Raw genomic sequence first — 51,998 nt, forward strand, 5'->3', positions numbered from 1 at the left:
TCCGGCGCACTGTCTGAGCCCCTGCCGACCGGACCGCATCTTCTCCGGTAGCGTGCCGCTTTATCTGCTTTGGTCCATTCGAATTGCCGCATCACCAGACCGCGCCTTATGTAACGTAGGCTTTGCGATTTGGTGGTTCGTCGGTTGCAAATATCGGGCACGGGCCGGCCCCTGAGTTTCTTCCCCAGCCTAACCGAGGATGTGCTATTCTGTGCCGGGCTGCATGGGCTTGCTCGGGAGGAGTGATCATGAAAATCAGCATCGTTCGTGAAGAAAATTTTCAGATAAACCAGATACCTAAAGAAGTCATCTTGGAGAAAGAGACGGACCACGTGCCTAACGTGGGCGATATTGTGAAAGTGGGTCATACACTGAACGGGTTCGAGGCGTTTTCGGTCGATAAGCGGGTCTTCAGGTCAAAGACAGACAAGCAGGACGATCCGCACGCCTTCCAGGAGGTCATTCTTCTCGTCAACGAAATTCGCTAGGTTTCCGGGTCTCGTCCCTGTCTGACGGCCCCGTGTCGGAGAGGCCTCTGCCGCACTGCGTCAGTCGTCACAGGGCGCGCCCGTCGCAGGGGCTTGAACCGGGGGATTTTCCGCCCGGACATTTCCCGCGCGGGTGATCGGTGAAAGGACCGGGAGGCTTGGCTGTGCAGCCAGTCTCCGGCGATCCGGTATCGCGTGGTTTTCCCTGCTGGCAGGTGACAATACTGGCAAAATCGGAGAAAGAAGTCGTCAGTTTCGGCCGTGTGCGCGACGATCGCCCGCAATCAGGATGCGAGAGGCTCACCCGCGAACATCTTCAGTTCCGTGCCGGCCCCTTCCAGTGCGTCCCGGACATGGCGCGCGATCTTGACGGCACTTGGCGTGTCGCCATGCAGGCAGATCGTATCGATGCGGGTGGCGATGCGCTTGCCGCTTTCGGTGATGATCGCGCCGTCGCCCACCATCTTGACCATGCGGGCGGCGGCGGCCTCGGGGTCGTGGATGACCGCGCCGGGCTGGCTGCGGTCGACAAGTGTCGCGTCATCGTTATAGGCGCGGTCCGCGAAGATTTCGCAGGCCGTCCGGCAGCCCAGTTCCGCCACTGCCGCCTGCTGCGCCGTGCCCGCCAGCACCATGATGACAATATCGGGCGCGACCGACAGTGCCGCCTCGTAACAGGCCCGGGCCGCCGCCTTGTCCTCGGACGCCATGTTGGCTAGAGCGCCGTGCAGTTTGAGATGTCGCACCTCGGCGCCGGCTGCCCGCGCCATGCCCATCGCCGCGCCCAGCTGGTAGCGCACGAGGTTGGCAAGGCTCTCGGGCGGAATGGTCATGCGCCGCCGGCCAAACCCCTGCAGGTCCGGGAAGCCGGGATGCGCACCGATGCCGACGCCCCGGTCCCGCGCCGCGGCCATGGTTCGTGCCATCACGTCCCAGTCGCCCGCGTGCTGCCCGCAGGCGATGTTGGCTGAGGTCACGATGTCCAGAAGCGCCGCGTCGTCGCCCATTACCCAGGGGCCGAAGCTTTCGCCCATGTCGGCGTTCAGGTCTACCGTGGCTGTCATGTCATGTCTCCTCAAGCTCTCGCCCGGCCGTGGCGCCGCTGATCAGCTGGTAGGCGAGCAGGTTCCGGATATCGTGCGGGTCGCGCACCAGCGGGGTCAGCGCGGACCGCAGCCCCCGGCGATGCGCGGCGGCGCGGCGTTCGGCCTCTACCGCATCATTCAGCGAAACGAACCGGAACCGCAGCGCCGTGCCCGGCGTGGCCTGCACCACTTTCGGCAGGTCGCAAGGCAGCACCGAGGCGATCCGGGGGTAGCCGCCGGTCGTCTGGCACTCGCCCAGCAGCACGAAGGGCGCACCGTCGCCGGTGATCTGGATGTCCCCGGGCACCACGACCTCGGACAGCACGCTGAGGCCTGCATCGCTGTGAAAGCCGTCGCCTTGGAAATCGAGCCGCACGCCCATGCGGCTGCCATGGGCGCCGCGGGTGAAGCCGGTCGTCTCGAACCGCTTGATCTGGTCGGCATCGAAGAAATCCGTCTGCAGGCTCGGCACGACGCGGACCGTGCCGCCCTCGAACCGGGGCTCGACGGGCAGCAGCCGGTTCACCTCGGTCGGGGCGGTGTCCTCGCCGATTTCGAGCCGTGTGTCGGACCCCACCGCCGATCCCAGCCCGCTTGATACGTGCACGCTGCGTGATCCCAACCGCTCGGGTCCGGCAAATCCGCCGCCCACGTGCAGGTATCCGTAGCTGCCCATCTCGGCCCCGCCGATGGTCAGCCGCGCCCCGGCGGGCAGGGCATGGCTTGCGTGCCAGGCGATCCGCGTCCCGTCGATGGCCGCCCGCATCTGGGCGCCGGTCAGGGCGATGCGCAAATCCGACGTCGCCTCGAACTCGCCGCCCGTGCCGGCCATTTCCAAAGCGGCCAAGCCGTTGTCCTGCCCCAGCAGGGCCGCGCCCTCGGCCAGCGCCAGCCGGTCGGCCGCGCCCCCCGGCGACAGGCCAAAGCCCATATAGCCCGGCCGCCCGCGGTCCTGCAGCGTCAGGCCGGGGCCCGCGCGGTGTACGATCAGCGCCCGGTTCATGTCAGATCCTTGGCGCGGGCACCGCCATCCGGATCGTCTTTCATCGCCTGCAAGCGCTCGGGCGAGACCGGCTCGAACCGCACGGCGTCGCCGGGGCGAAGGACGAAGGGTGTTTCCGCATCGGGTCTGAACAGGCGAAACCCGGTCTGTCCGATATGCCGCCACCCGGTCGGGGTGGAGACCGAGAACAGCACGAGCTGCCGGATTGCCACGGCCAGCGCGCCCTCGGGTATGCGCTTGGTCAGGGCCTTCTGGCGGGGGATGTCCCAGTCCGGCCCAAGTTCGCCCAGGTAGGGCTGACCGGGCGCGAAGCCGATGGTCTGCACCCGCACCACTGTGTCCGAGATCGAGGCGATTGCCTCGTCCGGCGTCATACCCGCCGCCGCTGCCGCTTCGTCGAGCTGGGGTGCGAGGTCGGTGCCGAAGACCGTCGGAATGCGCCATTCGCGCCGCCCCTGCGGAAGGTCGGCGGCATACCAGTCACGGTCCTGCAAAAGCGTGTCGAGGTCGGCGCGCAGCCCGGCGTGATCGCGATGCACCGGATCGAACCGCACATAGGCCGAGATGAGCGATGTCGATGTCTCTTCCACCCCCTCCGGCGTGGCCCGGTCGAGTGCGGCGCGGAAGGCCAGTGCCGCGCGGTTGGCCGGCTCGCTCAGGCGGTCGCCGAAGCTGACCAGCATCCCGTCCACACCGACAGTGCGGATCTTCGGCCATTCCTTCGTGGCCGCCTGCGGGCTGGTAGTCCCTTCATCGCTCATCCTACATCTGCCCCGGCAGGAAGGTGACGATGGACGGGAAGACCGAGATGATCACCAGCGCCGCCACCATCAGCAGGAAGAACGGCAAGGCCGCCTTGGCAACAAAAAGGATGTCGCGCCCGGTCAGCGATTGCAACACGAAGAGGTTGAACCCGACAGGTGGCGTGATCTGCGACATCTCGACCACGATCACCAGGAAGATGCCGAACCACATCGGGTCGATCCCGGCCTCCAGCACCATCGGCATGATGACCGACGCGGTCAGCACCACGACCGAGATGCCGTCGAGGAAACATCCCATGATGACGAAGAAGACGGTAAGCGCCGCCAAGAGCGTAAAGGTCGACAGCCCCAGCGATCCGATCCATTCCGCCAGGATGCGCGGGATTCCGGTGAAGCCCATGGCGACGGTCAGAAAGGATGCGCCGGCCAGGATGAAGGCGATCATGCAGGAGGTGACAGTTGCCCCCATCAGCCCGTCGACGAAGCTTTGTTTTGTCAGCGTCCCGGTGCTCCACGACAGGATCAGCGCCAGCACGACGCCCACCGCCGCCGCATCCGTGGGCGAGGCGAGCCCGGCATAGATCGAGCCGATGACGCCCAGGATCAGCAGCATCACCGGGATCAGCCGGCGCGACCGGCGCAGCCGTTCCGTGAAGCTTACCGCCAGCGACTCGTCGGGCAAACGCTTGCGGTTTAGCAGCGCCCACAGGATGACGTAGCCCAGGAACAGGCCAACCAACAGGACGCCCGGCAAGACACCCGCCACGAAAAGCCGCGCAATGGATTGCTCGGTCGCGACGCCATAGACGATCAGGATGATCGATGGCGGGATCAGCAGCCCCAGCGTGGCGGAGCCGGCCAGCGTGCCGATCACCATTTTCTCTGGGTAGCCCCGTTGGGTCAGCTCGGGGATCGACAGCTTGCCGATGGTCGCGGCAGTGGCAGCGGAAGAGCCCGAGACCGCGGCGAAGATCCCACAGGCAAAGACGTTGACGTGCAAAAGCTGCCCCGGCAGCCGGTTCATCCACGGCGACAGCCCGGCGAACATGTCGTCCGACAGGCGCGAACGGAACAGGATCTCGCCCATCCAGATGAAAAGCGGCAGTGCGGCCAGCGCCCAGTTGTTGCCGTGGCCCCAAAGGGTGGTCGCCATGACCAGCCCCAGTGGCGCATCGCTGAAAAGCGCCATCGCCGCGATGCCGACGCCCAAGAGGGCGAAGGCCACCCACAGCCCCGCGCCCAGAAAGGCGAAGAGCAAGACAAGCAGGATGATCGAAAGAACCGTGACGGACATGGGCGCACCTTACTCTTTGAGGAGGTTTTCGCCCTTGCCGGTCCAGCTGGCAGAGCGTCCGCGCAGCAGCCCGACAAGTTCGTCGGCCAGCGCGATGGTAAGAATGATCAGACCAAGCGCCACCGGCACCTGCGGAATCCAGAGCGGCACCGACACCATGCCGGAACTCTTGTCGCCGAATTCGTGCGATTCCAGCACCAGCAGGATCATGTACCACGCCGCAAAGCCCGACATGCCCAGACCGATCGCGGTCACGACAACCTCCACGGCGTGGCGCGTGCGCTCAGCCAGCGCCTGGGTCACCAGAGACACCCGAATGTGTCCCCCCTTGCGCAGCGTATAGGCCAGCGCCAGGAAACTCGCGGCGGCCAGGAAGAACCCGGTGAAATCGGCATAGGACGGGATCGTGACCCCAAGGCCTTTGCCCGTCAGTCCGATCGTGATCTTGTCGGCGAGGTTCAGTCCCACCTGCGCAAAGACCAGCGCGACGATGGCGAGGATGAAAAGTGCCGCCAGCCCGCCGGCCGCACGGTAAAGCGTATCGAGCATGCGCCGCATGGGTGAAATCTCCCTGTTGGTGGGGTAAAGAACCCGGGCGCGTCTTGGCGCGCGCCTCGGGCTTCGGTCGCGGTGTCTCAGCCTTCGTAGGCGTCCAGAAGCTGTTGTCCGGTCTCTCCGGCGTTTTCCTTCCACGTGTCGAGCATCTGCGCGCCGATGTCCCGCAGACCTTGGGTCAGTTCCTCGGACGGCTCGGCCACGGTGATACCGTTTTCCTTCAGGACCTTGGTCATCTCGGCGGCTTCCGACTTGCTCATTTCCCAGCCCCGTGTTTCGGCGGCTTTGGCGGCTTCGAGGACGGCGTTCTGCGTGTCTTCGTCCAAGCGGCGAAAGGCCCGCTTGTTAACTACGACGATGTTCTTCGGAATCCACGCCTGAATGTCGGTGTAATGCGACAGGAAATCCCACGCCTTGGAGTTCACGCCAGTCGAGGGCGAGGTGATCATCGCCTCGACGCGCCCGGTGCTGAATGCCTGCGGAATGTCGGGCACTTCCACCTGCGTCGGTGCGGCGCCTGCAAGACTCGCGAACTGCTCCAGCGTGGCATTGTAGGTGCGGAACTTGAGACCCGCCAGATCATCGACGGACGTGATTTCCTTGGTTGTGTAAAGCCCCTGCGGCGGCCACGGCACGGCATAAAGCGGCATCAGACCCTGTTCGTCCAGAAGCGCGGTGATCACATCCTCCTGTGCGGCCCAGAGCGCTTGGGCCTCGTCGTAGCTGGTGGCGAGGAAAGGGAGGGAATCCGCCCCGAATACCGGATCTTCATTCGCAAGCAAAGACAGGAAGAACTCACCGATTGGCACCTGCCCGCCGCGTACAGCCCGGCTGATCTCGGGGTGCTTGAAGAGCGATCCTGCGGAATGGATCTTGATCGCCAGATTGCCGCCGGTCGCCTCTTCAACGTCCTTGGCGAATTCCGCGATATTGACCGTGTGGAACGTGGCATCCGGGTAGGGCGTGGGCATGTCCCACGTTTCTGCCTTGGCCGGAAGGGCCAGTGCCGCAAATGCGATCGCCGCACCACCCAATGTTTGCATCATAGTCATCACATTTCTCCCTGCGAGTTATAAAACTACGGATTATTTGCAATACGTTTGCAATTCGTCAACGTTTTGTCAAGTTTGCTATGTAGTGAACATCTCGTTCGCGCGGTTCTTGCTTCAGAAGACCGGCCGTCTGGCCTCAAACTCGGGGAATTGTGCGATGGCTTAGGATATGAAAAAGTCAATGAAATCCCAGCGTTTCGCTAACAATAAATAGGCAGCATCATGGAAAAAACCCAACCGGAAAACCGCCGCATCGTGTCGTCGCGCCATCTTGCCGAAGGCGAGGGCTGGGAGTTGTCGGAATTCGAATTCGGCCTGATCATCGCGTACAACGCGTTTTCCCGCTGGATGACGCGCTGCATGGCCGCGGCCGGGCAGGGCGAGCTTAACCCGCTCGATATCCTGATTCTGCACAACACCAATCACCGCAACCGCGACAAGCGCCTGTCGGACATCTGTTTTCTGCTCAATATCGAGGACACGCACACCGTCAATTACGCGCTGCGCAAGTTGTCCAAGGCCGGTCTCATCGTCTCTGAAAAGCGCGGAAAGGAAGTTTTCTACCGCACCTCCGACGACGGCAGCGCGCTCTGCGAATCGTACCGCGACGTGCGAAGGCAATGTCTCTTGGATGCGTCCGGCGGCACCGGTCTCGCGGGCGAGGAACTGCGTGATATCGCCCGCATCTTACGGGGATTGTCCGGCCAATACGATCAGGCCAGCCGCGCGGCGGCATCCCTCTGAGAAGGCAAGGCGGTTTCCCGATTGGTCTGATTGCGACGAGGACGGGAGAGCAACCACAACAGGATCGAGCGGCTACGTATCTTCGCATTCGGCACAAGTCAGACCTTCATGTTCAGCGCTGCTAATGGCCGAATAGAGCCCAAAGTGGAATTGCTCGGCTGCTATTGCTCGCAGATGCAGCAATTACATCGACCGGTGAGGTTAGCCATGATGCAGCAAGAATAGCTGACATTCATTCGAAATGCAGTGAGCTTTCCGGTATCGATGTCCGAGCTTCGGACGAAGCAGGCCTTTGCCTTTGAGACGCCAACTGGTGCTTCCGGCGCTTGGCGCCAGCACCGGGTTCGAATCTCCGGATCCGTGAAGGCTGGTCCTCTCCATGATGAAGTTCCCTCGGGAAGACACTGTTATGGCCTATTTTGACCGGGGCTATGACCCAAGCGCGAATGTGCTTTGCAGGTTATGTCAAAAATGGTCCTGTCCGACCGCCTGCGCAATGCAGTTGCTGGCTTTTTGAAAGTCGACCCCGCTTAGGTGAGGTCTGCAGAAAAGCTACCATTGTCCGACATTGCCAAATCTTTGGACGAATATGGACACGTTTTGATCACAATAGCGCTTCAACCTTAGAGTGTTCGTGCGAGTGTTTTGAGTTTCTTTGAAGTTTTCCAGAAACTTTGGGCAGAGTTGACGTGAAAAACACCGCGACCAATCTGAGTGACTGCGACTTCGACTGGCTTTCGCCGGGCCACACATTGCTCTACGGGCAATACAAGATCGAACAACACTTGATCGGGGGTGGGTTCGGCATGACTTATCTCGCTCGCGACAGCCTTGATCGGATCGTCGTCATCAAGGAATGCTTTCCCAGCACGATCTGTCGCCGAGTGAACGGCGAAGTAAGACCACATAAAATCGAGCATCAGGAACCGTTCCAGAAAGTGATCCTCAGTTTCCTGCGCGAAGCCTTGCGCATGGCCAAGTTCGACCACCCGAACATCGTAAAGGTCCATCAGGTTTTCCAAGAAAACAATACTGCGTATATCGCAATGGATTTCGTGGATGGTATGGACCTGCTCACAATGCTGGAGGTCGATCCCGGTCGTATCACCGACGCGATGATTGAAACTCTTCTTCGCGATACGTTGAGTGCACTGGACTATGTACATGGGATGGGAATGCTCCACCGCGACATTTCCCCCGACAATCTTCTGACTGATGCAAACGATAAGCTGACCATCATAGATTTCGGTGCCGCCCGGGAGGAAATCAAACCTCAAACACGCGCGCACTCATATGTCATGGCGGTAAAGGACGGATACTCGCCGCATGAATTCTACTACACTGACGGCGAGCAGAAACCTTCGAGCGATATCTATTCGGTCGGGGCGACTTTTTACCACCTGATCACGGGCAGCCCGCCCCCCGATTGTCAAAAGCGTGTTGCCGCTTTGACGTCGGATATGCCGGATCCTTACAAGCCGCTTGTGGATGGGAACTGGGCCTTTGACGCCGCGTTTCTAAGTGCCATCGACAAAGCGCTTTTTGTTCCCCAAAAGGACCGCTTCGAGAGTGCGCAGGCTTGGCTCGACCACCTGGACAACGCGCAGCCAAACTCCAGTACTGTTGCGGACGATGCCTCTTCCGAAATGGCTGAGTCAGCTTTCGATACGCCTGCGCACCCCATCGCAGTGACCTCTTCGCCGCCCCAGAAAGACACCGAAGTGGAGGTAGAGCTCGCTTTGGATATTTCGTCTCTCGTGCAAGACACCAACACAAAACTCAAAGCGCCCCAGCCTAAGGAACAGATCAATTCTGTCCCGGAGGTGAATGAAAAGCCTGCTCCACTTGTAGATATCTTCGGTCAGCCGATCGAAGACCTAGAAAAATGGCTGAAAGAGCAAGACGAAAAGCCATGGCGCAAACGCGCCCTCGCCGCATCGGACTCCGTCACCCAGGAACAGCCAGAGCATGCATATGCAGAAGCCTCTGAACCCAGGCTTTTGCGCTTGTTTCGGAAGCTTTCGAGAATGCGGCACGGCGCCACCACATAGGCAAATGGACCGAAAGGAAGCAGTATGAAATTCATTCGAGATATCATCAGCGAAAAGCGCTGGATGGATCCGCACCTTAATGAGAAGTCCTTGGTCCCTGTCCCGGAGAACGAACCTGCACTGTCTGCGAGTTCGTATGGCAACTCCATCGCGGAACTCGAGACCGGCATGGTTGAAGCTAGTGAAAATCAATCCGATACAAAGGCGCACGAGCCGCTTAACGAGGATCATGACGGTAGCGCCAGAGGCATGGGTGTAAGCGACGAATTCGCAAACTTCTTTGACGAAAGCGAAGAGCCGGATGATTTCGAGGATTTTTTTGAGGACGCCGAGCCGGAAGTAAAAGCATGGCACGCGCCGGTCAGTTCCGATTCCGAGCATACGGAGGCGACCGAGGCCGAAAAGTCCGATGAAGCTGCCCCGGAAGCGGACCAAGAGGCCCTCTTGCCAAACCGCAAGGATCAGGCCCAGCGCGACTTCGACGGGAAAGACTACTCTCTGTTCGAGGTATTTCGGGAAGAGGGCATAACCGACGAACAAGTTGGGTCAGAAGCGGAAAGCCCGGACCAATCAGCATCCCTGACGACTCTCGATCATCTCCAGAAAGAGCAGGCCCCAGAAGATGATACCGCCACTGTAGCACCGCCACCGCCGGAGAGTTCCGCTTGGCCGCCGCAATCCACGCAACTGAACGCAGAATCTTCAGAGGCACAATCAGCGGCTCAATCTGCGTCAGCGCCAACCGGGAACATGCCGGAGCGCGTCGAGGTCCCGCAGCCTGCCGTTGGCCGCGGCGCGAGCCGACACGGACGTGTCAAGACCAGATTGTTGGGCTTCAACACAGCGATGGAAACCGACACTGACCCGATGGCGGAGAACGGACAGGCCAGTGCAGCGCCCTACACTTCGTTCCCGGTCGGGTGGCTTATTGTCGTCGAGGGCGCAGGCCGAGGTTCTGCTTTCACGCTTTTCCAAGGTGTCAGCACCATCGGACGCGGTGAAGGCCAGACGGTGCGCCTCGATTTCGGGGACAACAGCATCTCGCGAGAGAACCATGCTTCAATCGCCTATGACGCCAAGCGACAAGAGTTCTACATCGGCCACGGCGGCAAGGCAAACATCGTGCGCCGAAACGACCGGCCCGTGCTGAGCACGGAGGAGCTGGCGGCAGGTGATCTCATAACCATCGGGGAAACGACTCTGCATTTTGTCCCCTTTTGCTCCCCGGACTTTTCTTGGGAACAGAACAACGAAGCGGTGCAAGCCCATGCACAGCAGGGCTAATCTCGTCTTCGACACCGCGATGGTCACCGATCTGGGCCGCCGCGAACGTCAGGAGGATGCACTTGCGTCGGATTTTCCGTTCGGTCAGCCGTTCGGCTTTGTTGTCCTCGCGGATGGCATGGGCGGCCACGCGGCCGGAGATATCGCAAGCAAGATCGTGGTCACCGAAGTCTTCAGTGAACTGAAACTGCAATCGGGTGATCCGGAACTACTTGAGGCGCGCATTGGAGAGGTTCTCAAGGGTGCGGCTCGCAACGCCAATGACTGCATCCATCACTACGTTCGCCAACAACCCAAGGCGCGGGGCATGGGCGCTACATTGCTTGCATCTGTGCTTGTGGAAAACCGCCTATATTGGGTTTCGGTCGGAGATTCCCCTCTTTATCTTTTTCGCGACGGGACCCTGACACGTCTTAACGAAAACCACGCGCTTGCGTCGCAGATTGAATTTTTGGTGTCATCCGGGATCATGAGCCGTGCAGATGCGATACAGCATCCCGATCAAAGCTCTCTGACCTCCGTATTGATCGGTAGAGATATCGCCCAGATCGATTGTCCCGCGAAACCTTACACAATCCGGGAAGACGATATCCTGATTGCCGCGAGCGACGGGCTTCAATTCATCTCGGAAGAGCAGATCGAAGGTTTGCTGCGCTTTCAGGGAAAGAAACCTTCCGACGAAATCTGCGCGACGTTGACCCAGGAAATAAAGAAGCTCGACGATCCATGCCAGGACAACCTGTCGCTTTGCGTCATAAAGGTGACGAGCGAGGCGTCTCTAGCAAATGCCCGTGAAGACAAGGAAATCTTTACGCGTTCCAAGGACGAGAAAGGCGAAACCATTACGATCATGACCCGCTTCAGGCGCTCAAAGAACGCGGTCAGACAAGTATGATGCGGGGCTTCTAGTGAACAGCGCAGAACAAGTTAATCCTGTCATTGACGAGCTTGAACGTGTGCTTGGTCAAGACGACCTGCCGCCACCTTATCACCGTTGCGGCGCGCGTCTCTTGGGGCTTCTGAAGAGACCTGTGCAGGTCGTGGTCACGGGTCTTGCAGGCAGCGGCAAATCCAGGCTGATCGAGATGATGGTCGCTCGACCTGAAATCGGCCAGGCGAAAAGCGTGCCGGTCTTCGAGCTTACCTATGGTGAAACCGAGCAGGCCTTGATCGAACGCGCAGACGGCTCGGTGTCTTCTACCGCTGGCCTGCTGAAGTATTGCAGAATTCCCGAAGATGCCGTGCGCGCGCGCCAAGAGTTGCCGGACCCTCGGCTGATCCAGCAAGAGTTCGTGGAAATCGGCCTTTTTGGCACGGATGAAGAAAAGCGCTCGGCGCTCGGAGCAGCGGTTGCGCGAGCAGACCTGGTGATCTGGTGCAGTCAGGAGTTCGGCGAGGAAGAACAACATCTGTGGTCTCTCGTGCCGGATCAAATGAAGGATCATAGCGTCTTGGCCCTGACCATGGCGGAACAGCAGCTTATGCGCGGGATCCTGCAAAGCACCATTGATCGCCTGGAGCCTATCGTTGCTGACGAATTCCTCGGGCTTTTTCCGGTTGCGACGATCCAGGGCATCACCGCACGAACCAGCGCAGAGGTCCGGGACGAGGCACTGTGGTCGTCCAGCGGCGGGAAATCACTGGAAGAGCTGGTGTCGCGTCAGATCCGGCAAGGTCGGACCGCAGATATTGATCAGGCGCGGATTTTCATGGACCGCCTTTTAACAAAGCTGCCGCAACCGGCCCTTGCGGCCAACGCCGCAGGTGTCGCGTCGCCTGTAACGCCGTTGACCAAATGCCAAGCGGTCGACGCAGCCGTTTCGGCCGCATCAAGCGACAAACACTCCTTAGTTGTACAGTCGCAGGCAATTGATCTGTTGCAACGCAACGCGATCCGGATGCTGGACGCGCTGGAGGGGTCCGAAGAGCCCGATACTGACATGGTTCTGGATGGCTGTAAGGAGGCCATCAATTCGGTGACGGATCTCCTGGGGTCCGCAGACGGAGGAGATCCGGTGACCGACTCCTTGCAGGAGAATTTAAAGGAGGGTGAAGAGATGCTCATGCTGTTCCAGCTGGAGCGCGGAGAGGATGCCGCGCTCGATGCCGTGACGCTTGTGCTCCAAATCCGCAAGGAACTCACGGAAAAGATGAGCAACTAGATGAAGAGGCGATCAGAGTTGCCCGAAAACGTGTGCAACTATCACCAGAACTCCTTGCCACTCGCGCACCACGCATAAGGGGCAAAACAGAGCATTGCTTTGGCAGGGCGCATACAAAAACAGGTTTAGAATGAACATCGAAGCGAAAATGGAGACAGCGACGGAAATTCGGTCCACGGACGGTCCTTCCAACCTGCGGGCCGGGATGGAAGAGCTTGCTGACTTCGCGAAGGACGCAGCCGCATTAGAGGTCGCGCTGGATCAGCTAGAACTGATCACTGGCGAGGAGACGCGCAAACCGGTCCAGCGTCTCAAGAAAGACCTGGCGTCGTTCGAACCGCGTGTGACCGTCCTGGGCCAGGTCAAGGCAGGCAAGACGGCATTGATCAATTCCATCGCAGGATGGGCAGACCTGTTGCCCTCCGACGTCAACCCGTGGACGTCCGTCGTGACATCGCTGCACCTGTGCCCGGCCGAGGACCGTGGGGAAAACGGCGCCAGTTTCCGCTTCATGACCGAGGAAGAGTGGAATCGCCTGACCAACAAGGGCGGGCGGATCGGCGAGCTTGCAAACCGCGCCGGAGCAGAAGGCGAACTCAACAAGATACGGGACCAGATCGAAAAGATGCGCGCAAACGCCAAGGCGCGACTTGGGCGGAACTTTGAACTCCTCATGGGCCAGGAGCACGAGTACAGCTATTTCGACAAGAATCTGCTCGAACGTTACATCTGCCTCGGTGACGATTTCGATATCGGAACCCACGATGCAGTGACGGACGATCAGGGTCGCTTTGCCGATATCACCCGTTCGTCGGAGCTGTATCTTAATTGCCCGACCGTGCCGTTCCGCATGTGCATCCGCGACACGCCGGGTGTCAACGACACTTTCATGATGCGTGAGATGGTGACGATCCAGGCCCTGCGAGACAGCCGGATCTGTCTCGTGGTTCTTTCGGCCACGCAGGCTCTGACTTCGGTGGATATGGCGCTTTTGCGCATGATCTCGAACCTGAAATCGCGTGATGTCATCATTTTCGTAAACCGGATCGACGAATTACCGGATCCCGCCGCCCAGATGGTAGAGATCGAGGAAAGCATTCGCGCGACCCTCAAGACCAACAACGGCCCCGAGGACGCCGAACTTGTTTTCGGCAGTGCATACTGGGCCAACATGGCACTGACCGGAGAATTGGGCCGCATGCATGCGTCGAGCGCCGACGCGCTCCTGTCTTATACCAAGGCGGTGCTGGGAAGCACGACGATCGAAAAGGCGCCTTCGGACGTCATCTGGGAATTCTCCGGTTTGCCGCAGTTGATGGCGGCCGTGTCGAAACAAGTTATCACCAATCTTGGCAAGCCCTTTCTTTCCAAGGTCGCAGCCTCCGCCACCACGATCGCAACATCGCAACAGGCCACACAAATCGTGAAAATCGAAGGACACGATTTTGCAAGTGATATGAGCAAGGCGGACGTTCGCGCCGAATTTGATCGGCTCGCCAAGCAGCATGTCGAAGACCTCAACGAGAAACTGACACGGATTTTCGACAACTACAGCGACCGTGCCGATCGCGCTCATACGAATTTCATAGAGCGCGCCACGCATTCCCTTCTTGGTCATCTTGAGACCTACGGAGACGAGCATGTGTGGGAATACGACCCTGCCGGGCTCCGCATGTTGTTGCGCTCGGCTTATTTGTCGATGGGCAATCAGGCGCGCAAATCCGCACAAGCGATCTATGAGCAAGCCGTAAACGATACGGCCCAGCTTTTTTACCGTGGGTTTGGTCCGGCTGTGGAAGGCATTCAGCTTGCAGTGCCGAGCGTGCCGCAAATCCCCTCTCCGGTGTCGCTGGGCCAGACGATCGCCCTCGACTTCAATGACAGTTGGTGGACCGCATGGTGGCGGCGCACACGCGGCTACAAGGCCTTCGCAAAAAAGTTTCGCGACCTCATCAGCGCCGAGACGGAAGACTTCATGAGCCAGATGAAATTCGCGCAGGCGGCCGACATCCGGGCCGAACTCCTCAAGGAGCTCGAAAATTACCTGGAAGAACAGCGCAGCATCCTGCTCGATCTGTCCGCTGGCCCGGACCGCAAAGGCGATGCGCAACGGCTCTCCAACGCGTCTGGAAAGGAAAATCACGGCCAGATGCTTGATGGCACACTTGAAACACTGAGACGCTACGCGACATGACCAAGGAGACAACCGTGACCAACGATTTTCTGGGACACCAGCCCCGCAAGACCCGCCTGGCCCTCATGGGAGAATTCAGCGCCGGCAAGAGCACTTTGTCAAAGCTGTTTCTCGGCGATGATCCGTTGCCGATCAAGGTGACGGCGACACGCCTCCCGCCGGTCTTGATCAGCTACGGCGAAAGTGCTGCCTACGCGGTCGGTCATGATGGCACCGAAACACGGATCAAAACCGAAGAGATCGATCAGGTTGTGCTCGAAGAAACGCGCATGATTCGACTTTTCCATCCGTCTGATACATTGGAAATCTGCGACCTGATCGACATGCCGGGAATTTCGGACCCCAGCATGTCATCCGATGTTTGGATGTCGGTCATGGACGAGGTGGACAGTGTGATCTGGTGCACGCAAGCGACGCAGGCTTGGCGCCAGTCGGAAGCGGCGACCTGGGAGCAGATTGCCGAAAGCACCAATGGGCAGAACATCCTGCTTGTCACGCAGGTCGACAAGTTGCACTCCGAGCGTGACCTGAGCCGCGTCATGATGCGCTTGAAAAAGGAAACGGATGGGCTGTTCCAAAACATCTTTCCCATCTCGATCACCGAAGCGATTGCAGCCGGGGACGATGAGGCGAAGTGGAAGGCCAGCGGCGCTGCGGATTTCGTCAACGATCTCATTGAACGTCTGATGGCTGTAGCGTCGAAGCCGCATACCGCGCCGATCGCTGACTCCGCAGCCGAAGCGGCGGACACGAACGTCGCGCCACGTTCAGAGCCGCCCGGTCAAAGTGACGCCACTCAAACCCAAGCCGCGCCGCAAAAGACGGCTGCATACGGTGCCCAAAGCGTGATTCCCAAGCGCGTCCGTGTTCTGACCCAAATGCGTGGCCGGACCGAGCGCCCGACAAAGGCCAGCCTGGCTAACCGATAAAGATGCCTTGTCCTCATAGGAGAGCCCCATGACCCTTTCGGATCGCCTGGATGAATTGCGGCAAGCTGTGCCCGGCTGCACGCTTGCGTCGTTCGGCGACATCTCGACGGGACTCGCGTTGCGCACTAGCGCGTCGCGGCTCTACAAGCAGGACTACTTGGAAGAGGTTCTGCGCGAGGCGTCCCAGAACTTCGCCCTCTCGGACCTCATAACGGAAGACAATGATCTCGTCGTGGTCGCGACGCCGGACGAGGTGCGTATTTTCGTGCGCTCCAAAGCCGGAAACTCCGACATCTTGTGTTGCGTCTGCGAAAGTGCGTCGGATATTCCGCTGGTCGCCCAGTCCGCTCAAGAAATCCTGACCGAAATGGCGAGGGCGGCTTGATGCAATACGCAGCAACCGCCCACAAACTCGCCGACCAAGCAGCGATCGCTCGTCTGCGCGAAAAATTATTGCGTGTAACGACGTCCTGCGATGCGCTCCACGAAGAAAAATCGACATTGTCACAAGATTACGCCGCTTTGATCGCGCATTTGTCGCAGGAGATTGACGAAACAATACTGCCGCGCAAGTTCGCACTGTTTTCTGACGCCGGCATCGAAGCGACATTCGTGGTATCGAACCGACGCTTGATCGAATTGAAAATAGGCAAGAGAACAGTCGAGTTCGATACTGAGATGGATACCGACGCTGACACCGTTGCACGTGTTTGCGCAAGAGCGCTCAGAGCTCTGAGCCTGCGATCCGGCCCGCTGCGGGTGCGCCCGATCGGGCGCGCTACCAAAGTCAATAGGAACGGCGCCACATGCGCTGCCCGGCATCTTTTGGAATACAGCCGGCTGTCTCAGCTCCAGAACCGGCTGAAGACCTTCCTGAAGACAACGCATTCGAAATCTCTGGGATGGGTATACCACTCAGCTGATGGTCAGATCGTAAGCCATGATCCCGACAAAACAATCAGGGACCACCTCCACAAACTGCTCCAGAAGGTCATGTCCGAGAACGTTGGTTGCAGACGTCTTGGTCGCTTGGGAAGGGCAGGCCCAACATGTTCGGCATTCGAGATGGCAACGGATATACAAGTTTTGATTGCGGACGACGGCAATGATCGACTTCTTGCGGCAATCCCAACATCGCATCTAAGTAAAGCGCTGGCGCAGTGGAACCAGGTCTTTAAGCGCTCCAAGGCCTGACAGGTATATCCAGGACCACCTGCCCCTACTCAAAAAGCGGTACGAGGCCGTTCGGCTAATAATTTTTGCCTAGCTAGAAAGCCGCTGTTTTTGGATGGTTTTTCGAGTTCCAGAAGACGCCAATGAAGTTAGGTTCGCTTGCCACACCAAAGAATCCGGAAAGTTCGCATCTAAGATTTCTGAGGGTCTCGCAGCAAACGGCGGGCTTGGTTTCCGACCCAATTGTTATTGCCCCCAATTGTTATGGTCCAATGGCCGCTTCGGGGAAGGCGCGCTGCAGCACCACATGACATTCCAAGACTGGGTTGGGCAAATGAGTTCGATCTCGCCTTACCTGCATCAGGCAGCTTGGTCCCGCAACTCAGACTCTCAAGCAGACTGCAGCCAATGACTGCTTCCCGTCCCAATCGACTGATTGCTCGGCATGACCTCGTATAAAGTTACTTCACGCCCATTCTTTACCTTACGCCTGCCGCACCGAAACCTTTCAACTCTGTCATGATCTCGATGAGCTCAGTCGCCAGCCTGTTCAACATCATTACATCCTTTACCCAAGGCCCAAGTGATGTTCATGATCCACGGCTGAAGCGATAAGAGTACCTGAAACGTAAAGGAAGAATGCAGGGGCGATTTAAAGCCGCCTTACACGCGCTTGGCACGGCCTTTGACTCACGACCAAAACGCAACACAGGCCCCCGCCGGAACGGAGGCCTGTGCCAAGACTGTGAGCCCGGCATCTTCGCCGGGCGCTGCTTACCAGTTGTTGTAGGCGAGGAACTTGCCCGACATCTCGATCTTCACACGGTCGCCCTTGGGATGCTCGACCTTTTGCACCTGCATGTCGAAGTCGATGGCCGACATGATGCCGGTGCCGAATTTCTCTTCGATCAGAGCCTTGAGGGTGGGACCGTAGACGCCCACGATCTCGTAGAAGCGGTAGATGCAGGGGTCGGTGGGCACGGACTGTTCCCAGACCTTGGTGGGCGGCTCTTCGAGCACGCTGACGGCTTCCTGCGGCAGGGCCAGCGCGGTCGCGAGAGCCTCGGCCTTGTCCTTGGGGAAGCCGTTCATGCCCATGCAGGCGGAATGGGTCCAAACTGGGGACATGTCGATCTTCTCGGCGATCCCTTCCCATGTAAGGCCGGCCTGCTTCTTGGCCGACAGGATCATCACGGTCACGTCTTCCTTGGTCATCATGGTAGGTACCTCGAATGTGTCTTTCATTGCTTCTCTCCTCGTGAAGGTCGTTCAGGGCGCTTTCAGAGGCCCAGCTCTGTCAGTCCGGGGTGATCCTCCGGACGTTTGCCTTGCGGCCATCGAAACTTTCGCTCGTGTTCCGCGATGGGCACGTCGTTGATTGAGGCGTGGCGGACGGCCATGTAGCCGTGCGCGTCGAACTCCCAGTTCTCGTTGCCGTGTGCGCGAAACCATTGCCCCGCCTCGTCGTGCCATTCGTAGCAGAACCGCACGGCGATCCTGTTGCCGTCATGCGCCCAGATCTCCTTGATAAGGCGGTAGCCGTTTTCCTTGGCCCATTTGCGGGTCAGAAATTCTTCGACCTCGGCACGGCCATTGAGAAACTCGTCCCGGTTTCGCCAGCGCGTGTCGGGCGTGTAGGCAAGGGCGACGCGGGCCGGTTCGCGTGTGTTCCAGGCGTCTTCCGCCATGCGCACCTTCTTGACCGCGTCCTCGTAGCTGAAGGGCGGTAGTGGCGGGCGGCTGGTGTCCGTCGGCGACATCGCTGCGCGCCCTCAGGTATTGACGGCGCGCAGCAGCGGGCTGCTCTCGGTCTGCTCTTCGGTGGTCTCGGATGTGCCCGAGGCGTCGAAGCGCACGGTTTCGGGACGTACGTCATCCTGCTCGATCTTTTCACCGGCAAGTTCCTTGGAGCGTTTGCCGAGAAACTGCACAAGGTGGTTGCGGATCGCGTAGTAATTGGGATCCTCCACGATCTCGGTGCGGTTGCGCGGGCGGGGAATGTTGATCTCCACCGACTCTGCCACGCGGGCGAAGGGTCCGTTGGTCATCAGCAGGATGCGGTCGGCCAGCAGGATTGCCTCGTCGATATCGTGGGTAATCATGAACACGGTCTGTTCCGTCCCGCCCCAGATTTTCAGAAGCTCGTCCTGGATGGTGCCGCGCGTGAGCGCGTCGAGGGCGCCGAATGGCTCATCCAGCAACAGCAGCTTGGGGTGGTTGGCGAAGGCTCTGGCGATGGACACCCGCTGACGCATGCCGCCCGAAAGCTGGCTCGGCTTGCGATGCACCACATCGCCGTCAAGCCCCACCTTGGCGAGAAAATCCCGTGCAAGGGCCTCGACCTTGTCCTTGGACCAGTTGGGATAGCGCGCCTTCACGCCAAAGGTCACGTTCTTCAGCGCCGAAAGCCAGGGCAGCAGCGAATAGTTCTGGAACACAACGCCGCGGTCCAGAGACGGGCCGGAAACCTCGACTGCGTCCATCTTGACCACGCCCGAGGTCGGCTCTGCCAGACCTGCGAGAATGTTCATGATGGTGGACTTGCCGCAGCCCGAATGGCCGAGGATGCAGACGAACTCTCCCTGATCGACGCCGAAGGTGGCGTTTTCGAACACGGTCAGGGTACCTCCCTGACCGTCCGGGAATTGCTGTGTGAGCCGTTCTACACTTAGAAATGGCTTGGACATGGGGTTCTCCTTACTCTGCGTAGGCGACGGCGCGCTGCAGCACGCTGAAGGCTGCATCAAGCAGCATGCCCACCACCCCGATCATGAGGATCGAGAAGATCACGGAGGTGAGGTCGAGGTTATTCCACTCGTTCCAGACGTAGTAGCCGATGCCTGTCCCACCGACGAGCATCTCGGCAGCGACGATCACCAGCCAGGCGATGCCGATAGAGATGCGCATGCCCGTCACGATGGTCGGCGCGGCGGCAGGCAGGATGACGGTGAAGGCCGTCTTGAAGCTGCCAAGTTCATGCGTCCGGGCGACATTGACCCAGTCTGACCGCACCCCGGCCACACCGAAGGCGGTATTGATGAGCATTGGCCAGATCGAGCAGATGAAGATCACGAAGATCGCACTGGCCTCGGAATCCTGAATGATGAACAGCGCCAGCGGCATCCATGCCAGCGGCGAAATGGGCCGCAGTACCTGAATGAACGGGTTGAAGGCCTTGTAGGCGACCTGGCTCATGCCGATCAGGAACCCCAGAGGGATCGCGACAATCGCCGCGAGCGCGTAGCCGGTCAGGACACGGTAGATCGAATAGCCGATCTGAATGCCGATCCCCTTGTCGTTGGGGCCTGCGTCATAGAACGGATTGCTCAGTTGCTCCCACGCTTTGGCGAGGACATCCGAGGGCGGCGGCACACCGGCGCGTTCCTCTCCGAGACCCATCAGGCGCTCGTATTCCGTCAGCTCGGTTGCGGCTTTTTGGGCGGGGATCGCGGCCTCCCAGATAAGGAGGCCGCAGACGAGCATCAGGATCGAAAGGATCGCCGCTCGCTGATTTATGGAAAGGCTGCCCAACATGGCTTAACCTTTTCCGATTGGGAAGCTGCTGACATAGGCCTCCGGTTCTGCGGGATCGAAGGTCTTGCCCATGATGGTGTGCGACTTGTAGGTCACGTCGGGTGCGTCGTAGCCGAGTTCGTTCATTACCTTCTTGCAGTCCGCGGCAAGGTAGACCTGCTCGGCAACGGCCTTGTAGTCCACATCGCCCTCGATATAGCCCCAGCGCTTCATCTGGGTGAGAATCCAGACGCCCATCGAGTGCCAGGGGAACGGGTCGAAATCGATCCGGTCGGGAACCTTCTGCACCTCTCCGAGGCCGTCGGCGAAGGTACCGGTCAGCACCTGCTCGATGACGGGGACCGGCTGGTTGAGGTAGTTTGTTGGCGCAATCGCGGCCGAGATCTCTTTCCGGTTCTCCGGGTTGCTGGCGTATTGCGTCGCGTCGATGATCGACTTCAGAAGCGCGCCGTAGGTGTTGGGCAGCTCTTCGGCGAAGGAGAGTGGCGCGGCGAAGGCGCAGCACGGATGGCCCTGCCATATTTCCTTGGTCAGCACGTGGATGAAACCGATGCCTTCCCAGACGGCGCGCTGGTTGAACGGGTCGGGAGAGAGGTATCCGTCGAGGTTGCCTGCTCGCAGGTTCGCGACCATCTCCGGCGGCGGCACCACGCGGATCTGGATATCGACATCAGGGTCGAGGCCGAACTCGGCAACATAGTAGCGCAGCAGGAAGTTGTGCATCGAGTATTCGAACGGCACGCCAAAGGTGAAACCCTTCCACTGCTTCGGGTCGCGCTTGTCGAGATGCTCGTTCGAAAGAACGATGGCCTGCCCGTTGATGTTTTCCACGGCGGGCATGATGTAGGGTTCTGCCACCGATCCCGCGCCCAGGGTCATCGCCAGCGGCATGGGCGTCAGCATATGGCTGGCGTCGTATTCACCCGACAGCGACTTGTCGCGCGCCACGGCCCATCCGGCGGTCTTGATGACCTTGGCGTTCAGGCCATAGCGTTCATAAAAGCCCATCGGCTGCGCCATGATGATCGGCGTGGCGCAGGTGATCGGCACGAAGCCGATGTTGAGATCGGTTTTCTCGGGCGGTCCAAGCTCGTCGAGGATTGCCGCCTTGGCCTTGTCCAGCGGGAAGGCCGACGCGAGGGCACCGGCGAAAGTGGTGCCACCGAGCATACCCATGAAGGATCGGCGGCTCAGGTCGTTGTGACCGAAGACAGAGCGCACGACCGCGTTTTCCACGGCGCGCTCAAGCATCTGCTCGGACGACATTGTCTCCGGTTCCGCGTAGGTCTTGTCATGGCCGTGCCCGCTTAGGCAGCTGTCGCAACCACAATCGGCGCCATGCCGCAGGTCGGTCTTCTCGGAGAATGGATTTCCAAGGCTCTTTATCGTCATCGGCTGTCCTTTCACGAATGATGAGACCATCGTCGCGAAGTGCCGTGCCGCAGGGAAGTCCGGTGCTAAAATTTAAGCACATATTAAATATTGTTAAAAAACAATAACATAAATCCTATCTGCCATAGCGTTTTTTTACGAAATACAGTAATTTACGAAATTTCGCTACCTTGGGATCGGCGCGTCGGGTATTTCAGGAGGCATGACCTGCGAGAGCGCCAAGATTGATTCTTTCCTGACCGCCTTGCCCGAGCCGGCACTTGCCCTCGACACGACCACCGATACCGTCTTGGCCGCGAACGATGCGGCTTCACGCCTCTTGTTGGGCGCGCCGCATATGAATGCTGGGCGACGTTTTTCGTTCTTCCTCGGTGCATCGCTCCCGCGGTTCATCGTGTTCGTCGAAGAGGTCTTGTATCGCGGTGAAAGCTGGACCCGGGATGTGCCCATGCGGTCTGCGGACGGGCGCGACCTGCGCTGTGAGATCCGTGCGCGTGGTCTAAAAGCGCCCGAGGGATCGTTGCTTTTGCTGCTGACAGATCTGGATGCCTTCGAACACAGAACGGCGATTGCGGAGAACGCTGAGATGCATCGCAGCGGTCTTACGGAATGGAAGCGCGCCGAACGTTTCTTTGCCGAATTGGAACGTCAGAACCAGCTGATCCTGAACGCGGCGGGCGAGGGCATCTATGGGGTCAACGCCGAAGGCAAGACGACCTTCGTTAACCGCGCCGCGCGCGAGATGCTGGGATGGACTGCCGAAGACCTGCTTGGCCGCAACATCCACTCGATCATCCACCACCATCACCTGAACGGCGATGTTTACCCGGCACATGATTGTAAGATCTACGAGTCCTTTCGCTTCGAAAAGATCAACCGCGTCGAAGATGAGGTGTTCTGGCGCAAGGATGGCAAGCCTATCCAGGTCGAGTACGTCTCGACGCCGATCTACGATCAGCAGGTTCTGGTTGGTGCGGTCGTCATCTTTCGAGATATCACCCGTCGCAAGGAAAGCGAACGAAAGTTGCAGGAGGCGCTGCAAGAGGTGGAGTCCCTGCGCGACAAGCTGGAAGAAGAGAACGCCTACCTTCAGGAAGCGATCACCTCTGAACGGGCGCATCACGACATTGTCGGCGCGTCGGCGGCGATCAAGCAGATCCGCGCGCGCATCGATCTGGTCGCGCCCACCGATGCGAATGTTCTGATCACCGGAGAAACCGGCACGGGCAAGGCTCTTGTCGCGAGTGCGATCCACAAGGCTAGCACGCGCGCACTGCGGGCCATGATCCATTTCAAGTGCGGCAGCGTTTCAGCCGATGAGGTCGAGGCCGAGCTTTTCGGTCAAGTCCGTGGCGCCTTTCCCGGTGCCGTCAGAGACAAGCCCGGCAAGCTGGAGCTTGCCCATGGCGGCACGATTTTTCTGGATGACATATCCGAGTTGCCCGTAGAGACCCAGGTTCGGCTTGCACAGACTCTGCAGGACGGATCGGTCACGCGTCTTGGCGACACGCGCGCACGGCATCTGGATGTGCGGGTCATCTCCGCCATGACGGGACATTCGGCAAAAATGGTGAAGTCCGGTAAGTTGCGCGAGGACCTACTGTTCCTACTGAACGTATTTCCAATTGAATGCGTCCCGCTGCGAGATCGGCTTGGGGACATCCCGTCGCTCAGCACGCATCTGCTTGAAATATCCTGCCGGCGCCTGAACTTGCCGATGCCCAAGCTGACGGAGAGGGCCGTGGCGCAGTTGATGGATTATCACTGGCCCGGGAACGTCCGCGAGCTGCGTAACGTGATCGAACGGGCCGCCATCGTGTCGGGCGGCGGCAAGCTGGTGGTCGAATTGGGGTCCGAGAGATCAGGCCCGAGCCGGAACGACGAGCTGATACGGACCGAGGCCGAGATGCAGCAGATGATCAGGCACAATATCCTTGCCTGCCTGAGGGAAGCCGGCGGCAAGGTCGCGGGCCCGGGGGGCGCGGCGGAACTTTTGGGGATTCAGCCCACAACGCTTTATTCAAGGCTGAACCGGTTCCGGATCGCGGCGGATGAGTGGAAAGACACGGTCTGAAGGCCGCTCGGCCACGACCGTCGCGCGCAATGCCCAGTTTTGCCTGAGTACGGCATAGCGATTTAACTGAGGAAGGGGCGCTTTTTCCGTCTACAAGCCGGTGCAATATTCCATTGACACAGGTTTCTTCGACCGGCCACCCTTGTCGAGTATATCCTTGATGGAGTGAGGGATGAGTTTTTCAACCAAAACAATATATTTAGGTGTCATTACAAGCCTTTTGCCGATCATGGCCCAAGCCGACTGTGTTGAACTGGACGCAGCCGGTTCTGCCGTTTTGTGCACCGGGGCCGATCCAGACGGCTACGTTTCCGTCTTCCCCGGGGTGAACGTCCAGGTCTTCGGTCAGGTCTTCAGTCCCGCTGACGCGCTGGCTCTTTTCGGACCTGGTCCCACAGTGACGAATATGGGAAGCATCCAAGGCACCGATGACGGAATTTTCGCCCCGACGAATCTGAGCCTTACGAACGTGGGAACCGTATTTGCAGGTGCCGGGGCCGCGGTCGCCACCACTTCGGGCGCAGAAATTGACAACTTCGGCACCCTTACCGGGGCCGCCGGTGAGGCAATCACGTCGCTGTTGGATCTAAATCTTTCCAACCTGGCCGGTAAAATAGAGTCGATTGCAGGCGCTGAAACAATTTCGGCTGGCACCAATGCCTTGATTGTAAACAGCGCGGGCGGACAGATAACCAGCAACATCGGGACCGCCGTTCATGCGTCTTTTCACTTAGATTTGCAGAACAGGGCAACTTCAAACATTACCAGCAAGACCGGTACGGCCGTCGAGGCCGGGTCCTTCGCTGCGATGACGAACTCCGGAACGATCGACGGCTTCTTAGGCGGCGTGTCTCTGGGGATGTCTTCAAACCTGACCAACCAGTTGCTGGGAAGGATCAAGAGCTCATTAGGTCCAACAATTGAGGGATCCGGCCGAGTTACGATTACCAACCGCGCCGGAGCCACGATCGAAAACGAGCGAATTGGCCCAGCAATCTTGCTGAGACAGGCCGACGGCAGCCTGGTGACGAACGGCGGCACGATCGAGGCAAACGACGGTCCGGTTCTCGACCTCGGTGCCAGCGGCAGCCTCCGCTTCGAAAACGAGTTCTCCGGGGAGGTCGTCAACCGGCTGGGCGATGGTGTTCTTGTCCGTGCCGGTCAATTCGACCTTCGCAATGCCGGCCTGATCCGCACGGAAGGGGATGCCGTTCGGCAAACCGGCGGAATGCTGGACATGACGAACGAGACGAACGGGAGGATCATCAGCGATGCGGCAACGGCTATCGTTGCTGAAGATACTCTTATCACCAATCGAAAAACCGCCGTGATCGAGGGCGAGCAGACCGCTATTCGTCTCTCCGGCGGAACCATCAATAACGAGGGGCATATCGAAGCGCGTGACGTCGGACGCACCGGCACCGCTATTGTCGTCGAGCGGTCGGCAGATGACGTTACGGTGAACAACCGCGGCGAAATCGCCGGTACTACGGGTATTCGGTTCGATGCGCGGCATGCCGGAGACCGACGCATCCATAACGCAGGCCGGATCTTGGCTGGCACGGGACCGGCCATCGATTTCGCTTCGGGTCTGGGCCACAGCATTCTGCTTCTGGAAGACGAAAGTGAGATATCCGGAAATGTGATCTTTGGCGGGTCCGACGACGAACTTCGTATTTTCGACATTTCCTCTCGCAAATTGATCGATGGCTTTTTCGACGGCGGGGCGGGATATGATCGCCTTATCTTCTCAGGTACCTACGAGGCGGCAGATTTCCTCTCTTTCGCGTTTTTCGACCAGTTCACGGTCGGTATCGACTTCCGAACCGAACGGGGCGATGTCCTTTTCGGGACGTTCCGGAATTTCGAGCTGTTCGAGTTTGGCGGCGTTGAGAAATCTTTTGCGGAGTTGCGCGCGATGAACGTTGCGCCCGTGCCGCTGCCAGCCGCGCTGCCCATGCTGCTCGCGGGATTGGCGCTTCTCAGACTCCTTGCAGGTCGTCGCAGCCGACAAGCCCACAACGCGGCTTTTAGATAACCTCGGTTAATGGGTAGATGTCTTGGACAAGGGCTGCGGTTGTCAGGCCCTTTATGGCATTTTCTTGAGAATGTTCACACGAGACACGTTGCAATCTGTGAGTGACCGGTCAGTTTGCCACCATGGCTTGAAGTTATTGGACTGAAGGCTCCGTCGTCGCTTCTCATAGCGTGAACATCATATCCGCGTGTCAGGCATATTTGTGTCGATCCAGAGAAAGCGACCTACGTAGTTACAACTCCATTCCTGTAGGTCATTTCACAATCACGCCATGGCAGCGTTTTTCGTAGAAGAGCGAAGACGCAGCACAAGTCGAAATGGCCATGCAATGCTGCAACACTTGGCCCGGAAATCGTCAAAGTTGCGTTTAAGTCGATCAACCGAGGCCCGGAGATGCGTATTTCAATGAGCTATGACACCAAATCGTCTAGGCATCCCGCCAAGAGTTAACAATCGACCGGCAAGAGCGTTGGACCCCATTCTTCACTATCTGAAAAGATGTTCTGCGGCCCTGGCTTTCGCAGCAGCGTCGGCGTGCCCACCTTCCGCATTCGCGGATGAAACGCATGTGGCTTACCACTTGCTTGGCGTCACAGAGTTCGAGCCGACCGAACTTCTGACCTATGCCACGACACTGACCCACCAACGGTATGGTGTCGTGACGCCAGAGCATCTGGCAGAAATGATCGAGGTCATCTATCTCGAAGACGGCTATTTCCTGGCCGAGGTTTTTCTCACCGGTGACGGCACAACGCTGATTGTCGATGAAGGGGAGATCGGCGAGATCTCGATCGAGGGCGTTGACGAGGATCATTTTAAGCTGATCAGTGCCTACACCCGACCGCTTTTGGCCAAGAGGGGCGTCACGCAGCCCGAGTTTGAACGCGCGATCATGCTGGTGGAAGACATCGGATCCGTTTCCGCCAATGCCGAGATCGATTACCCTGAGGGTTCGCCACAGGCGAGATTGCGCGTCATAGGACGGAAAGAGGACACGTCCTATGGATCCTTGACGCTTGATCACCCGGCGCGTCGCCTCGGTGACGCGGCGACCCTGACCTTTTCCCAGACCATACTGGATCTCGCAACGGCGGGAGATCTTTTTCGGATCGAAGCCTCTGCGACAAGCGATTTCGCAGGGGATGACAGCGCTTGGGGTGCTGTGACCTATCGCAGGCCACTGGGCGGGTCGGGACTTTACGGCGAAGGCTATCTGGGGACCGTCACCGCGCGTCGCGACACGTCAGGCCTGTTGCAGCAGACCGATATCGAGGGACAAACCGCGATCCTTGCTCTGGGCTACCCGGTCTTGCGGGATGTCGAAACCTACGGGTACACGCTTTTCGAACTACGCCATGCGGGCACGGACGTCGACGTTGCAGGGCGCGCCTTCGACAGTGCGGTGTCTACCGCGTCCGCGTCGTGGATTTTCGGGCGCACATTGCCGGGCGGCGGTGCTTACGAGTATGCGATTGATATGTCCGTGGGACAGCAGACGGAGAAACCCGCCGGTATAGACAACGGAAATGAGGGTTTCGCCTTTCTGCGCTTTGGCGCGGGATATGAACATCCCATCGGCCTCTTCGGCCCGAACAGCACGATCCGCGCGGAATTCTGGGGGCAGTATTCCAACAGCCGCCTGCCGTCGATCGAGGAGTTCTATCTTGGCGGCCGGGACGCCGAACGCGGATACCTCTTCGCCGAAGCGACCGGCGATAGCGGATATTCAGCGATGATTGAGGTAAGCCGGGACATCTTTCCCGCCTCTGACGCGATTGAGCGCGTCCGGCCCTTTGCGTTCTTCGATTTCGGATTTGTCAAAAACAACCGGCCCGGCGTCGGCGAGCTCGATGACAAGCACCTTGCCTCGGTCGGGCTTGGTCTGGATCTGGAGTTTCCCGAGGGCCTCCTCGCGCACAGCTATGTTGGCGTGCCGCTCAACGATGGCCCAAGCACGGACGCCGGCGATGCCGCGTTCTATCTAGGTATAACGAAAAGCTGGTAGCGACTCATGCGACGCATTCTGATTGCCCTTTCCGCAGCTGCATTTATCCCGCCGACTCTCGGCAACGCGACAGGTAATCATCTTGGTTGGTGTCAAGGCGTCGGCAACCAGCACGCCGGAGCCAATTGCGGAGCGCCGGCGCCCAGTAATACACCGCCCACTGGCACCGGGCCAGTTCCGACGTCGAACGAATTACCACCCGGCACGCCGGAGCCGATCAGGATTTCGCCCAATCCGGTGACAACAATCACCGGGACATCGCCGGTCCCGCAGGTCCAGGGAACACCGGGACCAACAATCACGGGCTCTCAACCGCAGGTCATCACGATCACACCGAATGCACCGCAGACCTTCACCGGCACGGGACCGGTGCCGCCGATTCAGGTGCTGCCAACGCCGTCATTCACCGGGGGTCAGCCACAGACCATCACGATTGTGCCAAATCCGCCGACGGTGATCACAGGAACAACGCCCTCTATACCGATTCAAACGCAACCCTCTCCTTCCTTTACAGGTGGACAGCCTCCAACCATCACGATCATTCCGAATGCACCGCAGACCTTCACCGGCACGGGACCGGTGCCGCCGATTCAGGTGCTGCCAACGCCGTCATTCACCGGAGGTCAGCCACAGACCATCACGATTGTGCCAAATCCGCCGACGGTGATCACAGGAACAACGCCCTCTATACCGATTCAAACGCAACCCTCTCCCTCGTTTACTGGCGGGCAGCCTCCAACCATCACGATTACCCCAAACGCACCGCAGACCTATACAGGTACATCACCCGTGCCCCAGATTCAGGTTTTGCCAACGCCTTTATTCACCGGCGGTCAGCGACAAGTGGCTCCCAATCCTGTGCCGAACGCCACGCCACAGCAGGTGCCGAACCGCGTTCCGCAAGCCACCCCGCAGGCGACACCCCAGGCCACGCCGCAGATCGTCCAGACGCCGAACGCCACGCCGCAGCAGGTGCCGAACCGCGTGCCGCAGGCCACCCCGCAGGCGACACCCCAGGCCACGCCGCAGATCGTCCAGACGCCGAACGCTACGCCGCAGCAGGTGCCGAACCGCGTGCCGCAGGCCACCCCGCAGGCGACACCCCAGGCCATACCCGGCACTATTGTCGCGCATGGTATAAATTCGCGGCCCGTGCCCGTACCGGGTCAAATTCCAGCTGCACGTCCTCAGCCGACAGCGCATTTGGTGCCGATACCGCTGCCGAATATGACGCCTCAGGCTGTCGCAACACCGCAAACCGCGCCGAAACAACGTGTGGTGGCCGTCCCGACACCGGCCACTGTTTTCATTCCAAGACTTATATCGCACAAAGGTCCGTATCAGCCTCCGGCCTTCGTGCCCCAGGTCACTCCGGGGCGGATGCCAATGCTGGTTCCGCAAACAGAGCCTCAGAGGCAACCTGTTGCGCGACCCGGTCTCGTGCCTGTGACACCGTCGCAACGGCCCCAAGCAAGGCCGCAGGGGAACCCGTCCATCGTCCAATTGGCTCGACCCAAGCCGCGCCCCAAAAACGAGGCTTCGATCACGACAACGGTTCAACCCCGGGTCGTTCATCGTGCTGAGGTCCATAGCCCTGCCCAGGGCGTCGAGCACATCACCCGGAAAACGGGCCGACAGGCGCAGCACGACACACCACGTTTTTCCGGACGAGATGGTAAAGTCTGGCGATGTGTGGCGAGCGGACATGGCAAGCGTCGCAGCATTGTCGACGGCGAAGTCGAGACAGCGGGAGCCCTGCGTCACGTGGGCGCCGTGGACGTGCTCGGCCGTGATCTGCCCGCCTTGCACCCAAGGCGCAACGATTGCCTCATCTCGGTCAAACGCCGAAAAGACTAGGGGGTGATTAAGTTGACAGATCGCAATCCGGGAGATTGTCAAAAGCCTTTGAAACTCGCAGTGTCGGGTATTTTGAACTGGCTCGTAAACCTTTGAACCTAGGACCAATACATGACGCCTGCACTTGATACGCAGGCAACTCGGAAGACCGTCTCTAGCCCCCTGTATCTGGGCCAGTGATTTCCGGTTTCTCTAACGGGGATTCAGGAGCTGGCGGCCGCATGTTGAGCGCCTGATGTGGTCGGGTATGGTTATAGTGTTTCAGCCAGTGGTTGATGACGATCTGCGCCTGCTCGGTCGTCGCAAACCATTCGGTATTCAGGACCTCTCGGCGCAGCGTTCCGTTGAACCGCTCGTTGTATACATTCTCCCAGGGTGATCCTGGGTAGATGCGCATTGGTTTGACGCCGACCCGCGGAAGCCAGTCTTGCATCGCCACTGCTGAGAACTCGGGCCCATTGTCTGATCGAATGAAAGAAGGAGCAGCTCGCAGAATGAACAGATCTGTCAGAGCATCGATCACATCTGACGAGTTCAGCTTGCGCTTCACCTTGATTGCCAGGCATTCGCGGCTGTGCTCATCTAAAATGTTCAACGTGCGGAATGCTTTCCCGTCATCGGTCCGGCAATGCACGAAGTCATAGCTCCAGATATGGTTCCGATACTCAGGCCGCAGCCTGACGCATGATCCGTTATTCAACCATAGACGCCCCTTCTTGGGCTGCTTATGTGGAACCTTCAGCCCCTCTCGCCGCAACAGCCGTTCAACCCGACCATCGCTGACAGACCAGCCTGCAACTCTCAGCAAAGCCGCAATCCGCCGGTAACCGTAGCGACCAAACTGTCTGGCCAGCTCGATGATGTCGGCAACCAGCTGATCTTCATCTGCACGCCCGTTGAGCACATGCCGTTTGGTCGAACGATGTTGCTCCAACACTCGACAGGTTCTGCGCTCAGACACCTTCAAGCGGTCGCGGACATGGTCGATACAGGCACGACGACGAGCGGGGCTCAGTAGTTTCCCTTGGCCGCCTGCTTCAGGATCAGCTTGTCCACTGTCAGATCCGATACAGCGCGTCTCAGCTGCTCATTCTCCTTCTGGAGCCGCTTAGGTTTCTTCAATTGATCTACGCCCATTCCGCCATACTGCTTGCGCCAGCGATAGTAAGTCTGTTCAACAACGCTGATCTGTCGGATCGCGTCGAGACGTGACATGCCCTGTACCAACAGCACCTCAACCTGCCGTAACTTCGAGACAATCTCTTCGGGCTTTGGTGCCTGTTTGCCATTCTCGGGCCTCCATTTCCTAAACATAGCGGTGGACCAGTTCAGTTGGGGAGGCTCACATTGCTAGGCAGAAGTTGCCATTTTTCTACGCGATAAAGATTTTTATCCACGCGAATAAAAGTCCTTTCGTCTTTTGGCGGCGCCAAGCCCCGCGATACCGGCCAGCAACAGCCATCCCGAGGCTGGCAGAGGCACGGGGTTCACCGGCGGAGTCTCGGGACGCGGCCCGCTGGCAGACCAGTAGTCGAACCCTACGGTAGCCGAGATGTATGAATCGCTAACGCTCGCACCCTGATCGTTGAAAGCGTTCTTCTGGATCGTAAACCGCATGAACGCCTGCGAGAAGTCATCGATATCGATCCCGGCAAGCGACAAATCCGGCCCGAACAGCCCAGTGTCTGCATCGCTGATCTGGTAACTCGCCTGCGCAAACACGTTCGGAACCGCCACACCATCCCGCGTGATCGGGAAAGGCCCGCCGGGCGTGAAAGTGTCCATCGCCAGCGCCCCGGTGCCGATATCGTTGTCCTGAAAGCGTGTCAGGAAGATGGAGCCAGGGCCGCCGGTATCGGTATCGTCATTGTCAATGTCGAGAAAACCGCCATAGGTGGTCTTACCGCTCAGCGTCTGTTCCGCACTCACCCAGCCCCATGTGGCCCCGTTAATCGTAATGGTGGTGGACATCATCGCCTGAAATTCCCTGTGCCCGTCCGCACCGCCGGCCGCGGCCGTCTCGAACGGAGTCGGATCGTAGGTGAAGGTGCCGCTTAAGCGATCGAAGAGCGATACGGCGAAGTCAGGGTTCGCGCCCCGCGTCGTGATCCCCACCGCGTTTCCCGACCAGTGGATCGTGACGGGCGCGGCACCCGCCGCAGAGCTTAGCAAGGCTAGGCAAACAAAATAGGTGAAAAATGTCTTCATGGTCAAACCCCCTCTCGACCGACATTACCCAAGTAGCCTGCCGTCTGATGTAAACCGACATTCCCCAAGTAGAACGTCGGCGGATTTATTTTGCAGCCACTTTGCGCACGGATCAAGTTTCATGTCCCCGCTGTTAGGTGGTTCTGGCGTCTGAAGCGCGAACTGAGCATGATTGTTGGCCTCTGCGGCCGGGTTAATCCGGTTTTCGGGCGAACCGGCTCCGCATTGAACAGACCAAACGCAATTCATTTGCAAGACTCTGGAGTTGTATACTGAAGGAAAACCAGTTTGGCAGGAGCACCCGTGTCCTTCCCCCCTGGAACTGGGCCACTACGATGGCCGAGAGAGGGGGACTTGGAATGGCTCGGAAACGGTATTCGGACGAAGACATCCTGAAGCTTCTGCGCGAGATCGAGCTGAAGCTGGCGGAAGGCGGCGATGTACAGTCGGCATGCCGCGCCGTCGGCGTAAGCGACGTGACGTACTACAATTGGCGCCGACGGTTTCACCCCTCTTACCATTACTTATCCCTAATTCCCCCGAGAGCCGTCCGGTACTGCGCCCATCCACCGCTTTCCCATACTAACCCCTATTCTCACCGGACGCCTCGGCAGACCCCGACTACCTCTGACTGACCGCGTTGGAGAGGCTCTCACCGACCGGACTGAGCAGCCACCGGAGGCACCCGTCGCGTGGGCATTATTCGGGGCACTTTTCACCCGAGTGTCACCCGCACGGGTCATCGGTTTAAAGCTGAGGAGAAGCTGGCTGTGCACGCAGTCTTGTGCGATCCGGTCTCAGGCCAGATTTCCCTGTTTTACAGGGAAAGAACAGGGAATACTGTCGTTTCAGCCGGTTATAGGCCGATTTTACCTATTATTCTGGCTTTATTTCAGAAGGTTAAGGGCGAATTCCCTTAATGCCAGAACAGGGAATTAGGGTAGACGTACAGGGAAATGTTTTCTGTTATCAGGGAAGTTGCGGGCATTTTGCGGGCACACATCGTGCGAGGCACTGAACCAATCTATTCAACTGAACTGCCACCATTAAGAAGACTGTCAATTTGAAGCTATACAAAGGCGTTTTTGGTAATGATCGGCATGTCCGCAACGGCAGGGGAGCTGGTCTAAGGCGGGGTTACTCACAAGCGAGATGTTGTCACCATTGAAGTCAGCAAGGGGAAATCCATGGCGGAAATATGGGAAATGGCTGCAAGCCGGATCGCGGCGGAAGTGAACGCCAGGCGGCTGTCAGCGGTCGAAGTCACGGAAGCCCATCTTGACCGGCTCGCCAAAGTTAACCCGGCCATTAACGCTGTGGTGCAGGAGTTTCCCAGGGAGGCAATCGATGCTGCCCGGAATGTAGACGCAATGATCGCCCGTGGAGAGAAGGCCGGCTCTCTCTGCGGCGTACCGGTCACGATCAAGGTAAATGTCGATCAGAAGGGTCATGCTACGACAAACGGACTGAAGCTTCAGAAATCTTGCGTCGCTATGGATGATAGTCCCGTGGTTTCGAACATCCGAAAGGCAGGCGGCATCATCGTGGGGCGCACCAATACACCTGCCTTTTCGTTGCGCTGGTTTACGAAGAACGACCTGCACGGCCAGACACTGAACCCCCGTAACACACAGATCACACCTGGCGGATCGTCTGGCGGGGCAGCGGCGGCTGTAGCAGCAGGTATCTGCGCCATTGGTCACGGCACGGATATCGCTGGGTCTATCCGATATCCGGCTTACGCCTGCGGCTTACATGGACTGCGTCCGACAATTGGACGAGTGCCTGCCTACAATTCAAGTGCGCCTGACCGCTTCATCGGCGGACAGTTAATGGCCGTTTCAGGACCGATTGCACGAAGCATCCATGATCTCGGCATCGCTTTGACCGGCATGTCGGCGCCTGACCCCAGAGACCCCTGGTATGTCCCAGTAACATTGGGTACTGCCGATTTTCCGAAGCGTGCTGCACTTACACTGGCTCCCGACGGCATGGAAGTGAGCGAAGACGTTCGTGCGGCGCTACTCGATGCAGCCAACTATTTGCGGGCTGCGGGTTGGATGGTTGAGGAAGTTGACTGTCCGCCGATCAGGCGCGCAGCGGCTATCAACGCTTGCCTGTGGATGGCCGAAATGCAGTTCGGGGCAGATGAGATGCTAGCCTGCGAAGGGGAGCCGGATTCACAGTTTGTATTTGCCCGGATGTGCGAAGACGCTGGCGAGGTCGGGTTCAGGTCTCTTATGGAGGCGCTCCAGGCGCGTGCGGAACTCCTTCGACAGTGGGAGCTCTTTTTGCGTGATTTTCCGGCCGTTCTCTGCCCTGTCTCGGGTGAGTTGCCGTTCGACCAGCAACTTGACGTGAGTTCGGAGGCGGCCTTCGCTCGGGTCTACGAGGCGCAACTGGTGCAGAGAGCAGTCCCGGCGCTTGGTTTGCCGGCTCTGTCAGTGGCCACGGGTGAAGCTAAAGGCCGTCCTGTGGGGGTCCAGATCATTGGCCCGCGATACCGGGAAGATATCCTGCTTGCGGCAGGCCGCGATATCGAGAGGGCGGGTAACCCGGTTCGAGTTGCAGATCCGGATCAGATTTGAGGCTTCATTGCACAATTGCGTCTGAGACAACACCTGCTGCGCAACCTCAGACTGACTTTTGTTTGGAGGGCGTCAACGGACCTGAGCTACATAAAATAGCTGGGCGGCTCAAAGTTGAAACTTGTGCAGAGGCAATGCTCGCCGCCGTCGATAAAGTAAGGATGTTGAAACTCGGGTTCACCTCAAAGCATTGAACAAAGTTTGGCGATGGCGCCCGCTTATGGATGTTTTGATGATGTTTCCATTTCGACATACGCATAAAGGGAGCTTGGCCGACGTCATGGCCATTCAGTCAGACGATCAATGACACGGAGCGACAATGTACCGTCGTTAGAGACCTTCAAATTATCGCATCTTATTATGCCCCACCAGCCGCTGAAACTGTGAGTTGGGTTCGTGTGGTGGTCCATTTGGATTGCAACTAATCCATCTGATTCCTCAAATGCTTCGAGAAGCTTTTGAAACTTGGCTGATCGTCGTTCGCCTTTATTCTCCTGAAAGTAACGCAGGTTCTTCATATCGAGATATCTGGTGTGCAATACTGGTAATGTGCCAAGGCCTTTGAACTCACAAACCCAGCTTCCGCGCGCGCGTGGGAGTTGCCGCCTTTTCATAGACGCTGGCGTTATCTTTTGAGCAATCATATCTGTGGATCTCAAAAACATCTCGCATGTACAAGTGGGTTAGTTTGGGGAAATTATTGAGCCCCGATCAAGAGACGAGCTCTGACCTTGCCGGAAAACGTGTTTCAGTGTCATTTTCAATTTAGTTTCACACACAAAGTTTCATGGCGCAAAGAACAGACGAAGACGATTTTCTCGACCTGACCGAACGCATTCTGGCTCGTTTCACGTCTGCTGATGCGGGGTGGTCCGGGGAACTGGCAAGACTGCCGAGGGCCACCCCTAAATTGCTTCGGGCGGAATTGAGTAAGAGCATGGCGGATGCCGAGGCGGACGAAGTTGTCCGCCTGTTGGATCATGCATTCGGTACGGCCGTACAAATCGCGGAATTCGTTTGCCGCTTTAGAGAAGCGTCTGCAGGCTCCGCTAAGGTCAGAAAACGAGCCCGTAAACTCGGCGTGCGCCTTCGGGACGATATCTCAGGCTTGCTAGCAAAGCTGAAGCAAGGCGATGCAACTCCTTTCGAGATTTGTTCCCTGGTCCTCTCGGAGCCAACCCTGGAGCGCCTTGTAACACCGCTTCTCGAAGAATGCCTGCGTGGCGAGGTAACCGATCCTCTGCGCAACGCACCCGAAAGCGCTGCTGAGCATTTGCCGGACATACTGGAACAACTGTACGCAGCAATCGATGCCGGTGTGACTAGAGGACCGGTCGATCCAGTGCAGGATTTTCTGGCATCGGCAGTTGTCAACTCGATGGAACGCGTGACGGGACAAATTCCTGGCCGGACATGGATTGAAGAGAGGGTGGAGGAAACCGGCGTTGGCCTTGAGGTTTGCCGGATACTTGCCGCTGCCCTGAATGACGCGCTCCCGGATAAGTGCCAGAGCCAGCGGCCGGCCGACATGGCAAAGGCCTTTCGCAGGGCCATCAAGGCTGCCCACTCAGGCGCGTGAGACCGATCCGAAGGCGAACGTGCTAACCGGTCCATATGACAGCTGAGCGGATCTGAGGTGTTCTAACCAGGACATGTAACATACTCCGCGAGGCCCACCGTGAACGAGCTCCAGATTACCTATCGCCCCACTGCCGCGCTGTCGGCTAACCCCCGGAACGCGCGGACACACAGTGCGCGACAGATCCGGCAGATTGGTCGCAGCATCGAAACCTTTGGTTTTGTGAACCCGGTCCTGGTCGATGAACAGGATGTCATCATCGCCGGCCATGGCCGCTTGGAAGCGTCTGAAAAGCTTGGGTTGGATCGCATCCCGGTTGTCCAGATTCCTGGTCTCAGCGAAGCGCAAAAACGCGGCCTGATGCTCGCGGATAATCGTATCGCCGAGAATGCCGGCTGGGACAGCAACATGCTTGCTCAGGAGCTTTCTGACCTCTCTGCCATCGAGCTCGATTTCGACCTGGAGGTCACGGGTTTCGACGTCGCAGAGATCGATATCGCCATCCATGCAGTCGATGACGATGATGGCGCACCGGAAGCCGCGCCGGAGCCAGATCCGGATATGCCCGTGATCACGTCTACGGGTGATCTTTGGCAGCTTGGACCCCATCGCGTTGCCTGCGGAAATGCCCGCGACGCAGAGGTCTTTCATCATCTGATGGGAGATGACCGAGCTGACGCAGGGTTCACCGATCCGCCCTATAATGTCCCGATACGCGGACACGTCTCGGGCAAAGGGAACGTCACGCATCGGGAATTCGCCGAGGCGTCTGGGGAAATGACCCCAGCTGAATTCAGAGTCTTCCTCGATGAGACACTTGGGAATGCGGCCGCCGTCAGCCGTCCGGGCGCAGTTTGGTTTGTGTGCACGGATTGGCGGCATGCCTGCGATATGATCGGGGCAGGGCAGACGGGCTTCGGGCCGCAGCTGAACCTGTGCGTCTGGTGCAAGACAAATGGCGGCATGGGATCGCTTTATCGGTCACAACATGAGCTGGTTTGCGTGTTCGGCAAATCAGGTGCCCGCCATCGCAACAATGTGCAGCTGGGGCGTTTCGGGCGCAACCGGACCAATGTCTGGCGCTATCCCGGGGTGAACACATTTCGCGAGGGGCGTATGGAGGAGCTGCGAGCGCATCCGACGGCCAAGCCCGTGGCGATGATCAGCGACGCTCTCATCGACGTGACGCGCCGGGGCGACATCGTGCTCGATCCCTTCGCTGGTGCCGGCGCGACCTTGATGGCCGCAGAACAAACCGGTCGCCACGCCCGTCTTCTGGAAATTGATCCCGCCTATGTCGACACGATGCTGCGACGCTGGCGGGCGGCGACTGGCGAAGACCCTATTCGCCTGAATGACAAGGCTGGTTTCTCAACCTTGGAAGGAGAGGCCAACCATGAGCAGTGATAAATCGGAAGACTATAAGGTGGGCTACGGTAAGCCGCCGAAGTCCGGCCAGTTTCAGCCTGGAAAGTCCGGAAACCCGAAGGGACGCCCCAAAGGCAGCCTCGACTTTCAAACCTACGTCCAGGAGATGCTGTCCAAACGCGTCGCGATTACGGAAGGCGGCAAACGCAAGCACGTCAGCGCACTGCAGGCAACTCTGATGCGGCTCACTGAAAAGAGCCTGAAGGGTGACCAGAGGGCGATGGAAAAGGTTTTGTCTTTGGCCAGCGACATGGCCGCGGAACTGGCAGCCAAACAAGAAGAAAAGGCGCTTTCGAAGTCCGATGCGGAAATCCTCGCGCGCTTTGAGGAGGGCCTTGTCTTGAATGCAGGCAAAAGCAATCAAAACGATCACCCGGGCGAGCCTGACGCAGATGACCGAGATTGATCGTGTAGACCTGTTCCGGGCCCTTCTGCGGCAAGACTTGTCGAGCTTTATCCAACGTGCCTTTCGAACTGTGGATCCCGGCGCTCCTTACCAGCATGGCTGGCACGTGGATGCGATCGCGCGACAGCTTGAGCGGATTGCATCCGGGGACATCCGCCGGCTGATCATCACCATGCCACCCCGCTCCATGAAGTCGATCGCCGCGTCGGTTGCCTTCCCGGCCTATCTTCTGGGGCATGACCCAAGCCAACAGATCGTGGCGGTGTCTTACTCCGATGTTCTGGCCGAAAAGCTGGCCCTTGATTGCCTGAAAGTCATTGAGGCACCGTGGTACCGGTCCACGTTCCCTGCGACACGGTTAGCTAAGGGCCGCACGCGCCGGGTGGATTTTGCCACAACGCGTGGGGGAGGGCGGTTTTCAACCAGCATTGGCGGCACTCTGACCGGGCGAGGGGGCAATATCATCCTGATCGATGATCCGCATAAGCCAGAAGATGCGACATCGGAGGTCAAGCGCAAAGCTGTCCTGGAGTGGTTCAAGTCGACGCTTTTGAGCCGCCAGAACGACCCTGCAACCTCTGCCATAGTGCTGATCCAGCAGCGGGTGCACGAAGAAGACCTCGCTGGTACGCTGATCGAAAGCGGTGGATGGGTCCATCTTGACCTTCCGGCAATTGCGGAAGACCACCAGGTGATCGACCTTGGTCGACGCGGAAAATTTATCCGGGAACCGGGACATTTGCTTCACCCGTCCCGTTTGTCGCATGCGGTGCTTGACGAACGTAAGGCGGAACTGGGGTCGTATCTCTTTGCCGCGCAGTATCAGCAGCGTCCAGCGCCATTGGGCGGCGGTCTGATAAAGTGGGATTGGTTCAAGAATTACTCTGCTCAACCCGCTCCGGCGTCCGGTGACCGTATCATCCAAAGCTGGGATACAGCCTCAAAAGCGGATGAGGCCAATGACTGGTCGGTATGCACGACCTGGCGCGTGCGCGGACGCCACGCCTGGCTTCTGGATGTCCATCGCGACCGGCTCGAGTTCCCGGAGCTCAGGCGCCGGATCCCAGCGCTGGCTGATCAATGGCAGGCCAAACTTATCTTGCTCGAAGAGGCCGGCTCCGGGATCCAACTTCTTCAGGATTTGCGCCAAAGCGGCGGATACAGCGTTCGAGGCCTTTTGCCTAAGGATGACAAGGCAACGCGTCTGCTCGCGGTCTCGCACGTCATCGAAGGCGGTCAGATTGCCGTACCCCGAGACGCGCCGTGGCTTGCGGAATTCCAGCGGGAGGTTTCGCTGTTTCCAAACGGCAAGTATGATGACCAAGTTGATAGCCTGAGCCAGTTTTTGAGGTGGTTTTCAGAACCGCGTCTGACGCCACGAATACGCGCGCTTTGACGGAAATGATCCCATAGAAGGCGTCGTTATTCGTCATTCCCGGATCGTATTCACATTTGCCACTACTTCACCGACAAGCACGACTGCTTTATTGGGCTTAACAGACATCTGAGAAAATCCGTCAGATGACCGAGAGGAGCCCATACCGGAAGTGTTCTTTTGCTGACGCTCGCAGATGCAGCATTGAAATCGACCGGCGCCTCAGCCGCAACGCAGCAAGAAACACCGCCGTCCGTTCAAAACGCAGCGAGATCTCGGCCCGCGATGTCCGGGTTGCGGACAAACCGGCCTGATACTGGTGAAGCAGAATAGCTTCCAAAGCTATTGCCAAAGCAAAGAACCCGGTGCGGCTGTGCAGGGCGGATTTTCCCAAACGATTATTAAACATCGCGCAATTAGTAGAAATCGGAAACGCCCTTTCGCCGAGCCAGTATACGGGGTTTGACATACAGAAGAAGCGCCAACTCATGACATCTGGACAGATGTATGCGTCACTACGCGTTGCGGTCCAGCCCTTTGAATCGCCAGATTATTAAACGGCTCCTATTACGAAGACCTCGGGAGGGAAAGAAAGTCTGCACCCGGGCTTTAAGGCTAGAGGTTGCTTTGAACGACGGGCCGATCCACGACCCCAACGCCAAGATAGGTAAGGGCATCCCGCTCCCCTGAGAAACTGCCAGAAACCGGCACGACCTGATGAATTTCGCGACCGACAGCAACTGGAATAAGGTTCTGCGACCCGACACTCCGGTTCGTGGGGTCAAAGGCGATCCATCCGGCACCGGGCAGGTATATTTCCACCCATGCATGGGTCGACCCTGAACCTGCAGAACCAATGAGTCCTTCGTCCGGATCTGATAGGTAGCCGGAGACGATGCGCGATCCGAGGCCAAGCATGCGCGCGGCTTCTGCAAGCAAGACCGCGAAATCCCGACACGAGCCCGATCTTCGGTCAATGGTCACGACTGGCGACTGGGTCCCTTCCGTCTCACGGCTTTCGTAGGAGATCTGCGCAAACACGCCATTGCTGATATCCTTCAGCAGAGAAAGCGTATCTGTCGGACGAGCCATAACAAAACCCTCAACCCATTGGCTTAGTCGACCATCCGGGTCGGCGTATTGCGGGGCTGTCAGCGCACCCAAATCCGTCCATTCATCAGATGAATAGAGGAACGGATACTCGATAGCAGACGCAGAGATGGTAAATACTGGCCAAGCCGGCGCGGTCAAATCTATAACGACGCGGCTTTCGATTGTCAGATGATCCGTGGGCGCGTCAAAGAGGGCGGTTGCTATGGCGTTACCGCTGACATCGTGTGCCCACGTAATGGCTGCCTTCGGGGTAATCGACAGCGTATGCGATAAAAGCCTCAATTCCTGGGTTTCGCGCGGACGCAGCATCAACCTGTGCGCCCCGAGAGAAACCTCGTGACGGTATCGGTAGGTCGTTGTGTGAACAATTTCGAGACAGGCCAAACCAATTTCCAGTCCATTTAGAGAAAGACGGCGCGTCCACCGATGCCCATCAGCGCCTTCGAGATGTGTTTCGGCTGACAGGAAGGCTGTTTCGCCAAGCGTTCAGTCCCTTGCGGCGTCGGAAAATCCGTTCTTTGAAACCTTCGCTGCCATACCGAGGTATGGGATCTTAGACATAGGAATTGCTACGGAACGTCACCCAAGACCTGTGCCGTCAATAGGTCTGATGTTCAAGTTTCGACCATGGCCTTGTCCGCCATCAAATCTGTCCGGCTCCCTGGATAATGCGCGAGGGCGCCTGTCAGTCCGGTCGTGAAGGCATGCCTTCGTTTTCGGCGTCCCGGAGTGACTCACTGTTCTGTCTTCTTTGGTTATTCACCTTTGGACCCGGCACATTCATGTTGGACTCTTATGTTTCACTCCGCGAGTAGAGCTCTCGTACTTGAGCCTCGGAGAAACCGTCCGCCTCCATCACGAGGCGTATCATCGGATCAGCCAGCATTTCCTCCAGGAAAAAATCGGACAACGTCCTGCCGGTCAGCTTATCCATGGCGCGTGCATGGTCAAGGTCAGCAAGGGAAACGGTCAGAGTCCGATCAAGACCAGGATGGGATAACTGGGAGTGAAGCTTCACCAAAACGGAGGCTTTCCAAGCTTCCGGATCCTTTTGATCGGGGGGCGAAACAAGCTCCGTTTCGACCTCATACTCACCTGCGGGAAGCGTCTCGTCGAAGTCTGGTAGGTTGAAAGGTCGGGAAAAAACCGCGACGGTCTTGCTCGTCAGATCTTCCATTGGCGTGGTCCTCTCCATGGACGAAGCAAGTGGTTCGTGCCCCTTAAACAAAGGGGCACGTAGCCCTTGAATGTCTCAGGATGGCTTGGATTTCGCTGGCGCGTCCTTGCCGGCGGCCTTTGACTCGGTCTTGTTTTCAGGGGTCTTCGCGGTTTCCGCGGACTTCAGCTTCATTGCGGCCGCAGCCCTTGCTGTCAGGTCCTTGAAAGACATGTCATCTATCCTTTGATTGACCAGTGCCAATTCCTCGTCCATGCCGGACCTGGATGCTTGACAGCGGTATTATCTACATGGGCATTGTCGATCTGATTTACGATGGAGCACTACAAATAAAACTAGGTTCTGTCAGCCTCCACCATAGGTGTGGGACTGAGCGTTCTGCTGCATCGGGCCGATGCCGTCCTGCGCAAAGGCAGGGAATGCCACGAAAGCGATCACACCGGGCCCAACCGTAATCGTCGCGATCAAACTTGCAAGCGGGCGTGTCGATGGTTCCTTGCGGTGCCTCATTGCTACTTTCTTTGTAGGCTGAAGTTCGTTGGTCGCGGCGTATCCACATCAATCTTTCTGCTCTCCCAAGGTTAAAGCTGCCAAGTCGGCTGAAATGACCAGCGTGGATCTTAACAGAAAGCAGGATGACGAAATGGATACGTTTAGTCAGAAAGATGCCTAATTAGGAATGGTCGTTTTACTCCATTCCCTCAACGATCGAGTCACCACACGCATCAGCCACTTCGGAGCGATACTTTTCACTCACGTTGTTGACCCAGCCAGCCTCAATGACGAATTCGTCACGCTGATAGCTTGATTCTTCTTTCAACAAGGCGATCTGTTCCGGTTCTTGCTCGGCCTTGACCACGCAAAGCGGAGTAAATGCCTGAACAATGGCGGACTCCGCGCTGGAGGTCTGCATTTGGGACGCTTTGCCGCCGGTTACCCATCCGCCCCAAGAGAAACCAATCACTATTGCGACGATGGCGCCGCCGATGGCACCCCAAATTGCGGGTTTGGTACCTTCAGGAATGTTCATTGCTGATCCTTTTGCTATGGTCCCCGTCTCTGAAGACACTGCTTGCACCGACGGGAATTTACGGGGCGATGCGTTTCGCCCGCACCGCGATGGGTATCATCAGGACAAAGCAAGCACACATCTGTTAATTGCGTTTCTGATGTCCACGCGCGCGAGGCATTAATCCGGGATTTCCAAGTTCGCTAATGGCACAGATGACGCAGCAGCCCGCTTTTAGACATCCTGCCGGGCATGTAGCGAGGGAACAGCAATCACGCACTTGCGGCGAACGGCAGGAAGGTCCGCGAAGCAGACCTTGGCGCTTGTTGCAGCTGATGACCGGAAAGAGCCCAAATCTACCGATGCTGCATCGCGCTCGAATGGGCGTGATGAGCACAGAGCGGTCATCCTCGGGTGGGGTGACTCCTCCGATCGCCTCTTGAGAAGATTCGTGCAGCCACCCGCATACGCAATTGATAGAGCCATTCACCGGAGACGCCTTCTTTGGCGGGAAAGCAGCCGAGACGGTGCTCAACTTCAATATGCAACTGGTTAGAATCTGTACATGATCCAAAAATCTTTTCAGTTCTTTTGTGCACAGGCCTGCCGATACAACTTGAGTGTCCAATCCGGTGAAACGTCGGCTCAAACAGCGGTGCCTGCTGACGGGCGTGCGGTCGCAAATCGGAACATTCAGGGAGAACGAACATGACTCTTATCAATGGCGGCCTTCTCGATCGTCGCGGATTCTTGAAAACCACTGCAGCGACGGTTGCTGCAGCGTCGTTGCCATTAGGTGCTGCCCGAGCTGCACCCAAACGAGGTGGTCATTTGCGGGTTGGCCTTGGGCATGGCCAAACAACCGACACGCTGAACCCCGGCCTGTATGATTCTGGCTTTATGATTGCGTGGACACATGCTGTGCATGGCCGTCTGACCCAAGTCGGTCCTGACGGTTCACTCACGCCAGAACTGGCGGAAAGCTGGGAAGCATCAGAGGACGCCGCAGAATGGCGTTTCAAGATCCGCAAGGGCGTTCAGTTCCACGATGGGCAAGAGCTTACCGTTCAGGACGTTGTCAGTTCGATCAACTTCCACCGTGGCGAAGGCTCGACCTCGGCGGCAGCGCCGCTCGTCGAGCCGGTGCGGGATATCACTACCGAGGGCGACGACACCGTTGTCTTCAAACTGAGCGGTGGCAATGCCGACTTCCCATTCCTTCTCACTGATTACCACCTGCCGATCTGCAAAGCAGATGGCGACTCGATTGACTGGCAGTCGGGAAATGGCTGCGGCACGTATAAGAGTGCCTCCATCGACTTAGGCGTTTCGGCCAATTTGGAGCGGCATGAAAACCACTGGCGCGATGACGTGGCTTTCTTCGATTCCGTCGAATTTCTGGCGCTGATCGACTTGAACGCCCGGACCACGGCGCTTGTTTCGGGCGATGTAGATGTGATTGACCGGGTAGATTTGAAAACTGCCGGGCTTTTGGGGCGCAAGCCGGGTGTCAATGTCCACTCAATTTCGGGCAAGGCGCATTACTCGATCCCGACGGATGTACGCCGGGCGCCCTATGACGACAACAATGTCCGTCAAGCTCTGAAATACGGCGTCAACCGTCAAGAGATGGTGGACAAGATCCTGTTCGGCTTCGGCTCGATTGGCAACGATCATCCGGTCGGCGCTGGCGAACAGTACTTCAACTCTGAACTCGAGCAGAAACAATACGATCCAGATAAGGCCAAGTGGTATTTGCAGCAGTCGGGCATAGACAATTTGCAGGTGAATTTGTCGGCTGCGGACGCGGCCTTTGGCGGTGCGGTGGACGCTGCGGTGCTTTTCCAGGCCTCGGCCAAGGCGGCTAGTATCGATATCAACGTGATCCGTGAACCGAATGACGGCTACTGGTCTGATGTCTGGATGAAAAAGGAATTTACTTTCTCATACTGGGCCGGACGTCCGGTTCCGGACCAAATGTTCTCGACGGCCTATCAGTGCGGCGCGTCCTGGAACGAGAGCTTCTGGTGCAATGAGCGGTTTGACGACCTCTTGATCAAGGCACGTGCAGAACTCGACAATGCCAAGCGCCGCGATATGTATTGGGAAATGCAGGAGATCTGCGCGACCGATGGTGGCGCGATCATTCCAATGTTCAACGACTGGGTTTTTGCAGTCAACGACAAGTTGGGGCTGCCCGAAGTCATGGGTTCTGATTGGGATCTCGACGGCAACCGCTTTATGGAGCGCTGGTGGTTCGCCTAACCTCATGAAAACCGGGGTGTCGGTGGGCCCGACACCCGAAACCCAATTCAAAATGCTTTACAGTCAGGCCCGAAATAGCCGCATGGTTGGGTCGGCCTCGATCTGTTCGAACAGCCAGTCAACAAACGTGTCGAGCTTCGGGTTGGGTGCACGTTCTTTTTGCGTCGCCAGATACCAGCGGCCTGGCTCCGGCACCGAAATGTCGAAGGGTCTGACTAGACGCCCCCTCTCAAGATCACGCGCGCAAAATGGTGCCCTTGCGACGCTGATCCCGTGATTGTTCAGAACAGCCTCACGAACCAGCGGGTAATTGTCGAAAATCGAGCCAAATTTCATAGTGCCGCGGTCCAAGCCTGCCGCATCCAACCAACAATCCCAGTCATCCGGCTCATTCCATGTGTTTGGGATACTCAGCAGCAAGAAATTGCTTAGCTCTTCCAGCGGCATTCCACCGTTTGAGGAATTCAAGGCCTCTGGCGCGCAAACCGGGAAGATATCCGTTTCGAACAAGGGGCTATAGTCAAATCTCTTGTCAAACGGCGGCGCGTTGAACACGCCAACATCGAACCGGTGCATATCATAATCACCGTCTTCAAAGGTAGAGACGATGCGCACGCGTGTGTCCGGATTATCCTGAAGAAATTCAGCCAATCTGGGCTGTAACCACATTGTATTGAAACTTGCGTAGGACTGAACGAGCAATACGTCCGGTTCCTCAGGGGTCTGGATGCGCCGCGTGGCTTTGATAATGCCCTGAATATGTTCGCGGATCGGCGGGTAGTATTGTTCCCCGGCCGGTGTCAATTCGACCGAACGGCTTGTGCGCTCCAGCAGTTTAACGCCGATTGATGTTTCTAGTGCTTTGACCTGGTGGCTGACTGCCGCATGCGTCACACAAATCTCGTCAGCGGCCTTTCGGAAGCTCTTGTGACGCGCCACTGCCTCAAAAGCGCGAAGTGAAACCAGTGTGGGCATATGGGTCGTCACCGGTGGGCCTCCTCGATGAATGCAGTCCGCTCATCACTGAGCAGGGTTAACCGACGACGGAATCGGGAATTCCTGAGTCTTCATAGATTTTCTCATAGCTTTTCAGCTGGTCACACTCAATTCTCAGCGTTTTGGCATTGGTTAGAGAATCTTGATGAAGGGAAAATTCTTTCAGTTCTTCGACTGAGTGAGAAATGTCAGACTGGCAAGTAAAGAAGCTCAGGGATTCCACCTTCATGCAAGCACCATCGCCTTCGTCAAATGCATATGGCTTTCCGTTGCTGATCAAACACTTGCTGAACGGACCCTACTTCGCCTCAACCTGCCAGGAAATCGTCAGCGGCACCGAAATGCGGCTGAGCTACGCGGAGTTGGGCAAACGCGTGCGCCAACTTGCCAATTCTCTAAAGGCCAGCGGGATACATGAGGGCATGCGCGTCGGTGTCATGGATTGGGATACGCACCGTTATCTTGAATGTTTTTTTGCGATCCCGATGATGGGCGCGTCCCTTTTTACGATCAACGTCCGTCTATCTCCTGCCCAGGTTCTTTATACAATCAACCATGGGCAGCCGGACCTGATCATCGTGCACCGCGATTTCATGCCGCTCATTGATGATATCAGACCGGGCTTCGATCGGGACATCATCATCGTGCCGATTGGAGACGGTGAAGGGTATGAAAAGTGGATAGGCGAGGCCCCAGACAGCGTTGACTTCCCGGACTTCGATGAAAACCAAACCGCAACCCTGTTTTATACGACCGGGACAACCGGCAATCCCAAAGGGGTGAGCTATTCACATCGGCAGTTGGTACTTCACACATTGGGCTTGATCGCAGGTTTCGGCGCGTGGCCCGGGAATGCGGGATTTCATCGCGGCGACGTCTACATGCCGCTGACACCCTTATTTCACGTCCACGGCTGGGGTTTTCCATATGCCGCAACGATGCTGGGGCTGCGTCAGGTCTATCCCGGTCGATATGACCCTGACACAATCTTGGGATTGATTGCAGCCGAAGGCGTCACCTTTTCCCATTGCGTTCCCACGGTTCTGTCAATGGTGCTCGACCATCCCAACTGCCCGCAAACTGACCTAAGCCAATGGAAGGTCATCATTGGGGGGGGCGCTTTGCCGCGCAGTCTGCAGGACCGGGCGGCGGCGGCGGGCATATCCTTGCATGCGGCCTATGGGATGTCCGAAACCTGTCCGTTTCTGACGGTGGCCGATTTGTCCAGCAATGACCCCGAGATGCAGGCGCAAACCGGCTTTCCCGGCCCTCTTGTCGACCTTCGCGTCGTGACACCGGATATGAAAGACGTCCCGCATGACGGCGAAACAACCGGCGAAGTTGTTGCTCGGGCTCCCTGGCTGACACAAGGCTATCTGGATAACGCGCAAGCCTCGGGTGAGCTTTGGGATGGTGGCTATCTGCATACCGGGGATGTTGGGTATATCCGCGAGAATGGGTCGTTACAGATTACTGACCGCCTCAAGGATGTGATCAAGACCGGCGGCGAATGGATTTCCTCGCTGGCACTGGAAAACATAGCATCGTCTTGCAGCGGCGTTGAGGACGTCGCTGCGATCGGGCTGCCGCATGCGAAGTGGGGCGAACGGCCAGTGTTGGTCACTCAAGCCGCAAAAGATGCCGATCCGGATATTGTGCGTTTAAGCGTCATGGCGGAAATTCAGTCGCGCGTTGACGCAGGTGAACTTTCGAAGTGGGCCGTTCCTGACGAAATTTTCTTTGTCACCAGCCTGCCTAAAACCAGCGTCGGCAAGCTCGACAAGAAGCTCGTGCGGCAAGACATTTCAACTCGCGCGGGCCAATCATGACAGACAAGCAACGCCGTATTAAGGCGCTTATTCAATCCATTGTCACCTATCTGAAGGCTCACAGAGCTGCAACGCGCGGCGTTGATCTGACGTTGGACAAGCTGGCAGCCATGGACCTGTCCGATGAGAGGCTCATTGACTTACCTCCCCAAGGAACCCGGCATGATGAGGTTCTGAAGAACGCCATCGAAGGGGTTGTCGCCCCCGAATTGCAGGATATCGCGGGTTGTCTGAAAGCGGCGAAGGATGATCTGGTGTGGCGCGAAGACAACGCCCAATTCTATCCCCCTGGTGCCGATCTGGGCGAGGGATACACAAAGTGCAACCTGCATACCCTGCTCATCGGGCCCGATGCATGTGGGCATCACCATCCCGACTTCAACCTTGGCATTTTCATGCTGGGCCCAAGGACACTGTATCGCGACCACAACCACGACGCGCCAGAACTGTACCTGAACCTGTCCGAGAAATCCGGTTGGCGGTTTGGCAGCCGTGACTGGCAGGATTATCCGGCTGGATCACTTATCTGGAACGCGGCGGGCGATCCCCACGCCACAAGGGTCTATGACCAGCCATTCATCTCGGTCTTTGTCTGGCTCGAGAACGTGCATTCACCCTGCAACGTGATCCATTTCGACGACTGGGCAGAGGTCGAACAGGATCTTTCCAAGCAGCCTGATTGAGGTTTCCGAACATGATTTCCATTGAACGCACCGAGGGTGTCGCTTTCATCGAACTGAATGCCCCGCCGGTTAACGCCCTCGGCCTGAAGATGCGGCAGGCGATTTCTTCAGCCATTCACGACCTTGAATCTGATGAGCAGGTCACAGCCATCGTTCTGTGTTCGGCCCTGCCGCTCTTTTGTGGCGGCGCTGATATCGTTGAGTTCCGCACCGGGGCTGTTTGGGACAAGCCGGACCTGCCGGACCTGTGTGTCACGATTGAAACCAGCAGGAAGCCGGTTATCGCAGCGATAGCAGGTCCTGCGATGGGAGGTGCTCTGGAGATCGCACTTGCCTGTGATTACCGTGTCGCCACACCGGACGCCGTGATGGGGCTTCCCGAGATCAAGCTGGGGCTGCTTCCCGGCGCCGGGGGCACCCAAAGGCTGCCACGGATTGCCGGGCTGGAAGCGGCAACGCAAATGATCCTTTCGGGTGATCCCGTGACAGGCGAATTTGCCCTGTCTTGCGGGCTGGTCGATGCACTGTTTGAGAACGACCAGGATTTTCGCGCACATGTTTTGGGTTTCGCCACCCGTGTCAGCCATGAGGGCGATCCGAAACGCAGTTGCGCGGATGTGACCGTCACACACCCTGATCCAAAGGGTTTTCTCACGCGATTCCGAGACCAGATAGCACCAAAGTCCAAAAACCTCGTCGCCCCTGAACGATGCTTGGTATCCATCGAGGCCGCATGCGAATTGCCGCTGGCCGAGGGGTTGGCACAAGAGAAGGCAGGTTTCGCCGAACTGCTCGACACACCTCAATCGCGCGCGGGCCGACACCTGTTCTTTGCGGAGCGTGAATGCACCAAGGTTCCGGGCGTTACCCGTGCTGACCAACCACGTGATATTTCATCGGTCGCCGTGATCGGTGCCGGAACAATGGGGCGCGGCATTGCTATCGCCTTTCTGCAGGCGGGGTACCCGGTCACGCTTCTTGAAACCACACAAACTGTGCTGGAACAGGGGCTGGATCAGGTCAGGGAGCATTTCCAACGCGCGGCCCAAAAAGGCCGACTCAGTGCCGATCGGGCAGAGGCAATCGCCGCCAACGCCACAGGAACGCTCAGCTACGGCGACCTTGCAGAGTCCGACCTGATCATTGAAGCGGCGTTTGAGAGCATGAATGTCAAACGCCAGATTTTTGAAGCCCTGGACCGACACGCAAAACCTGGCGCGATACTGGCCTCGAACACATCGACGTTGGATCTTGATGAAATCGCCGCAGTCACGTCACGCCCGGAGGATGTGATTGGTCTCCATTTCTTCAGCCCGGCGAACGTCATGCGCTTGCTGGAGGTGGTGCGGGGCGCCAAGACCGCTCCCGATGTCATTGCAACGGCAATCACGGTCGCAAAGAAGATCCGAAAGCTCCCTGTCACGGTTGGCGTGTGCTACGGCTTTGTTGGAAACCGGATTCTGGAACCATACTTCCGCGAAGGATCCCGTCTGCTTCTTGAGGGGGCGACGCCGAAACAGGTGGATGACGTCCTTGAAGGCTTCGGCATGGCCATGGGTGTTCACGCAATGGCAGATCTGGCCGGAGTCGATGTGGGCGCCCGCGTGCGTCAGGAACGGCGTAGTGAAATCGCGCATGACCCGACATACCAGGCTGTGCAGGACAGGTTGTTTGAACTGGGCCGACTGGGTCGGAAAACCGGGCGAGGAAGCTATGTCTACGAGGGACGGACACGGGTCGAAGACCCTGAGATAGTTCAAATCAGTGCCCATTTGGCGGACCGGCATGGTGTAACGCGCAGGGACATCGAAGATCAGGAAATCCTTGAACGTTGTCTGTTCCCCCTGATCAACGAGGGCTTCTTGATCGTTGAAGAGGGCATTGCAACGCGCCCGGGTGATTGCGACCTGATCTGGGTCAATGGCTATGGCTTTCCGGACTGGCGCGGCGGCCCAATGCACTATGCCGATGAGATTGGATTGAGCCAGATTCTGGAACGAATGAACCACTATCGGCAGTCGCTTGGTACCTATGGCGAGATGTGGTTCACACCTGCGCCTTTGTTGGAAGACCTCGCAACCTCGGGCGTGACACTTGCCGCGCATTTTGATGCCAAAAAGGAAAAATCATGAGAGAAGCCGTCATCGTCTCAACCGCACGAACCCCTATTGGGGTGGCCTTCAAAGGTGCGCTGAACAACATCAAATCCCCCACCATGATGGGGCACGCCATTCAGCGCGCGGTTGAACGTGCAGGTGTGGACCCCGGTTCGATCGAAGATGTCGTCATCGGATCGGTCCTGACTGCGGGAACCGCAGGCATGAATGTCGCCCGTTTGTCGGCGCTGGCGGCGGGCCTTCCCAATACGGTGGCAGGACAGACGATCGACAGGCAATGCTCCTCCGGGTTGATGGCCATTGCGACGGCTGCAAAGCAGGTCATTGTGGATGGTCAGAACGTTGCCGTGGCGGGCGGGCAGGAGAATATTTCCGCCCTGCAGAATGCATATCTGAAATGGGCGGGCGATGAGAAAGACCCAAATGTTATCGCCCAATCAGAGCATGCCTATATGCCGATGCTGATGACGGCGGAAAATGTGGCGCGAGCTTATGGGATCAGCCGTGAGGCGCAGGATGAATATGCCGCACTTTCGCAAGGTCGGACGGCCCGGGCTCAGGCCGCTGGCACATTTGACGACGAGATCGTCCCGATCACGGCGGTCAAACGCGTCAGGAACCGCGACACCGGAGAGGAAACCCTGGAAGAAGTGACCTTGTCAAAAGACGAAGGCAACCGGCCGGGCACGACGGTCGAAACACTTGGGGTGTTGAACCCGGTTGTCGAAGGCGGCGTGATCACTGCCGGAAACGCAAGCCAGCTTTCTGACGGTGCCTCGGCTTGTGTGCTCATGGAAAGCAAAATGGCTGAGCAACAGGGCCTCACACCGCTAGGTATCTATCGCGGTATGGCGATTGCAGGAAACACACCGGAAGAAATGGGTGTCGGCCCGATCTATGCCATTCCAAAGCTGCTGAAGACTGCAGGTCTTCGCATGAGCGACATCGGCCTTTGGGAGCTTAACGAAGCCTTCGCCTGCCAGGTTCTGTATTGCCGCGACCACCTTGGGATCGATCCCGAAATCTACAATGTGAACGGCGGTGCCATCTCGATCGGCCATCCCTACGGCATGACAGGCGCGCGGCAAGTCGGGCATGCCCTGCTTGAGGGGAGGCGTCGTGGCGTAAAATACGTGGTTACGTCCATGTGTGTTGGCGGAGGCATGGGCGCCGCAGCGTTGTTCGAAGTCGCCTGACCCTGCTGAAATGAGTTCAGACCAAGAGTTACCTGGCTGCGACATTGACAACCTGGCATCTGTGAAAGTCTTTTTGTTCCCACGCCGCGTTTTATGTCGGGCGCAATGTGCAAATAGCAGCCGTTTGAGAACTCGCAGCGAAAGTCTGAAAGGTCCGCAGAGCGGTCATCGAACACAAATGGAGCAAGGTCTGCTACCCCAAGGATCGGCCGTTCGTGTCTGAACGTTCGGACAAACAGTTTGAAATGACGGACGGCTGGTGCCGTCCGCCAAACTCTCAAATGTCGATCTTCTCGGCGATGCTCAACGCGTCGTCGATTTCGACCCCAAGGTATCTTACCGTGCTATCAA

Annotated in this window: 45 protein-coding genes; 25 read left to right on the forward strand and 20 right to left on the reverse strand. The window is 58.1% G+C overall.

Annotation, left to right across the window (positions count from 1 at the left end):
• The first annotated feature begins 248 nt into the window (after positions 1–248).
• Positions 249–488, forward strand: coding sequence for a hypothetical protein (locus tag EZV60_RS03270; protein WP_135502075.1), 240 nt, complete (start codon positions 249–251; stop codon positions 486–488).
• Positions 489–772: 284 nt separating this feature from the next.
• Here the strand turns inward: EZV60_RS03270 and EZV60_RS03275 are convergent, their stop codons facing one another.
• From EZV60_RS03275 to EZV60_RS03300, 6 genes are all read right to left on the reverse strand, one after another.
• Positions 773–1,552, reverse strand: a complete 780-nt coding sequence (locus tag EZV60_RS03275) for a LamB/YcsF family protein (protein ID WP_135502077.1) — start codon at positions 1,550–1,552, stop codon at positions 773–775.
• A 1-nt stretch (position 1,553) separates the two neighbouring features.
• The gene (locus tag EZV60_RS03280) at positions 1,554–2,576 is read right to left on the reverse strand and encodes a 5-oxoprolinase subunit C family protein (RefSeq protein ID WP_135502079.1); all 1,023 of its coding nucleotides are present in this window, start codon (positions 2,574–2,576) and stop codon (positions 1,554–1,556) included.
• Entirely contained in the window at positions 2,573–3,337 is a 765-nt protein-coding gene (locus EZV60_RS03285; RefSeq protein ID WP_135502081.1) for a 5-oxoprolinase subunit B family protein, read from the reverse strand. Before EZV60_RS03285 ends, EZV60_RS03280 begins: the two co-directional genes overlap by 4 nt.
• Position 3,338: 1 nt before the next feature.
• Positions 3,339–4,634: a TRAP transporter large permease gene (locus EZV60_RS03290; RefSeq protein WP_135502083.1), complete on the reverse strand. Its 1,296-nt coding sequence runs from the start codon at positions 4,632–4,634 to the stop codon at positions 3,339–3,341.
• 9 nt (positions 4,635–4,643) lie between these two features.
• Complete coding sequence (locus EZV60_RS03295; protein ID WP_135502085.1) at positions 4,644–5,192, reverse strand: TRAP transporter small permease; 549 nt, start codon at positions 5,190–5,192, stop codon at positions 4,644–4,646.
• A gap of 77 nt (positions 5,193–5,269) precedes the next feature.
• Positions 5,270–6,241, reverse strand: coding sequence for a TRAP transporter substrate-binding protein (locus EZV60_RS03300; RefSeq protein WP_135502087.1), 972 nt, complete (start codon positions 6,239–6,241; stop codon positions 5,270–5,272).
• Positions 6,242–6,463: 222 nt separating this feature from the next.
• Between EZV60_RS03300 and EZV60_RS03305 the strand changes: the two genes are divergently transcribed.
• The 9 genes from EZV60_RS03305 (at position 6,464) to EZV60_RS03345 (ending at position 16,799) form a co-directional block, all read left to right on the forward strand.
• Complete coding sequence (locus EZV60_RS03305) at positions 6,464–6,985, forward strand: winged helix DNA-binding protein (RefSeq protein ID WP_135502089.1); 522 nt, start codon at positions 6,464–6,466, stop codon at positions 6,983–6,985.
• Positions 6,986–7,674: 689 nt separating this feature from the next.
• Positions 7,675–9,036: a serine/threonine protein kinase gene (locus tag EZV60_RS03310; RefSeq protein ID WP_135502091.1), complete on the forward strand. Its 1,362-nt coding sequence runs from the start codon at positions 7,675–7,677 to the stop codon at positions 9,034–9,036.
• A gap of 24 nt (positions 9,037–9,060) precedes the next feature.
• Positions 9,061–10,320, forward strand: a complete 1,260-nt coding sequence (locus EZV60_RS03315) for an FHA domain-containing protein (RefSeq protein WP_135502093.1) — start codon at positions 9,061–9,063, stop codon at positions 10,318–10,320.
• Between the two features lie 19 nt (positions 10,321–10,339).
• On the forward strand, positions 10,340–11,215 hold the full coding sequence (locus EZV60_RS03320) for a PP2C family protein-serine/threonine phosphatase (protein WP_245306183.1): 876 nt from the start codon (positions 10,340–10,342) through the stop codon (positions 11,213–11,215).
• Positions 11,216–11,330: 115 nt separating this feature from the next.
• Positions 11,331–12,482, forward strand: coding sequence for a hypothetical protein (locus tag EZV60_RS03325; RefSeq protein WP_167853448.1), 1,152 nt, complete (start codon positions 11,331–11,333; stop codon positions 12,480–12,482).
• A 130-nt stretch (positions 12,483–12,612) separates the two neighbouring features.
• Positions 12,613–14,676 (forward strand): dynamin family protein, encoded by a 2,064-nt coding sequence (locus tag EZV60_RS03330; protein WP_135502097.1) that lies wholly within the window; start codon positions 12,613–12,615, stop codon positions 14,674–14,676.
• 14 nt (positions 14,677–14,690) lie between these two features.
• Entirely contained in the window at positions 14,691–15,605 is a 915-nt protein-coding gene (locus EZV60_RS03335) for a dynamin family protein (RefSeq protein WP_245306184.1), read from the forward strand.
• A gap of 28 nt (positions 15,606–15,633) precedes the next feature.
• The gene (locus tag EZV60_RS03340; protein WP_135502101.1) at positions 15,634–15,990 is read left to right on the forward strand and encodes a hypothetical protein; all 357 of its coding nucleotides are present in this window, start codon (positions 15,634–15,636) and stop codon (positions 15,988–15,990) included.
• Positions 15,990–16,799, forward strand: coding sequence for a hypothetical protein (locus EZV60_RS03345; protein ID WP_135502103.1), 810 nt, complete (start codon positions 15,990–15,992; stop codon positions 16,797–16,799). The genes EZV60_RS03340 and EZV60_RS03345 overlap by 1 nt, the downstream gene beginning before the upstream one ends.
• Positions 16,800–17,552: 753 nt before the next feature.
• On the opposite strand, the gene cynS is transcribed toward EZV60_RS03345, so the two are convergent.
• Genes cynS through EZV60_RS03370 form a run of 5 tightly spaced genes read right to left on the reverse strand, consistent with a single transcriptional unit; the run spans position 17,553 to position 21,704 of the window.
• Entirely contained in the window at positions 17,553–18,023 is a 471-nt protein-coding gene (gene cynS / locus EZV60_RS03350; protein ID WP_245306185.1) for a cyanase, read from the reverse strand.
• Positions 18,024–18,058: 35 nt separating this feature from the next.
• Positions 18,059–18,538, reverse strand: coding sequence for a nuclear transport factor 2 family protein (locus EZV60_RS03355; RefSeq protein ID WP_135502105.1), 480 nt, complete (start codon positions 18,536–18,538; stop codon positions 18,059–18,061).
• Positions 18,539–18,550: 12 nt separating this feature from the next.
• Positions 18,551–19,465: an ABC transporter ATP-binding protein gene (locus EZV60_RS03360; protein ID WP_135502107.1), complete on the reverse strand. Its 915-nt coding sequence runs from the start codon at positions 19,463–19,465 to the stop codon at positions 18,551–18,553.
• A gap of 10 nt (positions 19,466–19,475) precedes the next feature.
• The gene (gene ntrB, locus EZV60_RS03365; protein ID WP_245306186.1) at positions 19,476–20,312 is read right to left on the reverse strand and encodes a nitrate ABC transporter permease; all 837 of its coding nucleotides are present in this window, start codon (positions 20,310–20,312) and stop codon (positions 19,476–19,478) included.
• Positions 20,313–20,315: 3 nt separating this feature from the next.
• Entirely contained in the window at positions 20,316–21,704 is a 1,389-nt protein-coding gene (locus tag EZV60_RS03370) for a CmpA/NrtA family ABC transporter substrate-binding protein (RefSeq protein ID WP_135502109.1), read from the reverse strand.
• A gap of 202 nt (positions 21,705–21,906) precedes the next feature.
• Here EZV60_RS03370 and EZV60_RS03375 point away from each other — a divergent pair, with 202 nt between their 5' ends.
• The 4 genes from EZV60_RS03375 (at position 21,907) to EZV60_RS03390 (ending at position 29,678) form a co-directional block, all read left to right on the forward strand.
• Positions 21,907–23,778 (forward strand): sigma 54-interacting transcriptional regulator, encoded by a 1,872-nt coding sequence (locus EZV60_RS03375; RefSeq protein ID WP_135502111.1) that lies wholly within the window; start codon positions 21,907–21,909, stop codon positions 23,776–23,778.
• A 172-nt stretch (positions 23,779–23,950) separates the two neighbouring features.
• Positions 23,951–25,816: an autotransporter outer membrane beta-barrel domain-containing protein gene (locus EZV60_RS03380; protein ID WP_135502113.1), complete on the forward strand. Its 1,866-nt coding sequence runs from the start codon at positions 23,951–23,953 to the stop codon at positions 25,814–25,816.
• Positions 25,817–26,384: 568 nt separating this feature from the next.
• Positions 26,385–27,821 (forward strand): ShlB/FhaC/HecB family hemolysin secretion/activation protein, encoded by a 1,437-nt coding sequence (locus EZV60_RS03385; RefSeq protein WP_167853449.1) that lies wholly within the window; start codon positions 26,385–26,387, stop codon positions 27,819–27,821.
• 6 nt (positions 27,822–27,827) lie between these two features.
• Entirely contained in the window at positions 27,828–29,678 is a 1,851-nt protein-coding gene (locus tag EZV60_RS03390; RefSeq protein WP_135502117.1) for a hypothetical protein, read from the forward strand.
• A 154-nt stretch (positions 29,679–29,832) separates the two neighbouring features.
• On the opposite strand, the gene EZV60_RS03395 is transcribed toward EZV60_RS03390, so the two are convergent.
• Together EZV60_RS03395 and EZV60_RS03400 are read right to left on the reverse strand one after the other, a co-directional pair.
• A protein-coding gene (locus EZV60_RS03395; RefSeq protein ID WP_135502119.1) for an IS3 family transposase occupies positions 29,833–30,992 on the reverse strand; the annotation gives its coding sequence in 2 pieces (ribosomal slippage) (positions 29,833–30,707 and positions 30,707–30,992; 1,161 coding nt in all).
• A 75-nt stretch (positions 30,993–31,067) separates the two neighbouring features.
• Positions 31,068–31,886, reverse strand: coding sequence for a VPLPA-CTERM sorting domain-containing protein (locus EZV60_RS03400; RefSeq protein WP_135502120.1), 819 nt, complete (start codon positions 31,884–31,886; stop codon positions 31,068–31,070).
• A gap of 359 nt (positions 31,887–32,245) precedes the next feature.
• Between EZV60_RS03400 and EZV60_RS19545 the strand changes: the two genes are divergently transcribed.
• The 6 genes from EZV60_RS19545 to terL all read left to right on the forward strand — a co-directional run bounded on the left by EZV60_RS19545 (position 32,246) and on the right by terL (position 39,283).
• On the forward strand, positions 32,246–32,521 hold the full coding sequence (locus tag EZV60_RS19545) for a transposase (protein WP_167853450.1): 276 nt from the start codon (positions 32,246–32,248) through the stop codon (positions 32,519–32,521).
• Between the two features lie 552 nt (positions 32,522–33,073).
• Positions 33,074–34,474, forward strand: coding sequence for an amidase family protein (locus EZV60_RS03410; protein WP_135502124.1), 1,401 nt, complete (start codon positions 33,074–33,076; stop codon positions 34,472–34,474).
• Positions 34,475–35,261: 787 nt separating this feature from the next.
• On the forward strand, positions 35,262–36,053 hold the full coding sequence (locus tag EZV60_RS03415; RefSeq protein ID WP_135502126.1) for a hypothetical protein: 792 nt from the start codon (positions 35,262–35,264) through the stop codon (positions 36,051–36,053).
• A 99-nt stretch (positions 36,054–36,152) separates the two neighbouring features.
• Positions 36,153–37,460 (forward strand): site-specific DNA-methyltransferase, encoded by a 1,308-nt coding sequence (locus tag EZV60_RS03420; RefSeq protein ID WP_135502128.1) that lies wholly within the window; start codon positions 36,153–36,155, stop codon positions 37,458–37,460.
• On the forward strand, positions 37,450–37,887 hold the full coding sequence (locus EZV60_RS03425; protein ID WP_135502130.1) for a DUF5681 domain-containing protein: 438 nt from the start codon (positions 37,450–37,452) through the stop codon (positions 37,885–37,887). Before EZV60_RS03420 ends, EZV60_RS03425 begins: the two co-directional genes overlap by 11 nt.
• The gene (gene terL, locus EZV60_RS03430; protein ID WP_245306187.1) at positions 37,826–39,283 is read left to right on the forward strand and encodes a phage terminase large subunit; all 1,458 of its coding nucleotides are present in this window, start codon (positions 37,826–37,828) and stop codon (positions 39,281–39,283) included. The genes EZV60_RS03425 and terL overlap by 62 nt, the downstream gene beginning before the upstream one ends.
• Before the next feature lie 121 nt (positions 39,284–39,404).
• On the opposite strand, the gene EZV60_RS03435 is transcribed toward terL, so the two are convergent.
• From EZV60_RS03435 to EZV60_RS03455, 6 genes are all read right to left on the reverse strand, one after another.
• Positions 39,405–39,752: a hypothetical protein gene (locus tag EZV60_RS03435; RefSeq protein ID WP_135502132.1), complete on the reverse strand. Its 348-nt coding sequence runs from the start codon at positions 39,750–39,752 to the stop codon at positions 39,405–39,407.
• Positions 39,753–39,877: 125 nt separating this feature from the next.
• Entirely contained in the window at positions 39,878–40,759 is an 882-nt protein-coding gene (locus tag EZV60_RS03440) for a transglutaminase family protein (protein WP_135502134.1), read from the reverse strand.
• Positions 40,760–41,168: 409 nt separating this feature from the next.
• A complete protein-coding gene (locus EZV60_RS03445; protein ID WP_135502136.1) occupies positions 41,169–41,552 on the reverse strand; it encodes a hypothetical protein in 384 nt (127 codons plus the stop codon).
• Between the two features lie 75 nt (positions 41,553–41,627).
• Complete coding sequence (locus EZV60_RS03450; RefSeq protein WP_135502138.1) at positions 41,628–41,807, reverse strand: hypothetical protein; 180 nt, start codon at positions 41,805–41,807, stop codon at positions 41,628–41,630.
• Positions 41,808–41,897: 90 nt separating this feature from the next.
• Entirely contained in the window at positions 41,898–42,062 is a 165-nt protein-coding gene (locus EZV60_RS19020) for a hypothetical protein (RefSeq protein WP_167853451.1), read from the reverse strand.
• 178 nt (positions 42,063–42,240) lie between these two features.
• Entirely contained in the window at positions 42,241–42,582 is a 342-nt protein-coding gene (locus EZV60_RS03455; protein ID WP_135502140.1) for a hypothetical protein, read from the reverse strand.
• 687 nt (positions 42,583–43,269) lie between these two features.
• Here EZV60_RS03455 and EZV60_RS03460 point away from each other — a divergent pair.
• The gene (locus tag EZV60_RS03460; RefSeq protein WP_135502142.1) at positions 43,270–44,826 is read left to right on the forward strand and encodes an ABC transporter substrate-binding protein; all 1,557 of its coding nucleotides are present in this window, start codon (positions 43,270–43,272) and stop codon (positions 44,824–44,826) included.
• A gap of 63 nt (positions 44,827–44,889) precedes the next feature.
• On the opposite strand, the gene EZV60_RS03465 is transcribed toward EZV60_RS03460, so the two are convergent.
• Positions 44,890–45,813, reverse strand: a complete 924-nt coding sequence (locus EZV60_RS03465; RefSeq protein WP_245306188.1) for a LysR substrate-binding domain-containing protein — start codon at positions 45,811–45,813, stop codon at positions 44,890–44,892.
• A gap of 194 nt (positions 45,814–46,007) precedes the next feature.
• Between EZV60_RS03465 and EZV60_RS03470 the strand changes: the two genes are divergently transcribed.
• The 4 genes from EZV60_RS03470 to EZV60_RS03485 are packed head-to-tail and all read left to right on the forward strand — an operon-like array spanning position 46,008 to position 51,647.
• Positions 46,008–47,651 carry a fatty acid--CoA ligase gene (locus EZV60_RS03470; RefSeq protein WP_245306189.1) on the forward strand — a complete coding sequence of 548 codons (1,644 nt, stop codon included), beginning with the start codon at positions 46,008–46,010 and terminating at the stop codon, positions 47,649–47,651.
• A complete protein-coding gene (locus EZV60_RS03475) occupies positions 47,648–48,334 on the forward strand; it encodes a dimethylsulfonioproprionate lyase family protein (protein ID WP_135502144.1) in 687 nt (228 codons plus the stop codon). The genes EZV60_RS03470 and EZV60_RS03475 overlap by 4 nt, the downstream gene beginning before the upstream one ends.
• Positions 48,335–48,345: 11 nt before the next feature.
• Entirely contained in the window at positions 48,346–50,466 is a 2,121-nt protein-coding gene (locus EZV60_RS03480) for a 3-hydroxyacyl-CoA dehydrogenase NAD-binding domain-containing protein (protein ID WP_135502146.1), read from the forward strand.
• A complete protein-coding gene (locus tag EZV60_RS03485) occupies positions 50,463–51,647 on the forward strand; it encodes an acetyl-CoA C-acyltransferase (protein WP_135502148.1) in 1,185 nt (394 codons plus the stop codon). The genes EZV60_RS03480 and EZV60_RS03485 overlap by 4 nt, the downstream gene beginning before the upstream one ends.
• Positions 51,648–51,998 lie beyond the last annotated feature (351 nt).

Origin of the sequence: Roseovarius aestuariivivens (genome assembly GCF_004761875.1) — a bacterium.
GTDB lineage: Bacteria > Pseudomonadota > Alphaproteobacteria > Rhodobacterales > Rhodobacteraceae > Roseovarius > Roseovarius aestuariivivens.

Bases quoted from the DNA above. Each gene is read 5' to 3' on its own strand.
- EZV60_RS03320 (WP_245306183.1), top strand. From the start codon at position 10,340: ATGGTCACCGATCTGGGCCGCCGCGAACGTCAGGAGGATGCACTTGCG.
- EZV60_RS03400 (WP_135502120.1), bottom strand. From the start codon at position 31,886: ATGAAGACATTTTTCACCTATTTTGTTTGCCTAGCCTTGCTAAGCTCT.
- EZV60_RS03450 (WP_135502138.1), bottom strand. From the start codon at position 41,807: ATGGACGAGGAATTGGCACTGGTCAATCAAAGGATAGATGACATGTCT.
- EZV60_RS03410 (WP_135502124.1), top strand. From the start codon at position 33,074: ATGGCGGAAATATGGGAAATGGCTGCAAGCCGGATCGCGGCGGAAGTG.
- EZV60_RS03435 (WP_135502132.1), bottom strand. From the start codon at position 39,752: ATGAGTTGGCGCTTCTTCTGTATGTCAAACCCCGTATACTGGCTCGGC.
- EZV60_RS03295 (WP_135502085.1), bottom strand. From the start codon at position 5,192: ATGCGGCGCATGCTCGATACGCTTTACCGTGCGGCCGGCGGGCTGGCG.
- EZV60_RS03455 (WP_135502140.1), bottom strand. From the start codon at position 42,582: ATGAACATTCCTGAAGGTACCAAACCCGCAATTTGGGGTGCCATCGGC.
- EZV60_RS03290 (WP_135502083.1), bottom strand. From the start codon at position 4,634: ATGTCCGTCACGGTTCTTTCGATCATCCTGCTTGTCTTGCTCTTCGCC.
- EZV60_RS03475 (WP_135502144.1), top strand. From the start codon at position 47,648: ATGACAGACAAGCAACGCCGTATTAAGGCGCTTATTCAATCCATTGTC.
- EZV60_RS03370 (WP_135502109.1), bottom strand. From the start codon at position 21,704: ATGACGATAAAGAGCCTTGGAAATCCATTCTCCGAGAAGACCGACCTG.
- EZV60_RS03280 (WP_135502079.1), bottom strand. From the start codon at position 2,576: ATGAACCGGGCGCTGATCGTACACCGCGCGGGCCCCGGCCTGACGCTG.
- EZV60_RS03275 (WP_135502077.1), bottom strand. From the start codon at position 1,552: ATGACAGCCACGGTAGACCTGAACGCCGACATGGGCGAAAGCTTCGGC.
- EZV60_RS03300 (WP_135502087.1), bottom strand. From the start codon at position 6,241: ATGACTATGATGCAAACATTGGGTGGTGCGGCGATCGCATTTGCGGCA.
- EZV60_RS03390 (WP_135502117.1), top strand. From the start codon at position 27,828: ATGCGACGCATTCTGATTGCCCTTTCCGCAGCTGCATTTATCCCGCCG.
- EZV60_RS03355 (WP_135502105.1), bottom strand. From the start codon at position 18,538: ATGTCGCCGACGGACACCAGCCGCCCGCCACTACCGCCCTTCAGCTAC.
- EZV60_RS03270 (WP_135502075.1), top strand. From the start codon at position 249: ATGAAAATCAGCATCGTTCGTGAAGAAAATTTTCAGATAAACCAGATA.
- EZV60_RS03415 (WP_135502126.1), top strand. From the start codon at position 35,262: ATGGCGCAAAGAACAGACGAAGACGATTTTCTCGACCTGACCGAACGC.
- EZV60_RS03425 (WP_135502130.1), top strand. From the start codon at position 37,450: ATGAGCAGTGATAAATCGGAAGACTATAAGGTGGGCTACGGTAAGCCG.
- EZV60_RS03470 (WP_245306189.1), top strand. From the start codon at position 46,008: ATGTCAGACTGGCAAGTAAAGAAGCTCAGGGATTCCACCTTCATGCAA.
- EZV60_RS03360 (WP_135502107.1), bottom strand. From the start codon at position 19,465: ATGTCCAAGCCATTTCTAAGTGTAGAACGGCTCACACAGCAATTCCCG.
- EZV60_RS03305 (WP_135502089.1), top strand. From the start codon at position 6,464: ATGGAAAAAACCCAACCGGAAAACCGCCGCATCGTGTCGTCGCGCCAT.
- EZV60_RS03480 (WP_135502146.1), top strand. From the start codon at position 48,346: ATGATTTCCATTGAACGCACCGAGGGTGTCGCTTTCATCGAACTGAAT.
- EZV60_RS03460 (WP_135502142.1), top strand. From the start codon at position 43,270: ATGACTCTTATCAATGGCGGCCTTCTCGATCGTCGCGGATTCTTGAAA.
- EZV60_RS03285 (WP_135502081.1), bottom strand. From the start codon at position 3,337: ATGAGCGATGAAGGGACTACCAGCCCGCAGGCGGCCACGAAGGAATGG.
- EZV60_RS03345 (WP_135502103.1), top strand. From the start codon at position 15,990: ATGCAATACGCAGCAACCGCCCACAAACTCGCCGACCAAGCAGCGATC.
- EZV60_RS03330 (WP_135502097.1), top strand. From the start codon at position 12,613: ATGAACATCGAAGCGAAAATGGAGACAGCGACGGAAATTCGGTCCACG.
- cynS (WP_245306185.1), bottom strand. From the start codon at position 18,023: ATGAAAGACACATTCGAGGTACCTACCATGATGACCAAGGAAGACGTG.
- terL (WP_245306187.1), top strand. From the start codon at position 37,826: ATGCAGGCAAAAGCAATCAAAACGATCACCCGGGCGAGCCTGACGCAG.
- EZV60_RS19020 (WP_167853451.1), bottom strand. From the start codon at position 42,062: ATGAGGCACCGCAAGGAACCATCGACACGCCCGCTTGCAAGTTTGATC.
- EZV60_RS03485 (WP_135502148.1), top strand. From the start codon at position 50,463: ATGAGAGAAGCCGTCATCGTCTCAACCGCACGAACCCCTATTGGGGTG.
- EZV60_RS19545 (WP_167853450.1), top strand. From the start codon at position 32,246: ATGGCTCGGAAACGGTATTCGGACGAAGACATCCTGAAGCTTCTGCGC.
- EZV60_RS03375 (WP_135502111.1), top strand. From the start codon at position 21,907: ATGACCTGCGAGAGCGCCAAGATTGATTCTTTCCTGACCGCCTTGCCC.
- EZV60_RS03315 (WP_135502093.1), top strand. From the start codon at position 9,061: ATGAAATTCATTCGAGATATCATCAGCGAAAAGCGCTGGATGGATCCG.
- EZV60_RS03445 (WP_135502136.1), bottom strand. From the start codon at position 41,552: ATGGAAGATCTGACGAGCAAGACCGTCGCGGTTTTTTCCCGACCTTTC.
- EZV60_RS03340 (WP_135502101.1), top strand. From the start codon at position 15,634: ATGACCCTTTCGGATCGCCTGGATGAATTGCGGCAAGCTGTGCCCGGC.
- ntrB (WP_245306186.1), bottom strand. From the start codon at position 20,312: ATGTTGGGCAGCCTTTCCATAAATCAGCGAGCGGCGATCCTTTCGATC.
- EZV60_RS03380 (WP_135502113.1), top strand. From the start codon at position 23,951: ATGAGTTTTTCAACCAAAACAATATATTTAGGTGTCATTACAAGCCTT.